This window comes from Jiangella anatolica, from assembly GCF_003236295.1.
Taxonomy (GTDB): domain Bacteria; phylum Actinomycetota; class Actinomycetes; order Jiangellales; family Jiangellaceae; genus Jiangella; species Jiangella anatolica.
This window is the reverse complement of record NZ_POTW01000010.1, coordinates 1-55255: the sequence shown is the minus strand read 5'-3', so window position 1 is coordinate 55255 and position 55255 is coordinate 1. Positions and strand designations below refer to the sequence as shown.

At 72.3% G+C, this 55255-nt stretch carries 60 protein-coding genes, 1 pseudogene and 1 riboswitch (1 of these 62 cut by a window edge); of the genes and pseudogenes, 37 read left to right on the top strand and 24 right to left on the bottom strand.

The features are described from left to right. Positions 1-251, bottom strand: the 5' portion of a protein-coding gene (locus C1I92_RS06065; RefSeq protein ID WP_111253767.1) for a TetR/AcrR family transcriptional regulator. It extends 445 nt beyond the left edge of the window; 251 of the gene's 696 nt are visible here — the first part of the coding sequence; it begins with the start codon at positions 249-251; its stop codon lies off the left edge, out of view. 114 nt (positions 252-365) lie between these two features. On the opposite strand from C1I92_RS06065, the gene C1I92_RS06060 reads away from it, so the two are divergent. The 4 genes from C1I92_RS06060 (at position 366) to C1I92_RS06045 (ending at position 4611) form a co-directional block, all read left to right on the top strand. Then, complete coding sequence (locus C1I92_RS06060) at positions 366-1118, top strand: SDR family oxidoreductase (RefSeq protein ID WP_111253766.1); 753 nt, start codon at positions 366-368, stop codon at positions 1116-1118. A 122-nt stretch (positions 1119-1240) separates the two neighbouring features. Beyond that, complete coding sequence (locus C1I92_RS06055) at positions 1241-2089, top strand: SMP-30/gluconolactonase/LRE family protein (protein WP_111253765.1); 849 nt, start codon at positions 1241-1243, stop codon at positions 2087-2089. 118 nt (positions 2090-2207) lie between these two features. Then, complete coding sequence (locus C1I92_RS06050) at positions 2208-2792, top strand: GNAT family N-acetyltransferase (RefSeq protein WP_199520996.1); 585 nt, start codon at positions 2208-2210, stop codon at positions 2790-2792. A gap of 121 nt (positions 2793-2913) precedes the next feature. Then, the gene (locus tag C1I92_RS06045; protein WP_111253763.1) at positions 2914-4611 is read left to right on the top strand and encodes a glycosyltransferase family 2 protein; all 1698 of its coding nucleotides are present in this window, start codon (positions 2914-2916) and stop codon (positions 4609-4611) included. On the opposite strand, the gene C1I92_RS06040 is transcribed toward C1I92_RS06045, so the two are convergent. After that, a complete protein-coding gene (locus C1I92_RS06040) occupies positions 4565-5407 on the bottom strand; it encodes an SDR family NAD(P)-dependent oxidoreductase (RefSeq protein WP_111253762.1) in 843 nt (280 codons plus the stop codon). The genes C1I92_RS06045 and C1I92_RS06040 overlap by 47 nt on opposite strands. Positions 5408-5451: 44 nt before the next feature. On the opposite strand from C1I92_RS06040, the gene C1I92_RS06035 reads away from it, so the two are divergent. Together C1I92_RS06035 and C1I92_RS06030 are read left to right on the top strand one after the other, a co-directional pair. Then, complete coding sequence (locus C1I92_RS06035; protein WP_111253761.1) at positions 5452-6075, top strand: nucleoside/nucleotide kinase family protein; 624 nt, start codon at positions 5452-5454, stop codon at positions 6073-6075. Between the two features lie 43 nt (positions 6076-6118). Continuing rightward, the gene (locus tag C1I92_RS06030) at positions 6119-6481 is read left to right on the top strand and encodes a putative quinol monooxygenase (RefSeq protein WP_111253760.1); all 363 of its coding nucleotides are present in this window, start codon (positions 6119-6121) and stop codon (positions 6479-6481) included. A gap of 29 nt (positions 6482-6510) precedes the next feature. Here C1I92_RS06030 and C1I92_RS06025 read toward each other — a convergent pair whose 3' ends face one another. The 4 genes from C1I92_RS06025 to C1I92_RS06010 are packed head-to-tail and all read right to left on the bottom strand — an operon-like array spanning position 6511 to position 13128. Next, a complete protein-coding gene (locus C1I92_RS06025) occupies positions 6511-8343 on the bottom strand; it encodes an ABC transporter ATP-binding protein (protein WP_111253759.1) in 1833 nt (610 codons plus the stop codon). Next, positions 8343-10127, bottom strand: coding sequence for an ABC transporter ATP-binding protein (locus tag C1I92_RS06020; protein WP_199520995.1), 1785 nt, complete (start codon positions 10125-10127; stop codon positions 8343-8345). The genes C1I92_RS06025 and C1I92_RS06020 overlap by 1 nt, the downstream gene beginning before the upstream one ends. A gap of 60 nt (positions 10128-10187) precedes the next feature. Further along, positions 10188-11666: a glutamate-cysteine ligase family protein gene (locus C1I92_RS06015; protein WP_111253757.1), complete on the bottom strand. Its 1479-nt coding sequence runs from the start codon at positions 11664-11666 to the stop codon at positions 10188-10190. A gap of 40 nt (positions 11667-11706) precedes the next feature. Then, the gene (locus C1I92_RS06010; RefSeq protein WP_111253756.1) at positions 11707-13128 is read right to left on the bottom strand and encodes an Nramp family divalent metal transporter; all 1422 of its coding nucleotides are present in this window, start codon (positions 13126-13128) and stop codon (positions 11707-11709) included. A gap of 129 nt (positions 13129-13257) precedes the next feature. Here C1I92_RS06010 and C1I92_RS06005 point away from each other — a divergent pair, with 129 nt between their 5' ends. Both C1I92_RS06005 and C1I92_RS35850 read left to right on the top strand, forming a co-directional pair. After that, positions 13258-13863, top strand: a complete 606-nt coding sequence (locus C1I92_RS06005) for a dihydrofolate reductase family protein (protein ID WP_111253755.1) — start codon at positions 13258-13260, stop codon at positions 13861-13863. Then, a pseudogene (locus C1I92_RS35850) lies at positions 13860-14033 on the top strand (DUF4037 domain-containing protein); the annotation flags it as partial. The gene C1I92_RS06005 and the pseudogene C1I92_RS35850, both read left to right, overlap by 4 nt. A gap of 35 nt (positions 14034-14068) precedes the next feature. Here the strand turns inward: C1I92_RS35850 and C1I92_RS06000 are convergent. The 3 genes from C1I92_RS06000 to C1I92_RS05990 form a co-directional block, all read right to left on the bottom strand. Continuing rightward, positions 14069-14491 (bottom strand): VOC family protein, encoded by a 423-nt coding sequence (locus C1I92_RS06000; protein ID WP_111253754.1) that lies wholly within the window; start codon positions 14489-14491, stop codon positions 14069-14071. 84 nt (positions 14492-14575) lie between these two features. After that, a complete protein-coding gene (locus tag C1I92_RS05995; protein WP_111253753.1) occupies positions 14576-16135 on the bottom strand; it encodes a DHA2 family efflux MFS transporter permease subunit in 1560 nt (519 codons plus the stop codon). After that, positions 16132-16596 carry a MarR family winged helix-turn-helix transcriptional regulator gene (locus tag C1I92_RS05990; RefSeq protein ID WP_199520994.1) on the bottom strand — a complete coding sequence of 155 codons (465 nt, stop codon included), beginning with the start codon at positions 16594-16596 and terminating at the stop codon, positions 16132-16134. The genes C1I92_RS05995 and C1I92_RS05990 overlap by 4 nt, the downstream gene beginning before the upstream one ends. Before the next feature lie 188 nt (positions 16597-16784). Between C1I92_RS05990 and clsA the strand changes: the two genes are divergently transcribed. The 9 genes from clsA (at position 16785) to C1I92_RS05945 (ending at position 22947) form a co-directional block, all read left to right on the top strand. Further along, complete coding sequence (clsA, locus tag C1I92_RS05985) at positions 16785-17387, top strand: cardiolipin synthase ClsA (RefSeq protein WP_111253752.1); 603 nt, start codon at positions 16785-16787, stop codon at positions 17385-17387. A 111-nt stretch (positions 17388-17498) separates the two neighbouring features. Beyond that, on the top strand, positions 17499-18302 hold the full coding sequence (locus tag C1I92_RS05980) for a DUF881 domain-containing protein (protein WP_158564020.1): 804 nt from the start codon (positions 17499-17501) through the stop codon (positions 18300-18302). Next, positions 18299-18631, top strand: a complete 333-nt coding sequence (locus tag C1I92_RS05975) for a small basic family protein (protein ID WP_111253750.1) — start codon at positions 18299-18301, stop codon at positions 18629-18631. The genes C1I92_RS05980 and C1I92_RS05975 overlap by 4 nt, the downstream gene beginning before the upstream one ends. After that, entirely contained in the window at positions 18624-19640 is a 1017-nt protein-coding gene (locus C1I92_RS05970; RefSeq protein WP_111253749.1) for a DUF881 domain-containing protein, read from the top strand. Before C1I92_RS05975 ends, C1I92_RS05970 begins: the two co-directional genes overlap by 8 nt. Before the next feature lie 197 nt (positions 19641-19837). Then, a complete protein-coding gene (gene gcvH / locus C1I92_RS05965; RefSeq protein ID WP_111253748.1) occupies positions 19838-20224 on the top strand; it encodes a glycine cleavage system protein GcvH in 387 nt (128 codons plus the stop codon). A gap of 139 nt (positions 20225-20363) precedes the next feature. Next, a complete protein-coding gene (locus C1I92_RS34790) occupies positions 20364-20903 on the top strand; it encodes a zinc-ribbon and FHA domain-containing protein (protein WP_111253747.1) in 540 nt (179 codons plus the stop codon). A gap of 71 nt (positions 20904-20974) precedes the next feature. After that, on the top strand, positions 20975-21643 hold the full coding sequence (ftsR, locus tag C1I92_RS05955) for a transcriptional regulator FtsR (protein WP_111253831.1): 669 nt from the start codon (positions 20975-20977) through the stop codon (positions 21641-21643). 62 nt (positions 21644-21705) lie between these two features. Next, positions 21706-22182: a bifunctional nuclease family protein gene (locus C1I92_RS05950; protein ID WP_111253746.1), complete on the top strand. Its 477-nt coding sequence runs from the start codon at positions 21706-21708 to the stop codon at positions 22180-22182. Positions 22183-22335: 153 nt separating this feature from the next. Then, positions 22336-22947: a MerR family transcriptional regulator gene (locus tag C1I92_RS05945; protein ID WP_438940520.1), complete on the top strand. Its 612-nt coding sequence runs from the start codon at positions 22336-22338 to the stop codon at positions 22945-22947. Positions 22948-22951: 4 nt separating this feature from the next. On the opposite strand, the gene C1I92_RS05940 is transcribed toward C1I92_RS05945, so the two are convergent. Beyond that, positions 22952-23620 (bottom strand): potassium channel family protein, encoded by a 669-nt coding sequence (locus tag C1I92_RS05940; RefSeq protein WP_111253745.1) that lies wholly within the window; start codon positions 23618-23620, stop codon positions 22952-22954. After that, positions 23613-24986, bottom strand: coding sequence for a TrkH family potassium uptake protein (locus C1I92_RS05935; RefSeq protein ID WP_199520993.1), 1374 nt, complete (start codon positions 24984-24986; stop codon positions 23613-23615). The genes C1I92_RS05940 and C1I92_RS05935 overlap by 8 nt, the downstream gene beginning before the upstream one ends. 88 nt (positions 24987-25074) lie before the next feature. Next, a riboswitch (glycine riboswitch) is annotated at positions 25075-25173 on the top strand. Positions 25174-25249: 76 nt separating this feature from the next. Here C1I92_RS05935 and gcvP point away from each other — a divergent pair. From gcvP to C1I92_RS05915, 4 genes are all read left to right on the top strand, one after another. After that, positions 25250-28114 carry an aminomethyl-transferring glycine dehydrogenase gene (gcvP, locus tag C1I92_RS05930; RefSeq protein WP_111253744.1) on the top strand — a complete coding sequence of 955 codons (2865 nt, stop codon included), beginning with the start codon at positions 25250-25252 and terminating at the stop codon, positions 28112-28114. Positions 28115-28232: 118 nt separating this feature from the next. Further along, complete coding sequence (locus C1I92_RS05925) at positions 28233-28913, top strand: DedA family protein (protein WP_111253743.1); 681 nt, start codon at positions 28233-28235, stop codon at positions 28911-28913. Between the two features lie 5 nt (positions 28914-28918). Continuing rightward, entirely contained in the window at positions 28919-30127 is a 1209-nt protein-coding gene (locus C1I92_RS05920) for a sensor histidine kinase (protein WP_199520992.1), read from the top strand. Further along, positions 30118-30762: a response regulator gene (locus C1I92_RS05915; protein ID WP_199520991.1), complete on the top strand. Its 645-nt coding sequence runs from the start codon at positions 30118-30120 to the stop codon at positions 30760-30762. The genes C1I92_RS05920 and C1I92_RS05915 overlap by 10 nt, the downstream gene beginning before the upstream one ends. Here C1I92_RS05915 and C1I92_RS05910 read toward each other — a convergent pair. Continuing rightward, complete coding sequence (locus C1I92_RS05910) at positions 30747-31364, bottom strand: DedA family protein (RefSeq protein WP_111253826.1); 618 nt, start codon at positions 31362-31364, stop codon at positions 30747-30749. The two genes, C1I92_RS05915 and C1I92_RS05910, sit on opposite strands and share 16 nt — an antisense overlap. Positions 31365-31625: 261 nt before the next feature. On the opposite strand from C1I92_RS05910, the gene C1I92_RS05905 reads away from it, so the two are divergent. The 4 genes from C1I92_RS05905 (at position 31626) to C1I92_RS05890 (ending at position 35541) form a co-directional block, all read left to right on the top strand. Beyond that, positions 31626-32423 carry a polysaccharide deacetylase family protein gene (locus C1I92_RS05905; RefSeq protein WP_158564019.1) on the top strand — a complete coding sequence of 266 codons (798 nt, stop codon included), beginning with the start codon at positions 31626-31628 and terminating at the stop codon, positions 32421-32423. A 22-nt stretch (positions 32424-32445) separates the two neighbouring features. Then, positions 32446-33123, top strand: coding sequence for a ComEA family DNA-binding protein (locus C1I92_RS05900; RefSeq protein ID WP_111253741.1), 678 nt, complete (start codon positions 32446-32448; stop codon positions 33121-33123). Then, positions 33108-33746 carry a hypothetical protein gene (locus C1I92_RS05895; protein WP_111253740.1) on the top strand — a complete coding sequence of 213 codons (639 nt, stop codon included), beginning with the start codon at positions 33108-33110 and terminating at the stop codon, positions 33744-33746. Before C1I92_RS05900 ends, C1I92_RS05895 begins: the two co-directional genes overlap by 16 nt. Before the next feature lie 91 nt (positions 33747-33837). Further along, entirely contained in the window at positions 33838-35541 is a 1704-nt protein-coding gene (locus C1I92_RS05890) for a calcineurin-like phosphoesterase C-terminal domain-containing protein (protein ID WP_111253739.1), read from the top strand. 12 nt (positions 35542-35553) lie between these two features. Here C1I92_RS05890 and C1I92_RS34785 read toward each other — a convergent pair whose 3' ends face one another. The 5 genes from C1I92_RS34785 to C1I92_RS05865 form a co-directional block, all read right to left on the bottom strand. Then, positions 35554-36756, bottom strand: coding sequence for a Fic family protein (locus tag C1I92_RS34785; protein WP_111253738.1), 1203 nt, complete (start codon positions 36754-36756; stop codon positions 35554-35556). 51 nt (positions 36757-36807) lie between these two features. Next, positions 36808-38187, bottom strand: a complete 1380-nt coding sequence (locus C1I92_RS05880; RefSeq protein WP_111253737.1) for a metallopeptidase TldD-related protein — start codon at positions 38185-38187, stop codon at positions 36808-36810. Further along, positions 38184-39710, bottom strand: a complete 1527-nt coding sequence (locus C1I92_RS05875) for a TldD/PmbA family protein (protein WP_233506863.1) — start codon at positions 39708-39710, stop codon at positions 38184-38186. Before C1I92_RS05875 ends, C1I92_RS05880 begins: the two co-directional genes overlap by 4 nt. Positions 39711-39776: 66 nt before the next feature. After that, the gene (locus tag C1I92_RS05870) at positions 39777-40205 is read right to left on the bottom strand and encodes a type II toxin-antitoxin system VapC family toxin (protein ID WP_111253736.1); all 429 of its coding nucleotides are present in this window, start codon (positions 40203-40205) and stop codon (positions 39777-39779) included. Beyond that, positions 40202-40441: a DUF6364 family protein gene (locus tag C1I92_RS05865; RefSeq protein ID WP_111253735.1), complete on the bottom strand. Its 240-nt coding sequence runs from the start codon at positions 40439-40441 to the stop codon at positions 40202-40204. Before C1I92_RS05865 ends, C1I92_RS05870 begins: the two co-directional genes overlap by 4 nt. 125 nt (positions 40442-40566) lie before the next feature. Between C1I92_RS05865 and aroC the strand changes: the two genes are divergently transcribed. From aroC to aroB, 3 genes are read left to right on the top strand one after another with little or no spacing between them, the layout of a single operon-like run. Next, a complete protein-coding gene (gene aroC / locus C1I92_RS05860; protein WP_111253734.1) occupies positions 40567-41763 on the top strand; it encodes a chorismate synthase in 1197 nt (398 codons plus the stop codon). Further along, complete coding sequence (locus tag C1I92_RS05855; protein ID WP_111253733.1) at positions 41763-42263, top strand: shikimate kinase; 501 nt, start codon at positions 41763-41765, stop codon at positions 42261-42263. Before aroC ends, C1I92_RS05855 begins: the two co-directional genes overlap by 1 nt. Further along, positions 42253-43338, top strand: a complete 1086-nt coding sequence (gene aroB / locus C1I92_RS05850; protein ID WP_111253732.1) for a 3-dehydroquinate synthase — start codon at positions 42253-42255, stop codon at positions 43336-43338. Before C1I92_RS05855 ends, aroB begins: the two co-directional genes overlap by 11 nt. On the opposite strand, the gene C1I92_RS05845 is transcribed toward aroB, so the two are convergent. Further along, positions 43335-43835, bottom strand: a complete 501-nt coding sequence (locus tag C1I92_RS05845) for a pyridoxamine 5'-phosphate oxidase family protein (protein WP_199520989.1) — start codon at positions 43833-43835, stop codon at positions 43335-43337. The genes aroB and C1I92_RS05845 overlap by 4 nt on opposite strands. Before the next feature lie 65 nt (positions 43836-43900). Between C1I92_RS05845 and C1I92_RS05840 the strand changes: the two genes are divergently transcribed. Beyond that, a complete protein-coding gene (locus tag C1I92_RS05840) occupies positions 43901-44818 on the top strand; it encodes an aldo/keto reductase (RefSeq protein WP_111253731.1) in 918 nt (305 codons plus the stop codon). Between the two features lie 23 nt (positions 44819-44841). Further along, positions 44842-45276, top strand: a complete 435-nt coding sequence (gene aroQ / locus C1I92_RS05835; RefSeq protein WP_111253823.1) for a type II 3-dehydroquinate dehydratase — start codon at positions 44842-44844, stop codon at positions 45274-45276. A gap of 2 nt (positions 45277-45278) precedes the next feature. Here the strand turns inward: aroQ and C1I92_RS33655 are convergent, their stop codons facing one another. From C1I92_RS33655 to C1I92_RS05815, 4 genes are read right to left on the bottom strand one after another with little or no spacing between them, the layout of a single operon-like run. Beyond that, a complete protein-coding gene (locus C1I92_RS33655; protein ID WP_158564018.1) occupies positions 45279-45908 on the bottom strand; it encodes a hypothetical protein in 630 nt (209 codons plus the stop codon). A gap of 16 nt (positions 45909-45924) precedes the next feature. After that, on the bottom strand, positions 45925-46371 hold the full coding sequence (locus C1I92_RS05825; protein ID WP_146605033.1) for a type II toxin-antitoxin system VapC family toxin: 447 nt from the start codon (positions 46369-46371) through the stop codon (positions 45925-45927). Next, positions 46368-46673 (bottom strand): toxin-antitoxin system HicB family antitoxin, encoded by a 306-nt coding sequence (locus tag C1I92_RS05820; protein WP_111253729.1) that lies wholly within the window; start codon positions 46671-46673, stop codon positions 46368-46370. The genes C1I92_RS05825 and C1I92_RS05820 overlap by 4 nt, the downstream gene beginning before the upstream one ends. 44 nt (positions 46674-46717) lie before the next feature. Beyond that, complete coding sequence (locus C1I92_RS05815; protein WP_111253728.1) at positions 46718-47068, bottom strand: hypothetical protein; 351 nt, start codon at positions 47066-47068, stop codon at positions 46718-46720. 231 nt (positions 47069-47299) lie between these two features. Between C1I92_RS05815 and C1I92_RS05810 the strand changes: the two genes are divergently transcribed. The 3 genes from C1I92_RS05810 to nusB are packed head-to-tail and all read left to right on the top strand — an operon-like array spanning position 47300 to position 49438. Beyond that, positions 47300-48409 (top strand): M24 family metallopeptidase, encoded by a 1110-nt coding sequence (locus tag C1I92_RS05810; protein WP_111253727.1) that lies wholly within the window; start codon positions 47300-47302, stop codon positions 48407-48409. Between the two features lie 45 nt (positions 48410-48454). After that, complete coding sequence (efp, locus tag C1I92_RS05805) at positions 48455-49015, top strand: elongation factor P (RefSeq protein ID WP_111253726.1); 561 nt, start codon at positions 48455-48457, stop codon at positions 49013-49015. A 12-nt stretch (positions 49016-49027) separates the two neighbouring features. Further along, entirely contained in the window at positions 49028-49438 is a 411-nt protein-coding gene (gene nusB / locus C1I92_RS05800; RefSeq protein ID WP_111253725.1) for a transcription antitermination factor NusB, read from the top strand. Positions 49439-49447: 9 nt separating this feature from the next. On the opposite strand, the gene arfB is transcribed toward nusB, so the two are convergent. After that, on the bottom strand, positions 49448-49912 hold the full coding sequence (gene arfB / locus C1I92_RS05795) for an alternative ribosome rescue aminoacyl-tRNA hydrolase ArfB (RefSeq protein WP_111253821.1): 465 nt from the start codon (positions 49910-49912) through the stop codon (positions 49448-49450). Positions 49913-49962: 50 nt separating this feature from the next. On the opposite strand from arfB, the gene C1I92_RS05790 reads away from it, so the two are divergent. Genes C1I92_RS05790 through C1I92_RS05780 form a run of 3 tightly spaced genes read left to right on the top strand, consistent with a single transcriptional unit; the run spans position 49963 to position 53421 of the window. Then, on the top strand, positions 49963-51705 hold the full coding sequence (locus C1I92_RS05790; protein WP_111253724.1) for an NAD(P)/FAD-dependent oxidoreductase: 1743 nt from the start codon (positions 49963-49965) through the stop codon (positions 51703-51705). Beyond that, a complete protein-coding gene (locus C1I92_RS05785; protein ID WP_111253723.1) occupies positions 51651-53087 on the top strand; it encodes an adenylate/guanylate cyclase domain-containing protein in 1437 nt (478 codons plus the stop codon). Before C1I92_RS05790 ends, C1I92_RS05785 begins: the two co-directional genes overlap by 55 nt. Positions 53088-53109: 22 nt before the next feature. Then, the gene (locus tag C1I92_RS05780) at positions 53110-53421 is read left to right on the top strand and encodes a DUF3817 domain-containing protein (RefSeq protein ID WP_199520988.1); all 312 of its coding nucleotides are present in this window, start codon (positions 53110-53112) and stop codon (positions 53419-53421) included. Here the strand turns inward: C1I92_RS05780 and C1I92_RS05775 are convergent. After that, complete coding sequence (locus tag C1I92_RS05775; protein WP_158564016.1) at positions 53387-54184, bottom strand: SURF1 family protein; 798 nt, start codon at positions 54182-54184, stop codon at positions 53387-53389. The two genes, C1I92_RS05780 and C1I92_RS05775, sit on opposite strands and share 35 nt — an antisense overlap. Positions 54185-54369: 185 nt before the next feature. On the opposite strand from C1I92_RS05775, the gene C1I92_RS05770 reads away from it, so the two are divergent. After that, on the top strand, positions 54370-55128 hold the full coding sequence (locus C1I92_RS05770; RefSeq protein ID WP_111253720.1) for a hypothetical protein: 759 nt from the start codon (positions 54370-54372) through the stop codon (positions 55126-55128). The last annotated feature ends 127 nt before the right edge of the window (positions 55129-55255 follow it).

Here is a 55255-nt window from a genome sequence, read left to right as displayed (position 1 = left end):
CGGCGCAGGTCGTCGACTGGGTCGTCGGTGAGTGCCACGCCCTCCTTCTGCGCGAGGTAGCGGGTGACGCCGTCGTCGGCGACGGCCTCGAGCAGCCCGCTCATGTCGGTGAACAGGCGGTAGAGCGTCGGCGCCTGCACCTCGGCCGCCGCGCTGACCGCCCGCGTCGTGACGGCCTCGCGGCCCTGCTCGCGCAGCAGCGTGGCCGCAGCCTCGATGATTCGCCGGCGCACCTCGTCCCGATCGCTCATGTTATCGACGATAGCACGGCACTGTTATCACCGGTTGCATCTGCGCCGCCGCCGCACTACTGTTAGCGGTGATAACGGTTGAGCGTTTTCGGCGATAGAATAGGGAGGAACGACATGCGGATCTCGGGGAACACCGTTCTGGTGGCCGGTGGCACGTCGGGCATCGGACGCGGACTGGCCATGCGGCTACACGAGGCGGGCAACCACGTCATCGTGGCCGGACGGCGCAAGGAACTGCTCGACGAGATCGTCGCCGAGCACGCGGGGATCGGCGCCGAGCAGTTCGACGTCACCGACGATGCGTCGATCCGGGAGCTGGCCGCCAGGGCCACCGCGTCCTACCCGGAGCTGAACGTGCTGGTCACCATGGCCGGCATCATGGTGCCGGAGAAGGTGTTGGACCCCGACTCGCTGGAGATCACCGAGCGCACCGTCACGACGAACCTGCTCGGGACGATCCGGCTGGTCCACGCGTTCGCGCCGCATCTGGTGTCGCGGCCGGACGCGGTCATCGCGACGGTGACCTCGGGCCTGGCCTACGTGCCGCTGCCGCTCACGCCGACCTACAGCGCGACCAAGGCGGCTGTGCACTCCTACACCGAGAGCCTGCGCGAGCAGTTGCGCGACACGTCGGTGCAGGTCATCGAGATCGCGCCGCCGCTGACGCGAACCACGCTGATGGGTGCGGGCACCGACAACGAACTGGCGATGCCGCTGGAGGACTTCCTCACCGAGATCATGGGCCTGCTCGAGGCGCAGCCCGACGCCCGCCAGATCCTGGTCGACCGGGTGAAGCGGCAGCGCTTCGCCGAGATCGACGGCACCTACGACCAGATCCTCGCCCTCCAGGCCGCGCGCACGAGCTGACCGGACGGCCGAGCAGCGTGACGTCGTCGGCGCCAAGGGGCCGGTAGCGGCGCTGAGCTGCGCCACTGGCGGCCCGGCGGCGCCGTCGGGCACAGTGTGCATCCCGAGAGAACGGAGGGCCGATGAAGGCCGAGCAGCTGACGGCGGCGGTGTGCGAGCACGGCGAGGGCCCGGTCTTCTCGCCACGGTGGGCCGGGCCGCGCTGGGTCGACATGCTCGCCGGTGACGTCGTCGAGCTGGCGCCGTCGGGTGAGGTCGTCCGCCGCCACGTCGGCAGCGTCGCCGCGATCGTGCGGGCCCGCCGGGGCGGCGGCTGGCTGGTCGCGACGGAGCGGTCGGTCGCGCTCGCCGACGGCGACGCGCTGGACGCGGAGCTGGTCAGCGGCCCGGAGCTGTGGACCGACACCGGCATCCGCTCCAACGAGGGCGGCTGCGCCCCCGACGGCGCCTTCTACCTCGGCACGATGGCCTACGACGAGACCCCGGGCGCGGGGACGGTGTACCGCATCGACGCGGCCGGCGCGGTGACTACGGCGATCGAGTCGGTGACGATCTCCAACGGGCTCGGCTGGTCGCCGGACGGGACCGTCGCCTACTACGTCGACACCGACACCGGCCGCATCGACGCCTTCGACTGGTCCGCCGACGGCGGGCTCACCGGGCGCCGGCCGTGGGCGGACGTCCCGGGCGGGCCGGACGGGCTCACCGTCGACGCCGAGGGCGGGGTCTGGGTGGCGACGTACTGGACGGGGGAGGTCCGCCGCTACGACGCCGGCGGCCGCCTCGACACCGTCGTCGACCTGCCGGTCCAGCGCGCCACGGCGGTCGCGTTCACCGGCCCGGACCTCGACGAGCTGATCGTGACGACGTCGCGGCTGGGCCTCGACGACGCCGGGCCGGGCGACGGCGCGCTGTTCGGGATCCGCGAGCCGGGGGTGCGCGGCCTCCCGCTCGCCGAGTACGCCGGCTAGCGGCGGGCCGGCGCGGCGTCGCCGGCCGCGCTGGCCCACATATTCACTTGACTCCGAATAAGATGAAGTTACTCTGACTGGACAACGGAGCCAGCCGGGGGGACGAACCATGGAGCCAGTGACGGCGACACGACTGCGGATCGAGCGGCTGACCGGGTCGGCCGCCGACGCCGAGGCGGTGGTCGGGCCGTTGCTGAACGAGTACGTGCGCTGGTGCGTGGACCGGCTGGTCGAGGAGGGCCACGACATCGGCGACCCGGCCGAGGCGGTCGAGCGCCATCACGCCGTCTTCCGGGCCGAGCTGCCGACGCTGCTCGGCCCGCGCGGCCGCTTGCTGGTCGCCGTCCGGCAGAGCAGCGGCAACGGCGACGGCGCGGTCGCCGGGGTGGGGGCGCTGAAGCCGGTCGACGCCGGGACCGCGGAGGTGAAGCGGATGTACGTCCGTCCGTCGGCGCGCGGGCAGCGCGCCGGGCGGGCGCTGCTGCGGCGCCTGCTCACCGACGCGGCCGCGTTGGGCCATCGTGAGGTGCGGCTGGAGACGGCGCGCTTCATGACCGAGGCGCGGGAGCTCTACCGGTCGCTCGGCTTCACCGAGACCGGCCCGTTCGCCGGCAACGAGGCCGCCGTCTCGGGTTTCGAGGAGCACGTCGTGTTCCTGCGGCTGCGCCTGCCGGATGAGAGGGTTCTCAGCTCGATCGAATAGGCGGCTCATCGTCGGCGCCGATCGTGGGAGGCGTTCGCGCCCCCGACGAGAGGACCGCCGCGAGATGCCCGCCCGTGCGCCGGCCCAGGCCCCGCCACCACCACCCGAGCCGCTCCGGCGCGTGAGCCGGCGGACCGAGCGCGGCGCGCCGTTCCCGTGGTGGCTGCCGAACGCCGGCCTGGCCGTCGCAGCGGTCGCGCTGTTCGCCGTCGTCGCCGGGACGGATCCGCGCGGCCCGGCCGCCGGCGCCGCCGCCTGGTGGCTGCTGACCCTGACGCTGCACCTGCCGCTGCTGGTCATCGGGCTGTTCCTGGCCGCCGGCGTGATCGAGCGGCTGGGCTACTTCCGCCACGGCCGGGCGTCGCGCGAGCCGGGCCGGTTGCCCGGGCGGTACCCGTCGGTCTGCGTCCAGCTGCCGATGTTCAACGAGCACGCGGTCGCCCGCCGCGCCATCGAGGCGGCGTGCGCGCTGCGCTGGCCGCGCGACCGGCTCACCGTCCAGGTGCTCGACGACTCCACCGACGGCGACACCCGGGCGCTGGTCGACGCCGTCTGCACGCGGCTGCGGAGGGAGACCGGCGTCGACGTGCGGGTGCTGCGGCGCGAGCACCGGCACGGGTACAAGGCCGGCGCGCTCGAGGAGGGCAGGAGGCTGACCGGCGCGGAGTTCCTCGCGATCTTCGACGCCGACTTCGTGCCCCCGCGCGACTACCTGCTCCGTGCGATCCCGCACTTCTACCGTCCCGACGGCGTCCCGGACCACGGGCTCGCGCTGGTCCAGGCGCAGTGGGGACACCTCAACCACGACCAGTCGGCGCTGACCCGGGCCCAGTCGCTGTGGGTCGACGACCACCACACGCTGCAGATGTCGTGGCGCTCGGCCCGGTGGCGGTTCGTCAACTTCACCGGGACGGCGGGCGTGTGGCGGGCCGCGGCGGTCGAGGCGGCCGGCGGCTGGCGGGCGGCCAGCCTGGTCGAGGACTGTGAGCTGAGCTTCCGGCACCTGTTCGCCGGCTACCGGACGGCGTTCGTCAAGGAGATCGTCGCGCCGGCAGAGCTGCCCGCCACCTACACCGCGTACAAGGCGCAGCAGAAGCGGTGGACGCAGGGCTGGGTGCAGGTGCAGCGGCTGCACCTGGCGACGCTGCTGTTCCGGCACCGCGCGTCCCCGGCCCGCCGGGCGCACCTCGTCCACCACATGTGCACCACCTGGCAGTGGCCGCTCTGGGCCCTGTGGATCACCATGCTGCCGGCGCTGATCCACACCGGGCTGTGGTTCGGCGCGCTCGGCGCGGCGGCCGGCCTGGCGGCGTACGTGCTGCCGACCCTGCTCTGGCTGACGCTGATGAGCTGCCTGGCCTCCGCCGAGACGCGGCACACGTACCTGGACCGGCTGACGCCGCGGGTGTTCGGGCGGCGGTTCGCGCGGGTCGTGCCGTACGTCGTCGTCAACACCGGCATGCTCCCGCACCAGTTCAGCGCGTTCGCCGAGGGGCTGTTCGGGCCGCTGCACAGCGAGTTCGAGCGGACGCCGAAGGCCGGCGAGACGGGCCGGCCGCGGCGCTACGGCGTCAAGGTGCACTGGCCGTACGTGGCGGCCGAGCTGTTCTGCGTCGCCTACCAGCTGGCCTGGGCGGTCGTGTTCGTCGCCGGCGGCCTGTGGTGGTGTGCGCTCGGCGCCGCCTACGTCGCCGCCTGCGTGGCGTCGCTACTGGTGCGGTACGGCGACCATGCGGGCAAGGTGCTGTTCGTGCTGGACCCGCCGGGCCGGCTCACGCGGTCGCGGCGGGCAGAACGGGCGCCAGCGCCCGCTGGGTGAGCTGGTCGAGCAGCTCCTGCGTGACGGGGTCCAGCGCGATCGGGCTGGGGGTGGCCGGACGGCGCTCGTCGTAGTACGTGCCGTTGTCGTCGTCGTGACGGGCGACGGCGAGGAGGTTGGCGGCGGCGTGCTCCGGGGTGTCGCCGCCGACGGAGAACATCGCGTGCAGCAGCGGCGTCGCGATGACGCCGGGATGGACGCTGACGACGTCGACCGTGGGCCGCGGCCGGTGTCCGGCGAGCCGGCAGGACCACGTGACCAGCGCCAGCTTCGATCGCGCGTACGCCGACGCGGGGGAGTACCCGCGGCGGGCCAGCTCGAGGTCGTCGAGCCCGAGCTCGGCGGACAGGTGCGTGGCCGACGCGACGTTGACGATGCGCCCGGCGCCGGACCGGCCGACGACGTCGGACAGCAGCGTGGTCAGCGCGACCGGCGCGAGGTAGTTGGTCTGCCACGTCGCCTCGTGGCCGTCGGCGGTGAGCGTGCGGGTCCGCGGGCCGGGCCGGCCGGCGTTGTTGACCAGCAGGTCGACGCCGTTGGGGCAGGCCGCCCGGACCGCCGCCGACAGCTCGGCGACCTCGGCCAGCACGCCGTAGTCGGCGTGCAGATACACGACCTCGCCGGCCGGCCCGAGCGCCGCGGCCAGCTCGGACGTCAGGTCGGCCACCTCGGCCGGCGGTTGCGGGCCGTGCACCACCAGCCGCCGCGGCCCGGCGCCGGCCAGCGCGACCGCCGTCGCCCGCCCGATGCCGGACGTCGCGCCGGTGAGCACGATCGTCGATCCGGTCAGCCGCATGCGGTCACAGTAGGGCACCGGCCGGACAGTGGCAGCATGGCCTGGTGCGGGTGGAGCCGGTGACCGAGGACGTGCTCGTGGACCGCGTCGTCGAGCGGGTCCTGGACCATGGCGGCGGCGCGGTCCGGCTGCTGGTCGACGGCCACCCGGCGGCGCGGCCGGAGCGGCTGGCCGACGCGCTGACGGACCCGCTGCGGGCGGCCGGACGGCCGGTGGCCCGGGTCCGCGTCCGCGACTTCCTGCGGCCGCGGTCGCTGCGGCTGGAGCAGGGCGCGCAGGACCCGGACGCGCTGCTGGACGGCTGGATCGACGCCGCCGCGCTGAACCGTGAGGTGCTCGTGCCGCTGGGGCCCGGCGGCACGAGCCGGTACCTGCCGACGCTGCGCGACCCGGACACCGACCGCTCCATCCGCGCGGACTACGTCGCCGCGCCACCGGGCCTGGTGCTCGTGCTGGACGGGACGCTGGCGCTGGGCCACTGGCTGGAGCTGGACCTCGTCGTGCACCTGGCGCTGCGGCCGGCGACGCTGCGCCGGCTCACGGCGCCGGCGGAGCAGTGGACGCTGCCGGCGTACGAGCGGTACGCCGCCGAGGTGGACCCGGAGGCCGTCGCCGACCTCGTCGTGCGGGCCGACGACCCGCGGCATCCGGCGCTCGTCGTCGATTGAACGCCCGCATCGCGGGTTGGTCGTGCGGTGTTAGCCTCGATGAATGTCGGCAGCATCGAACGAGATCCATGGAACGGCCCGCATGGTGATCCGCGACGGCCGGCTCGAGGAGTTCAAGCGGCTGGCCGCACAATGCGTCGAGATCGTGCGCACCAAGGACACCGGCACCCTCGAGTACGACATCTTCCTCACCGCGGACGGCGCCGAGTGCTTCGTCCACGAGCGCTACCGCGATTCCGCCGCCGGCCTCGAGCACATGGTCAACATCGCTCCCATGATGGAGCCGATGTCGGAGGTCGCCACCATCACCGGCGAGGTCTGCGGCAGCCCCAGCCCGGAGCTGCGCAAGGCTCTCGAGGCCGCCGGCGTGACGATCTACGCCCCACTCGCGTCGCTCTCGCGCTGAGCTCGCCGCGCGACCCCGTCCCGCGCGTCTCAGTCGCCGGCGCCGGCCGGGACACCGACGAAGCCGCTGCCGGGGCGGTAGTCGGGGGACTGGTGCCGGAAGTAGGTGTTGTAGACGTCGCAGTAGGCGCCGCCGGCGCGCAGCAGCGACTCGTGCGTGCCCTCCTCGACGATGCCGCCCTCGCGCATGACGATGATCCGGTCGGCGTGCTCGATGGTGGACAGCCGGTGCGCGATGACGATGGACGTGCGGCCGGCCAGCGCGACGTCGAGGCCCTCGGAGATCTGCGCCTCGGTGAGCGGGTCGACGCTGGCGGTGGCCTCGTCGAGGATCACGATGGCCGGGTCCTGCAGGAGCAGCCGGGCCAGCGCGACCAGCTGCCGCTGGCCCATCGACAGCGCCGAGCCGTGCTCGCCGACCTCGGTGTCCAGGCCGTCGGGCAGCGCGTCGAGCCAGTCGCCGCCGGCCACCGCCTCGGCCGCGGCGCGGACGTCGGCCTCCGGCGCGCCGGGCCGCGGGTAGCGGATGTTGTCGGCGACCGTGCCGGAGAACAGGAACGGCGACTGCGGCACGACGCCGAGCTGGTGCCGGTACGACGTCAGCTCGACGGTGCGGATGTCGGTGCCGTCGACGAGGATCTGCCCGCCCTGGAACTCGTAGAACCGCACCAGCAGCCGGCCCACCGTCGACTTGCCGGCGCCGGTGTGCCCGACCAGCGCGACGGTCTCGCCGGCCTCGATGGTGAGGTCGAAGCCGTCGAGCACCGGGCGCTCCGGCGTGTACCCGAACCTGACCTCGCGGAACTCGATGCGCCCGGTCAGGCGGCCGACCGGCTCGGGGTCGCGCTGCACGACCAGCGGCTCCGCGTCGATCAGCGCGAACACCCGCTCCGACGCGGACAGCCCCTGCTGGAACTGCGACCAGAACGACGCGATCGAGGTCAGCGGGAGCCAGAACAGCGCGACGCTCTGCAGGAACAGGTACCAGTCGCCGGCGGAGATGCCGCCGTCGAGCACCCGCCCGCCGCCGACCTGCACGAGCATGACGGTGGCCAGTCCGGCCACCGCGAACAGCGCCGGGAAGATGGCGCCGAACACGAAGCCCTGCCTGAGCGTGACCCGGTAGTTCTGCCCGTTGATCGGCCGGAACTCGGCGTAGACGGTCTGCTCCTGGCGGAAGTTCTTCGCCACCGAGATGCCGCCCATGGTCTCCTGCAGCGTCGCGTTGACCTTGGCGAGCGAGCGCTGTTGGTGCCGCGTCGTCTCGCGGGCGATGCGCCGGAACCCCAGCGCCATCGCGACGATGATCGGCACCACCGCCATCACCAGCAGCGCCAGTCCGACGTTGCGGGTGAACAGCAGCACGGTGATCAGCCCGACCAGCAGCACCTGGCTGACGAGGTTCAGCGTCAGCGTGACGACGGTGGCGAAGTCCTCGGTGTCGGACGTGACCCGGCTGACCACCTTGCCCGACGAGTGCTCGTCGTAGAAGGACATGTCGCGGTCCACGACCGCTTCGAAGGCGTCCTCGCGCAGCCCGAGGACGACGTCGCCGACGACCCGCGCGGTGTACCAGCGCTGCACGAAGTTGAACACCCAGCCGAGCACGCCGGTGACCAGCACCGCCGTCACCAGCGCGACGATCACGCCGGTGGCGCGGTCGGTGACGACGCGGTCCAGGCCCGCGCTGACGACGATGGGGAACGCCGCCTGCATGAGCGACTGCGCCACGATGGCGGCCGCGATCAGGCCCATGACCCGGGTCTTGGGCCGGAAGTAGCGCAGGATCCGGCGCAGCAGCTCGCGGTCGCCGTAGCTGCGGTCGTAGGCCTCGGCGTCGAGGCCGTCCATGATGAAGGCCATCAGCCGCTCACCTCGTCGTAGTGGGCGAAGATGCGGCGGTAGAGCGCACAGCGGCCGAGCAGCTCGTCGTGCGAGCCCTCGTCGACCAGGCGGCCGCGCTGCAGCAGCAGCACCTTGTCGGCCCACCGGATCTGCGCCAGCCGGTGCGTGATCAGCAGCGTCGTGCGGCCGTCGAGCACCCGCTGGATGGCCCGCTGGATCTCGTCCTCGGTGGCGCTGTCGATGGCGCTGGTGGAGTCGTCGAGCACCAGGATCGCCGGGTCGGTGAGCAGCGCCCGGGCGATGGCCAGCCGCTGCCGCTGCCCGCCGGAGAGCGTGACGCCGCGCTCGCCGATGACGGTGTCGTAGCCCTCGTCGAGCGCGCTGACGAACTCGTGTGCCTGGGCGTCCTTCGCGGCGCGGACGACGTCGTCGCGGGAGGACTGCTGGCCGAGGCTGAACGCGATGTTCTCGTGCACCGGCCGGCTGAACAGCACGATGTCCTGCTCGATGGTGGAGATCTGCGACCGCAGGGAGTCGAGGCTCCACTCGCGCACGTCGACGCCGTCGACCAGGATGCGCCCGGACGTGACGTCGTAGATGCGGTTGACCAGCTTCGTCAGCGTGGTCTTGCCGGCGCCGGTCTCGCCGACGATCGCGACGGTCTGGCCCGGCTCGATGCGGAACGACAGGTGTTCGAGCACGGGACGGTCGCCGTAGCCGAACGTGACGTCCTGGAACTCGATGACGCCGCGCATCGGGGCGGCGTGGCCGGACTCGTTGTGGTCGAGCTCTGTCTCCTCGCGCATCAGCGTGAGCAGCCGGTTCGCGCTGGCGATGCCGTTCTGCACCAGCGAGAAGGAGAAGATCGAGACGAACGCGGGGAAGCCGAGCAGGCCGAGCAGCCCGATGTAGGTGATCAGCCCGCCGACGCTCAGCTCGCCGGCGTCGAGCAGCCACAGCCCGTGCAGCAGCCCGCCGGCCGTCGCGACGGCGAGCAGCAGCGTCGGCAGGTAGCGGGCCTGGATGAGGCCCTGCTCGACGTAGGCGTCGCGGTAGCGGCGGGCGTTGCGGCTGAACTTGCCCAGCTCCTGCTCCTCCTGGCCGGTCGCCTTCACCACCTCGATGCCGCGGATGGTCTCGTTCAGCCCGGCGTTGAGGGTGCCGTAGTCCTCCCGCAGCCGGGTCGACACCGGGGAGAGCTGGCGCATGAACCGGCGCACGGACCAGACGAACGCGACCGCGAAGACCAGCGGCGCGACCAGCAGCCGCGGGTCGAGGAACCCGATGAACACGATCGGCACGATGCCCTGGGCGAGGGAGTCGACCAGCAGGTCGATGCCCGGGCTGAACATGGTGCCGAGCTGCCGGACGTCGTTCGCGCCGCGCGCCATGAGGTCGCCGACGCGCTGACGGTTGTGGAACGTCTGGCTCTTGCCCAGCAGGCTGACGTACAGCTCGTCGCGGGCGTCGCGCTCGATCCGCTTGGCCAGCACCTCGGTGCACAGCCGGGCGACGAAGTCGAGCACCGACCGGCCGATCACCACCACCAGCAGGACGACGACGATCGTCGTCAGCTCGGCGCGGCGGCCGGCGGGCTCGTCGAGGACCACGTCGAACGCGTCGCCGACCAGGCCGGGCACCGTCGAGTTGAGCACGACCATGGCGACCGAGCCGAGCAGGAAGCCGGCCAGGTGCCAGGGGTTGCGCCGCTGGTGCGACAGGATCCAGCGCACCGGCCCCCGGCGGTCGTACTCGGGGTGGCCGGCGACGGAGAACTCGGTGCGCGCCGCGGTCATGGTCATCGTCGGCAGTTCTAACACGCGGCACCGACAACGCTCACCTGGTTAAACCGGCCGCACCGCTCAGTCGATGGCCCAGGTGTGGACCGGGTCGTTGGTGTGCATGTGGTCCAGGTACGAGCGCAGCATGCCGCGCAGCGCGTCGTGGCGTTCGGCGGACGTGCCGTCGAAGCGACGGCGGAACGCGGCGACCTGCCAGGACGAGCCGTTGCGGTGCTCGGCGCAGCGCCGCTCGACGATGCCGAGCAGCCGCTCCCGCACCGCCGTGTCGACGCCCCAGGCGCGCAGGCCGTCGTGGGCCAGCGGCAGCAGCCGGCGCAGTACCAGCTCGGCGACCGGGACGTGGCCGAGACCCGGCCAGTAGACCTGCGCGTCGAGGCCGTCGCGGGCGCAGGCGTGGAAGTTCTCCTCCGCCGCGCTGAACGACATCTGCGTCCACACCGGCCGGTCCTCCTCGGCCAGCATCCGCACCAGGCCGTAGTAGAACGCGCCGTTGGCCAGCGTGTCCGCGACCGTCGGCCCGGCCGGCAGCACCCGGTTCTCCACCCGCAGGTGCGCGCGGTCGCGGACGACGTCGTAGACGGGGCGGTTCCAGCGGTAGATGGTGCCGTTGTGCAGCCGCAGCTCGGCCAGCTCCGGGGTGTCGCCCTGGTCGAGCACCTCGATCGGGTCCTCGTCGGAGACGATCGGCAGCAGCGCCGGGAAGTACCTGACGTTCTCCTCGAACAGGTCGAAGATCGAAGTGATCCACCGCTCGCCGAACCACACCCGCGGCCGCACGCCCTGCGCCTTCAGCTCCTCGCTGCGGGTGTCGGTGGCCTGCTCGAACAGCGCGATGCGGGTCTCGGCCCACAATTGTTTGCCGAGCAGGAACGGCGAGTTGGCGCCGACGGCGATCTGCACGCCGGCGATCGCCTGGGCCGCGTTCCAGACGGCGGGGAACTGCTCCGGGCTGACCTGCAGGTGGAACTGCGTGCTGGTGCAGGCCGCCTCCGGGACGATCGTGTCGGACGTGACGCGCAGCCGCTCGGCGCCGTCGACGGCCAGGTGCAGGTCCTCGCCCCGAGCGGCCAGGATCTGCTCGTTCAGCAGCTCGTAGCGCGGGTTCATCGACAGCGCGTGCTGGCCGAGGTGCTCGGTCCGCAGCGTCGGCAGGATCCCGATCATCGCCAGGTGCGCGCCGACGGCGCCGGCCTTCTGCTCAGCGGCGTTCAGGCTGGCCCGGACGTCGTCCTCGAACGCCGTCACGCCGGCGCCGTCCAGCTCGCGCGGCGCGAGGTTGATCTCCAGGTTCCACTGGCCCAGCTCGGTCTGGAACGCCGGGTCGGCGATGGCCTCGAGTGCCTCGGCGTTGCGCATGGCCGGGTCCTGGTGCTCGTCGACGAGGTTCAGCTCGATCTCCAGGCCGGTCAGCGGGCGGTCGAACTCGAACTGCGCCTCGCGCAGCATCCGCTCGAAGGCGTCGAGGCACCGGCGCACCTTGGCCCGGTACCGCGTCCGGTCCGCCCGGGTGAACTCCTGCCGGCCGACGTCCTCGCCCATGTGACCTCCAGCGAACTCGTCAGCTCAGTATGACGCCGGGTCAGCCGAACAGCTCGCCTCCCTGCTGCCAGATCGTCAGCGCCGACAGCACGCCGAACAGCAGGAACGCCCACACGAGCGCGCCCACCCGCAGCCCCGACGGCCGCAGGGCCGGCGCCAGCGCGCGCCGGTTCAGCAGGATCAGCAGGCCGCTGTAGAGGAACATCATGAAGCCGCCGACGCACGCGGCGATGACGACGAGCACCAGCGGCTGGTCGAAGCCGGCCGCGAGAACGACGATCCCGACGGCGACCAGGCCCCACACGATCCCGAAGTACAGGTGGCTCTCCTTGGCCCGCGGCAGGTACGACGTCTTCAGCACGTCCGCGGCCAGCCGGCTCGTGTAGTCGACGATGCCCAGCGCCGCCGCGTACAGCGACAGCGCGCCGATGAACCAGAACAGCGCGCCGAACCAGTCGCCGACGGCCTCCTTGAGCTGCTCGCCCTCGATCTGCAGGAAGCCGATGTCGTCGGGCAGGTCCGGCAGCCCGAACACCGTCGAGTACGACAGCAGGGACATGAACGTGATCGAGACGAACGTGATGAGCACGAACGTCGTCAGCTGCTCCACGTTGGCGAAGCGCCACCAGCGCCGCCACCGGTCCAGGTTGTCCGCCGTCGGCTCGAAGACGACGCCGGTGCCGGGCGCGGCCTCGGGCTGGCCGGTCACCGGGCTCTCGATCCGCGGTGCGTAGGCGCCCATGCCGAAGCCCTTGTCGCGGATCCAGTTGCTCTGGCACAGGTTCTGCCCGCCGCCCGCCCCGGCGAAGGCGAGCGCGCCGAGCAGCACCGCGAACCCGAGCTCCTCGTACGGCAGCTGCGGCGAGGTGACGATGTCGGAGGCGCCGCGCCACGCGTCGGCCGTCACGGCGAAGATCGCGCCGACCACGACCAGCAGCAGGACGGCGGCCACCTTGAGCATCTGGATCCGCTCCAGCGCCGTGTAGACGACCGGCGCCAGCGACAGGATCAGCGCGATCGAGACCAGCATGCCGACGGCGATCCACGTCGCGTTGCCGCCCCACAGGTACGTCACCAGCGTCGCCGAGCTGGTCGCCCACCCCGGCCAGAGGTTCGCGCAGCAGGTCATGATCGCGAAGACCAGGCCCCAGTGCGGCCAGAACCGGCTGAACCCCGTCAGCGCCGTCTCGCCGGTGGCCAGCGTGTACCGCTCGATCTCCATGTTGATGAAGTACTGGGTCACCAGGCCGACCAGCGCCGCCCAGACGAAGACCAGCCCGACCTGGCTGGCGATGTAGGGGTAGAGGACGAACTCGCCGGACGCGAGGCCGACGCCGGCCGCGATGATGCCCGGACCGACGATCCGGGCGGTCGACGCCGGCGGGTCGGGCAGCGGCCGGACCCCGGGTGGCGGCAGATGCCGGGCGGGCAGCCGGTCGATGACGGACAGGTGCTGGTCCATGACGCCTCCTCGGGGGACGGGGAGCCGTCAAGCGCTTACCCGCCCGCGCGGCCGCGCATGCGCCGATGAGTTCCGCGGCCGCCGCCGGTCGGTACCGTCGACACAGCTCACCGTCAGGAGGACCGTGCGATGTCCCGCTCCGTGCTCTACATGTCCATGTCGCTCGACGGCTTCATCGCCGGCCCCGATGACGGCCCGGAGAACGGGCTCGGCACCGGCGGCGACCGGCTGCACGACTGGCTCTTCGCCGGGGACGAGGTGTCCGGCGGCGGTGGCGGCGTGCCGGAGCTGCGGGTCGCCGACGCCAGCCGTCCGATCGTCGACGAGCTGATGGCCACCGGCGCGGTCCTCACCGGACGGCGGACGTTCGAGGCGGCCGGCGGCTGGGGCGGCGACCACCACGACGGCGTGCCGGTCGTCGTGTTCACCCGGCGCGAGCCCGGCCCGGACGACGTCCGCGCGCCGAACGTCCACTACGAGACCGGCGGCATCGAGGCCGCGATGGCGCGGGCGAAGGACGGCGCCGGCGACCGGAACGTGCTGGTCCACGGCGCGACGACGGCGCAGCTGGCGTTGCGGGCCGGTGTCCTGGACGAGCTGGAGATCCACCAGGTGCCGGTGCTGCTGGGCGCCGGCCGCCGGCTGTTCGAGGGCCTCGGGACGATCGGGCTGGACGCCGTGCGGGTGATCGACGCGCCGGGGGTGACGCACCTGCACTACCGTGTCGCTCGATGACGTTCGTTCCCGGCCTCGACCTCGCCGAGGCGTTCCACCGCGAGGTGCTGGCGCCGCTGATCGACGAACCGCACGCGGCCGCGCTGCTCGGCGAGGGGTCGGAGGTGCTCGGGTTCGACACCGAGCGGTCGGCCGATCACGAGTGGGGGCCGCGCGTCCAGGTCTTCGTCCCGGTGGCTCGCCGGCGCCTACCGCGCCGAGCTCGCTACTGCGGCGGCTGCTGCCCGGTGATGTTCACCATCCAGGCCACGCCGAACTGGTCGACGCACATGCCGAAGGTGTCGCCCCACGGCGCCTGCGTGAGCGGCTCGGTGACCGTGCCCGACCCGGACAGCCCCTCCCAGTAGCCGCGCAGCGTGTCCTCGTCGTCGCCGCTGAGCGAGATCGAGATGTTGCCGCCGGGGGTGTGCTCCATGCCCGCAGGGGTGTCGGCGGCCATCAGCACCAGGTCGTTCGCCGCCTCCAGCTGGCCGTGCATGATCTTGCTCGCCTCGGACGGATCGTCGCTCCCGCCGATCTCGCCGAACGTGTTGAGCCGGAGATCCCCGCCGAAGACGGACTGGTAGAACTCCAGTGCCTGCCGCGCGTTGTCGCGAAACGCGATGTAGGGGTTGAGGAGTGTGCTCATGGTCCGACAGTAGACCCGGCGCGGTCGCCCACTCAGCGGAAAGCCCCGCCCGGCGCGATGCCGGACGGGGCTCCGTCGCGAACGTCAGTGCAGCATGACCGGCGGCGCCTCGCTGGCGTCGCCCTCGTCCTCGCCCTCCTGGCGGGGGTCGGTGCGCAGTTCCTGCTTCGACCGCGGCAGGAACAGTGCCGGTACGAGGCAGAGCACCACGAGCACGATCGCCACCAGGTAGGTGTTGCCGAACGCCTCGGCCAGCGCCTGCTGCCCGGCCGCGAAGATGTCCGGCGGCAGCTGATCGGCCGTTCCGGTCTGCACGGCGCCGTTGTAGGCGGTCGCGGCGTCGTTGTTGAGGATGTTGTTGGTCAGGATGACCGACATGACGGCGGTGCCGATCGAGCCGCCGGTCTGCTGGACGATGTTCATCAGCGTCGAGCCCCGGGCCACCTCGCCGTGGGTGAGGCTGGCCAGTGCCGCCGTCATGATCGGCATCATCGTCATGCCCATGCCGAGGCCCATGACGAACAGCGAGCCGAGCAGCAGCGGGTACGACGTGTCGGCACCGAGCTGGGTGAACGTCCCCATGCCGATGGCGATGAGCACGATGCCGCCGAGCACCAGCTTGCCGGGGCCGGTCTTGTCCGTGAGCCGGCCGGCGATCGGCATCGTCACCATCGCGCCGAGTCCCTGCGGCGCCAGCAGGATTCCTGCCATCGTCGTGCTCTCGCCGCGGACCTGGACGAAGTAGCCCGGGAACAGCAGGCCGGCGCCCATGAACGCCACGATGAACAGCGACATCGTCACCACGGCGATGGTGAGGTGCCGGTTGAGGAACAGGTGCAGGTCGATCAGCGGGTGGCTCTTGCGCAGCGCGTGGAAGACGAACGCGATGACGAGGACCAGGCCGATGATGGCCGGCACGAGCACCTCGGCGTTGCGCACCGTCCCGTGCTCGGGGATGGACGAGACGCCGTACAGGAACGCCGCCAGACCGGGGGAGAGCAGCGCCATGCCGACGAAGTCGAAGCTCTCCGACGGCTGCGGCTGGTCCTTCGGCAGGATCCGCCAGGCGAAGATGAGCGCGGCGATGCCGATCGGCAGGTTGATGATGAAGATCCAGTGCCACGACGCGATGTCGATCAGCCAGCCGCCGAGGATCGGGCCGCCGATCGGGCCGAGCAGCATCGGGACGCCGAGGACGGCCATGACGCGGCCGACGCGGTCCGGGCCGGCGGCGCGGGTCATGATCGTCATGCCCAGCGGCATCAGCATGCCGCCACCCAAGCCCTGCAGCACGCGGGCGCCGATCAGCGGGCCGATGTCCCAGGCGAACGCGCACAGCACCGAGCCGAGCGTGAACAGCACGAGCGAGGCCAGGTAGAGCCGCTTGGTGCCGAACCGGTCCGCCGCCCAGCCGGTGACCGGGATGACCGCGGCGAGGGCAAGCGTGTACGCCGTCATCGTCCAGGCGACGGTGGCGTAGGTGGTCTCGAACTCGGACTGGAACGTCGGCAGCGCGATGCTGACGACGGTGATGTCGAGGATCGACATGATGGCGCCGAGCACCACCACACCGGCGACCATGAGGACGCCGCGATCGAGCTTGTCGTCGGACCCGGTGGCAGGGGGTCCGGCCGGTGCACTCATGAGAGTTGTTCCTCCAGGCGAGATGGTGCGGACGGTTCGACGATCGGAGCGAGCGCGGCGGTGAGCCGGTCCCGATCCGCCGCATCGAGGGAGCGGGCGAAGGCCCGCAGCGTGTGGTGCCGGGTCGTGTCGATGTCGGTCATGACGGCGACGCCCTGCTCGGACAGCGAGACCAGCCGGACCCGGCGGTCGGTCGGGTCCTCACGCCGTTCGACCAGCCCGTGCGCGAGCAGCCGGTCGACGTTGCGGCCGGCGGTGGCGAGGGTGAGACCGAGCCGGTCGGCCAGCTCGTTGATCGGCAGCGGCTCGCCGTGCTGGCGGAGCGCGATGAGGCAGCGGAACTGCGAGATCGAGAGGTCCAGTTCGAGCATGGAGCGCAGGTCGGAATCGGCTTTGGAGCACTCCAACCGGCGGAAGAACGCCTCGAGCGCCTGGACGAACTCCACCTCGGATGCGGACACCGGGCAATACTAACGCACCTGCAACCATTGCGCGCGTGAGAGTGATCACGCGCCGGCCCGCCCCGGTCCATACCATCAGCATGGCGGCCGCGCATGCCGTCGCGCACTGTATTTTCGTTCTCTCCGGTGGTCGCCCACGTACGCTTGGGGTCGGCAGCCGGCCATGAGGCTACGGGGGAGGACGGTCTGTGAAGGCGCAGGAGACCGCGGTGCAGACCGACCGGGTGTTCACGATCCCGAACATCCTGTCGTTCCTGCGGCTGCTGGGCGTGCCGCTGTTCCTCTGGCTGGTGCTGGTGAAGGAGGCCGACACCCTCGCGATCATCCTGCTCGCGGTGTCCGGGTTCACCGACTACCTCGACGGCTACCTCGCCCGGCGCTGGAACCAGATCAGCCGGGTGGGCCAGCTGCTCGACCCGCTGGCCGACCGGCTCTACATCCTCACCACGATCGTGGCGCTGACGCTGCGCGACATCATCCCGCTCTGGTTCACGATCCTGCTGGTCGCCCGCGACGTCTACATGACGGGCATCGTCGCGCTGCTGCGCGCCCGCCGCGGCATCACCGGGCTGCCGGTGCACTTCCTCGGCAAGTCCGCGACGGCCTGCCTGCTGTACGCGTTCCCCCTGCTGCTGTGGGGCGACGGCGACGGCACGCTGCCGATGCTGGCCCGGGTGTTCGGCTGGGCGTTCGTCGTCTGGGGTGTCGCGCTGTACTGGTGGGCCGCGGTCCTCTACACCGAGCAGACCCGCAAGGTGCTCGCCACACCCGTCGCCGGCCGGAATTCCTGAGCGGCCGGTGCGGATGTCGGCACGGAACCGCACGCGACGCGTGCGAGCATGGTGGGTGTGGTGACAGGGCCGGCCTCGCGCGTCCGACCGCTGCGGCGGCCGGACGAATCGATGTCGCTGCTCAACGACCTGTTCGCGAAGCCGCTGGACCCCGGGTACGAGGAGGCGGCGGCGCGGCGGCGCGCCGCGGGAGAGCGGCCGACGTCGCGGCGGACGTGGCGTTCGCCGGCGCTGGCGCTCGGCCTGGTCGCGCTCGGACTGTTGCTGACCATGGCGATCCTGCAGGTCCGCAACACCGCTAGTGTTGTCTCCTCGGAGCGGCAGGGGCTCATCGAGCAGATCCACAACGAGGACGATCGCGTCAGCCGGCTGCAGGACGACGTCAGCGCGCTGGAGGCGGAGATCGGCGAGCTGGAGAGCAACCTCCTGCAGAACTCCACTGCCGGGCAGCAGATGCGGGAGGAAGTCGAGACCTTGCAGGCGACAACGGGGGCGATCGCGGTGACCGGACCGGGGGTGGTGGTCACCGTCGACAACGCCGCGGAGCAGAGTGCCGAGGACGGCACCGACCGTGTCCTCGACCTCGACCTGCGCCAGGTGGTCAACGGCCTGTGGTCCGTCGGCGCCGAGGCGGTCGCCATCAACGGCCAGCGCATCACGTCGCTCACCGCCATCCGGTCCGCCCAGGACGTCATCCAGATCAACTACCGGCCGATGAGCGCGCCGTACGAGGTGTCCGCCATCGGTGACCCGCGCTCGCTGGCCCGCGACTTCGGCGACAGCAGCGGCGGCACCTGGCTGCGTGAGGTCGCCTCCCGCAGCGGCATCTACTACGACATCGACTCCGAAGAGTCGCTGACGCTGCCGGCCGGCAACACCCCTCTGACCATCGCTATCCCGGGGGAGGGTTCGTGATCCCCATCGCCGGGCTCGTCATCGGCATCCTGGCCGGCTTCGTGTTCGACGTGTCGGTGCCGCTGGAGTTGCAGCCGTACCTGCCGATCGCGATCGTCGCCGCGCTCGACGCCGTCTTCGGCGGCATCCGGGCCGTCATCGAGGGCATCTTCAACGACAAGGTGTTCGTCGTCTCGTTCATCGCCAACGTGCTGATCGCGGCGTTCATCGTGTTCCTCGGCGACCAGCTCGGCGTCGGCTCGCAGCTGTCGACGGCGGTGATCGTCGTGCTGGGCATCCGCATCTTCACCAACGTCGCGACGATCAGACGGCACATCTTCCATGCCTGACCAGACCTCCGGCCCCAGCGACGACGCCGAACCGGGCGGCGCTCCGCGGCACGCGCACCACCGGCACGAGGACCGGCCCGAGCCGGACGTCGTCGCGCCGGACGTCGCGGCGACGGACGAGGTCTCCGACGAGACCGTCCAGGACGAGACCGTCGGGGACGAGACCGTCGGCGACGAGGACGAGGCGACGCCCGAGCCGGCGACGCCGGTCGCGCCGCCGCAGCCGTTCCTGCCCGGCGGGAGCCGGTTCACCCCGGCCGCGCCGTCGGGCACCCGGCGGCTCTGGAACGCCGTCACCCAGAAGCCCGACGGCGGGCAGGTGCTGGTGGCCGTGCTGGTCGCGCTGCTCGGGTTCGGCGCTGTCCTGCAGGTGCGCGCCGACGACGACGCGCTGGCCAACGCCCGCCGTGACGACCTCGTGCAGATCCTCGACGGGCTGCGCCGCCAGGCCGACCGGCTCGACGACCACGTCGCCGAGCTGGAGTCCGACCGCCGCGACCTCGTCAGCGGCGCCGACACCGAGGCGGCCGCGCTGGAGCAGGCGCAGGAACGCGCCCGCAGCACCGGCGTGCTGGCCGGCACCATCGCCGCCAGCGGCCCCGGCATCATCCTGACGATCAGCGACCCGGACCGCGAGGTCAACGCCTACACCATGCTGCGCGCGATCAACGAGCTGCGGGTCGCCGGCGCCGAGGCCATCCAGATGCGCGGCGGCGGCAACGACGAGGCGGTCCGCGTCGTCGCCAGCACCGCGTTCGAGAACCCGCGCCCCGGCGTCCTCACCGTCGGCGGCAAGGAGCTGGAGCCGCCGTACGAGATCGTCGCGATCGGCGAGCCGGGCGAGCTGACCGGCTCCATGACGTTCGCCAACGGCGTCATCGCGAGCATGGAGCAGGACGGCGCAGAGGCCACCGTCGACGAGTACGACGACCTCACCGTGGACGTGTTGCACGAGCCGCAGCCGCCTCAGTACGCTCGCCCGGCGCCGGAGGACGGCGACGACGAATGACCACACCTAGGGAGTGTCCCGTGGATCTTCGGCGGCGCGGATCGACGCCCAGACGCCGACCAGCTGCGTTGCCGTCGTCGCCCGATGGCACCGCATCGATCTCCTCCGGCGCCTTGCTGGACCGACGCCTGGACGCCGCCCGCATCCGCCAATATCCACGGCACACCCCCTAGTCGCCACCGAGGAGGCAGATCTCGTTGTACCCCGACGACCTGAAGTACACCGCGGAGCACGAGTGGGTCCGCCGGCCGGGTGAGGCCGACGGCAGCGTCCGCGTGGGCATCACGCACTTCGCCCAGGAGCAGCTCGGCGACATCGTCTACGTGCAGCTGCCGGCCGTCGGCGACGACGTCACCGCGGGCGCCGTCTGCGGCGAGCTGGAGTCGACGAAGAGCGTCAGCGAGCTGTTCGCGCCCCTCACCGGCACCGTCGTCGCCCGCAACGAGGAGCTCGACGCCGCGCCCGAGCAGGTCAACGCCGACCCCTACGGCGCGGGCTGGATGATCGAGATCGTCCCGGCCGACCCGGGGGCCGTCGACCAGCTGCTGACGGCCGACGACTACCGTTCGCAGGTGGAGGGCTGAGTCGCCGGTTGACCCTGGCGGCGGCCGGTTCTAGGTTGCCAACATCCGTAAACCCTCAGGCGCTGGTCGAGAGTCGATGAGACACTCGTAGCGCCACGAGTCGAAGGCCGGGGGGAAATCCTCGGCGGGAGGCCAGCTGATGCCGTTCTGCACCCAGTGCGGGCACCAAAACCCGTCCGACGCGAAGTTCTGCTCGAATTGCGGAGCCCCGCTGGTTCGGCCCATGCAGCCGGCCGAGACGACGGGGGGTGACGCCACGAGCACCATGGCGATGGTGCGCGAGGAGACCGCGCAGGTCGAGCGGGACGACTCCAGCGACCTCGCCGCGGCCGACCAGGCCGCCGTCGACGCGCTGCCCGAGGGCAGCGCGCTGCTCGTCGTGCTGCGCGGCCCCAACGCCGGCAGCCGGTTCCTGCTCGACTCCGACGTCGTCAGCGCCGGCCGGCACCCCGACTCCGACATCTTCCTCGACGACGTCACGGTCTCGCGGCGGCACGCGGAGTTCCGGCGCATGCCCGGCGGCTTCGTCGTCTCCGACGTCGGCAGCCTGAACGGCACCTACGTCAACCGCGACCGCATCGACGAGGTCGCGCTGAGCAACGGCGACGAGGTCCAGATCGGCAAGTACCGCCTGGTCTACTACTCCAGCCAGCACGGGTTCGGAGGCGGGCCCAGGTGAGTCCCGCCGAGGGGAACTCGGCGCGTGCCTCCGGACCGGCGCGGCGCGACGCCGCGCCGGCCGGCCAGACGATGAGCATCGGTGAGGTGCTGGCCCAGCTGCGGCCCGACTTCGCCGACGTCACCATCTCCAAGATCCGGTTCCTGGAGACCGAGGGCCTGGTGGAGCCGCAGCGCTCGCCGTCGGGTTACCGCCGCTTCACCCCCGACGACGTCGCCCGCCTGCGTTACGTCCTCACGGTGCAGCGCGACCACTACCTGCCGCTGCGGGTCATCAAGGAGCAGCTGGCCCAGCTCGATCGGGGAATGGAGCTGGTCACCGAGGGCGGCAGCACCGTGACGCCGTACACGGCGGCCGGGGTGCCCGGCGAGGACGTGCTGCTGTCACGGACGTCGCTGCTCGAGGCGGCCGCGATCTCCGACGAGCTGCTGACCGAGCTGGAGTCCTACGGGCTGGTGACGGCGCGCCGCGGGGGCGCGTACGACGCCGACGCCCTGCTGGTCGCCCGCACCGTCGGCGAACTGGCCGAGTACGGCCTGCAGCCGCGCCACCTGCGCGCCGTCCGGACCGCCGCGGAACGGCAGGTCGGACTGGTGGAGCAGGTCGTGTCGCCGATGTTCCGGCAGCGCGGCGCCGACTCCCGCGGCCGGGCCGAGGAGGCCGCCGCCGACGTCGCCCGGCTCACCGTCCGGCTGCACGCGGCGCTGGTCGACGCGGGGACCCGCCGGCTGTCGCGCTGAGCGCGTCCCACCCGCTGGTTCTACCGGCCGGGCCGGGCCGGGAGCGGGGGTAGTGTTGATGTGTGCGCGAGCTAGACGTCGTGGGCGTCCGAGTGGAGATGCCCTCCAACCAGCCCATCGTCCTCCTGCGTGAGGTGGGCGGTGACCGGTTCCTGCCCATCTGGATCGGCGCCGTCGAGGCGACGGCCATCGCGTTCGCCCAGCAGGGCGTCGTGCCGCCGCGGCCGATGACCCATGATCTGTTCAAAGACGTGCTCGACGCCGCCGGCATCACGCTCGAGCAGGTCCGCATCACCGAGATGCGCGACAACACCTACTACGCGGAGCTGGTGCTGTCCGGCGGGCTCGAGGTCAGCTCGCGGCCGTCGGACTCGATCGCGCTGGCACTGCGCACCGGGTCGCCCATCTACGCGTCCGAGCCGCTGCTCGACGAGGCAGGCGTGCTGATGGCCGACCCCGACTCCGAGGAGCAGGAGGACGAGGTCGCGCGGTTCCGGCAGTTCCTCGAGGAGGTCACGCCGGAGGACTTCAGCGGCTGAGGCCACTGTGACTCGTGTGACTGGTGTGATTTCTGTCTAGAGCTGAAGTCGAGCTTGAGACTTGCCGCGTGTTGCATTGACCGCCGTGTGGCCCGGCCCTAACGTCACTGGTGTAACACGACGCAATCGGCATGGATCCATGAAGGGGTCGGCGTGAGCGCAGACAGCACATCGGGTACCGGCACGGCAGGTGACGCCGGTCGTACCGCCGCGGCCGGTCGCGCCGCCACCCGCCAGGGCCTGCTGTTCGAGGGCATGGTCGGCCCGGTCGCCGAGGACGTCGGCTACCGCGGCCCGACGGCCTGCAGCGCCGCCGGCATCACGTACCGCCAGCTCGACTACTGGGCCCGCACCGGCCTGGTCGAGCCGAGCATCCGCAGCGCCGCCGGGTCCGGCAGCCAGCGGCTCTACTCGTTCCGCGACATCCTGGTGCTCAAGATCGTGAAGCGGCTGCTCGACACCGGTGTGTCGCTGCAGCAGATCCGCCAGGCGGTCCAGCACCTGCGCGACCGCGGCGTCGAGGACCTCGCCGGCATCACGCTGATGAGCGACGGCGCCAGCGTCTACGAGTGCACCTCCGCCGACGAGGTCGTCGACCTCGTCCAGGGTGGCCAGGGCGTCTTCGGCATCGCCGTCGGCCGGGTGTGGCGCGAGATCGAGGCCACCCTCGTTCAGCTGCCGGCCGAGCGGCCTGGCGAAGCGCCCACCGAGCACCCCGGCGACCAGCTCGCCGCCCGCCGTCGCGCCCGCGCCGCGGGGGAGTAACCCGTCAGGTCAGCTCGCTGAACCGCTCGGTCTCGGGGATCAGCCCGGAGACGATGAGCGTGTCACCGTCGTGCACGACGGTGTCCGCGGTCGCGTAGGTGAATCCCTCGCCGGGTCGCTTGACCGCGACGACGGTGACGCCGTACTTCTGCCGGATCCCGGTGTCGCCGAGACGCAGCCCCACGGTCTCGCGCGGGGGCGCCGTCTTGACCATGGCGAAACCGTCGTCGAACTCGATGAAGTCGAGCATGCGGCCGCGGACGAGGTGGGCGACCTTGGCGCCCATGTCGTGCTCGGGCTGGACCACGTGGTGCACCCCGAGCTGACGCAGGATCCGCGCGTGAGCATCGGTGATCGCCTTGGCCCAGATGTTCGGGATCCCCAGGCTGAGCAGCACCGACGCGGTGAGGATGCTGGCCTCCAGGTGACTGCCGATGCCCAGGACCACGCGGTCGTACTCCTGGACCGACAGCTGGCGCAGCGCGTCCTCGCTGGTCGAGTCGGCGATGGCGACGTGCGTGAGCCGGCCGTTGACCGCCTGCGCGGCCGCGGGATCGCTGTCGATGCCCAGCACCTCGGTGTCGCCGGCCTGCATCAGCTCCAGCGCCAGCGACGTGCCGAACCGGCCCAGGCCGATGACGGCGACGTCCAGCGTGCGGGTTCTCCTAGCCAATGATCGGCCTCTCTTCCGGTCGTTCGTACAGCCGGGTCCGTTGCCGCAGCACCAGCGCGCTGGCCAACGTGATCGTCCCGACCCGCCCGATGAACATGACGAACACCAGCAGCAACTGCCCGCCCGCCGGCAGCTGCCCGGTGATGCCGGCCGACAGCCCGGCGGTCGAGAACGCGGACGTGACCTCGAGCAGGATCTCGTCCAGGCCGAACCGCGTCGTCGCGACCAGCAGCACCGTCGGCACCATGACGACGGCGATCGCCAGCAGCGCCACGGTGAGCGCCTGCCGCTGGGCCTGGTCGCCGATGCGCCGGCCCAGCACGTGCACCGTCGGGTCGCCGCGGATCTCGGAGAAGATCGCGAAGAACAGCAGCGCGAACGTCGTCACCTTGATGCCGCCGGCCGTGCCGGCGCTGCCGCCGCCGATGAACATCAGCACGTCCGTGCCCAGCCACGTGGCGTCGGTCATCTGTGTCACGTCGACGGTGTTGAAGCCGGCCGTGCGGGCGACGGAGGAGTGGAAGAACGCGGCCAGCACCCGGTCGGTGCCATCGAGCGACCCGAACGTGGCGACGTTGCGCCACTCCGTCGCCGCCGTGTAGACGGTGCCGGCAACCAGCAGCAGCGCGCTGGTGACGACGGTGAGCTGCGTGTGCAGGGTCCACCGCCGGGGCGAGCGCCAGCGGTGCCGCAGCTCCAGCAGCACCGGGAAGCCCAGGCCCGCGCAGATGACCGAGACCGCGATCGGCAGGAAGATCAGCGGATCGCCCACGAACCCCATGAGGTTGGTGCTGTACAGCGAGAAACCGACGTTGTTGAACGCGGCGATCGCGTGGAAGAAGCCGTGGTAGGCCGCCTCGTCCAGCGATTCGCCGTGCTGCGTGGCCAGCCGCGCCGTGAGGATCGCGCCGACGGTCAGCTCGAACGTCGCCGTCACCGCCGCGACGCCCAGCACGACCCGGCGGACGTCGGCGCGGTCCAGGCCCTTGCTCTCGGTGGCGGCGGTGAGCCGGGTGCGCAGCCCGAGCCGACGGGCCACCAGCAGCACCAGCAGCGACCCGAGCGTCATGATGCCGAACCCGCCGACCTGGATCAGCCCGAGGATCACCACCTCGCCGAACGTGCTCCAGTACGCCGGCGTGTCGACCACGATCAGCCCGGTGACGCATGTCGCCGACGTCGACGTGAACAGCGCGACCAGCGGGGGAGCCGAGCCCGGCCCTTCGCGCGCGATGGGTAGCATGAGCAGCAGCGTCCCGGCGAGGACGACGGCCACGAACGCGACCACGACCACCTGCGCCGGCTGCGGTCGGCGCGCGCGCCGGATCGCGTAGCCGCGTCCGCCAGGCCGCCGAGCCCACCCCACGGCGCCACCGTACACGCCCGTGACCGTGCCGGTCCGCGCGTCCGCGTCGCCCGCCGGGCCCGGCCGCGTTATGCTGGCGGCGAGCTGTGGACCCGGACCGGGAGAGTTCTCGCACCTCCGGGATGCGAGGCGCCGAAGGGGCAACATCCCCGCCAACCTCTCAGGCAGCAAGGACCGGTCGGGCGAGGCCACTCTGAAGGCGTCCTTCGTGGGCGACGACAGAGGGGGAGCTGACTCGTCATACCGTCCGAGGAGCTCCGCCGATGTCCCAGCAGTTCCAGCCGCTGACCTCCGTGGCCAGCGAGGCGCCCTTCGTCGCCCGGCACGTCGGGCCGCGCGACGAGGAGATCGCGAAGATGCTCGACGCCGTCGGGTACGAGACGCTCGACGCGCTGGTCGAGGCCGCCGTGCCGGACGCGATCCGTAACCTGGACGCGCTCGACCTGCCGCCGGCCAGCACCGAGACCGAGGCGCTGGACGAGCTGCGGGCGCTGTCGCGGCGCAACCAGCGGCACACCCAGATGATCGGCCTGGGCTACTACGACACCGTGACGCCGCCGGTGGTCGTGCGCCGGGTGCTGGAGAGCCCGGCCTGGTACACCGCGTACACGCCGTACCAGCCGGAGATCTCGCAGGGCCGGCTCGAGGCGCTGCTGAACTTCCAGACCATGGTGTCCGACCTCGCCGGCCTGCCGACGGCCAACGCCAGCCTGCTGGACGAGGCGACGGCGGCGGCGGAGGCGATGACGCTGATGCGCCGGTCAGTCCGTACCACCGCGAACACCGTCGTGCTCGACGCGGACTGCCTGCCGCAGACGATCGCCGTCGTGCAGACCCGGGCGGAGCCGCTGGGCATCGACGTCGTCGTCGCCGACCTGGACGAGGGCCTGCCCGACGGTGAGATCTTCGGCGTCGTCGTGCAGTATCCGGGCGCGTCCGGGCGGATCCGCGACCTCGCGCCGGTCGTCGCGGCCGCGCACGAGCGCGGCGCGCTGGTCACCGTCGCGGCCGACCTGCTGGCGCTGACGCTGCTGACGCCGCCCGGCGAGGTGGGCGCGGACGTCGTCGTCGGGTCGTCGCAGCGGTTCGGGGTGCCGCTCGGCTACGGCGGGCCGCATGCCGGGTACATGGCGGTGCGGGCCGGGCTGGAGCGCGGGCTGCCCGGCCGGCTGGTCGGCGTGTCCAAGGACGCGGCCGGCGCGCAGGCCTACCGGCTCGCGCTGCAGACCCGTGAGCAGCACATCCGCCGCGAGAAGGCGACGTCGAACATCTGCACCGCGCAGGTGCTGCTGGCCGTCGTCGCGTCGATGTACGCGGTGTGGCACGGGCCGGAGGGGCTGCGCGAGATCGCGTCTCGGGTGCACGGGCACGCGACGGCGCTCGCGGCGGCGCTGCGGGCCGGCGGTGTGCCGGTCGTGCACGACGCGTTCTTCGACACCGTGCTGGCCCGGGTGCCGGGCCGCGCGGCCGCCGTCGTCGCCGACGCCGCCGAGCTGGGCGTCAACCTCGGCGCGGCCGGCGGCGACGAAGTGCGGATCGCCTGCGACGAGGTGACCACCGAGGCCGACCTCGGCCGGGTGCTGCGCGCGTTCGGCCTGCCGGCGACGCCGGCCGCCGCCGCCGACGTCGCGATCCCGGAGAACCTGCGCCGGCACAGCCCGTACCTCACCCACCCGGTCTTCAACACGCACCGCTCCGAGACGTCGATGCTGCGCTACCTGCGCAAGCTCGCCGACAAGGACTACGCGCTGGACCGCGGCATGATCCCGCTCGGCTCCTGCACGATGAAGCTGAACGCGGCGACGGAGATGGAGCCGATCACCTGGCCCGGGTTCGCCGGCATCCACCCGTTCGTGCCGGTCGAGCAGGCCGACGGCTACGTCGCCCTGATCCGCCAGCTGGAGGGCTGGCTGGCGACGGTGACGGGGTACGACGCGGTGTCGATCCAGCCGAACGCCGGCTCGCAGGGCGAGCTGGCCGGGCTGCTGGCGATCCGGGCGTACCACCGTTCCAACGGCGACGAGCAGCGCGACGTCTGCCTGATCCCGTCCAGCGCGCACGGCACCAACGCGGCGTCGGCGGTCATGGCCGGCATGCGGGTCGTGGTCGTTGCGGCGGCCGACGACGGCACCGTCGACCTCGACGACCTGCGGGCGAAGATCGCCGAGCACGCCGACCGCCTGGCCGCGATCATGGTCACCTACCCGTCGACGCACGGCGTCTACGAGGAGGGCATCACCGAGATCGCCCGGCTGGTCCACGACGCCGGCGGCCAGGTCTACGTCGACGGCGCCAACCTCAACGCGCTGGTCGGGCTGGCCAAGCCCGGCGAGTTCGGCGCCGACGTCAGCCACCTCAACCTGCACAAGACGTTCTGCATCCCGCACGGCGGCGGCGGTCCCGGCGTCGGCCCGATCGGCGTCCGGTCGCACCTGACGCCGTTCCTGCCGAACCACCCGCTGCTGCCCGAGGCCGGGCCGTCGACCGGCGTGGGGCCGATCGCGGCGGCGCCGTTCGGGTCCGCGTCGATCCTGCCGATCCCGTGGGCGTACGTGCGGATGATGGGCCCGGCCGGGCTGAAGCTGGCCACCCAGACCGCGGTGCTGAACGCCAACTACGTCGCCGTCCGCCTGCGCGACCACTTCCCGGTGCTGTACACCGGGCGCGGCGGGCTGGTGGCGCACGAGTGCATCGTCGACCTGCGGCCGCTGACCAAGGCCACCGGCATCACCGTGGACGACGTGGCCAAGCGGCTGATCGACTACGGGTTCCACGCGCCGACGATGTCGTTCCCGGTGGCCGGCACCCTGATGATCGAGCCGACCGAGTCCGAGGACAAGGGCGAGCTGGACCGGTTCTGCGACGCGATGATCGCGATCCGCGCCGAGGCCGACCGTGTCGCCGCCGGTGACTGGCCGGCCGACGACAACCCGCTGGTCAACGCGCCGCACACCGCGTCGTCCCTGGTCACGGAGTGGGCCCACCCGTACGACCGGGCGGTCGCGGTGTACCCGTCGCCGGAGAGCCGGGAGGACAAGTACTGGCCGCCGGTGGGCCGCATCGACGGCGCGTACGGCGACCGGCACCTGGTCTGCTCGTGCCCGTCGCCGGAGGCGTTCGAGGACTGACACCGGCCCGATCCCCGACCCAGGTCCAGGGTCGGCGTCCGACTGAGGTCGTACGTGCGGCGCCGCCGTGCCGCGTAGGGTCGGAGTTGACGAGTCGGCCGACCAGAGACACGGGGACATGAACGACGCGATCATCGACTTCGCCCGGGACGTCATGGGCTCGCCCTGGGTCTACGCGGTCATCTTCGGCGTCGCGCTGCTCGACGGGTTCTTCCCGGCGGTGCCGAGCGAGACGCTGGTCATCACCGGCGGCGTGTTCGCCGCGGCCGACGGGGTGCCGAACCTGCTGTTCGTCATCCTGGCCGGCGCGGCGGGCGCGTTCGTCGGCGACCACGTCTCGTACTTCATCGGTCGCACCGCCGGCACCCGGCTGCGCCATCGCATCGCCGGTGGGAAGAGGTCCGGCGCGATGTTCGCCTGGGCCGAGAAGCAGTTGAACGAGCGCGGCGGCGTCATCCTCATCATCGCCCGCTACATACCGGGCGGGCGGACGGCGGTCACGCTGACCTGCGGAACGGTCGAGTACCCGCTGCGCAAGTTCTCCTTCTTCGACGCGATCGCGGCGCTGTCCTGGGGCGTCTACTCCGGCATGATCGGCTACGTCGGCGGGCACGCGTTCGAGGACAACCCGCTGCTCGGCCTCGGCGTCGGCCTGGGCATCGCGCTGACGATCACCGGCCTGGTCGAGCTGATCCGGCACCGGATCGGGGTGCGCAACCGGCGCCGCGCCGAGGCGGAGGCGGAGGCGGCGTCCGGGCCGGAGGGCTCACCGGACGAGAAGCCGCAGGAGCTGGTCTGACGGCGGTGGCCGCCGGCCGGCCGCGAGCGGTGGCCGCCGGCTGGCTGCGAGCGGTGGCCGCCGGCTGGCTGCGGGCGGTGGCCGTCGTCGGCTGGCGGCGTGTCGTCGGACTCTCGCTCGGCGCCGCGTCGGCGCTCGTCTCGTCCGGTTTCCTGCTGGTCACAGGACTGGCAGTGCTGCCGGTCGCCGGCTCCGCCGCCGGGCGGGGCCGGGTGCTCACGGCGGCCGCCCGACCGGCGTCGGCGCTGGTCGCGTTCGAGCGGCGGCGGCTGCGGGCCTGGTACGGCACGCCGACGCCGGACCGCGCCGGCCGCGTGTTCGGGTACCTCGCCGTGCGGACGGTCGTCGGGCTGCTCGGCGCGGCGATCCTGCTGCTGGTCGGCTGGGGCATGGTGACGGTCGCGGTCACGGTGCGGATGTGGCTGGTCGGACGTCCGTTCAACGGCGAGGGCGAGCCGGTCGGTGGGCTGACGATCCTGTCGCTGGTCATCCCCGGCGCCGTGCTGCTGTACCTCGCCGTGCAAGGGCTGGCCGGCGTCGTCGGGCTGGAACGGCGCACGGCGCGGCGCTTCCTCGGGCCGACCGAGTCCGAGCTGCTGCGGCGGCGCATCGACGAGCTGGCCGAGTCACGGGCCGGCGTCGTGGCCGTCGTCGACGCCGAGCGACGGCGCATCGAGCGCGATCTGCACGACGGTGTCCAGCAGCGGCTGGTCGCGTTTGGGCTGCTGCTGGGGCGGGCGCGGCGGGCTGCGGACCGGGGCCGGGCGGACGAGCTGTTGCGGGCGGCGCACGAGGAGTCGCAGCGCGTCCTGGCCGACCTGCGCGCCGTCGCGTGGCGGGTGTATCCGGCGGCGCTGGACACGCTCGGGCTGGAGGAGGCGCTGACGGCGGTCGCGGAGGGCTCCGGCGCCAAGCTGTCCTATGCGGCCGGGTCGCCGCCGGAGCCGGTCGCGACCGCCGTCTACTTCGTCGTCGCCGAGGCGGCCACGAACGCCGTCAAGCACGCCGCCGCGTCGTCGGTGCACCTCGACGTGTGGCGGGCCGGCGCCGTCGTGCGGGTGCGGGTCACCGACGACGGCGTGGGCGGCGCCGACCCTGACGGCGGCGGGCTGGCCGGGCTGCGCCGCCGGATCGCGGCCCTGGACGGCCGGTTCGCCGTCGAGTCGCCGCCCGGCCACGGCACCGTCGTCGAGGCGGAGCTGCCGTGCGCCTGATCCTGGCCGAGGACTCGGTGCTGCTGCGCGAGGGCCTGTCGAAGCTGCTGGCCGACGAGGGCCACGAGGTCGTCGCGTCGGTCGGCGACGCGGACGCGCTGCTGGCCGCCGTCGCCGCGGACCCGCCCGACGTCGTCGTCGCGGACGTCCGGATGCCGCCGTCGCACACCGACGAGGGGCTGCGGGCGGCACTGCGGCTCAAGACCGAGTTCCCGCAGGTGGGCGTGCTGGTGCTGTCGCAGTACGTCGAGAAGCGGTACGCCGCCGAGCTGTTCGCGACACACACCGACGGCGTCGGCTACCTGCTCAAGGACCGCGTCGCCCACGTCGGCGACTTCCTCGACGCGCTGGACCGGGTGGCCGCCGGGGGAGCGGCGTTCGACGCCGAGGTCGTCCGTCAACTCATCGCCCGGACCAGCCACGGCGACCCGCTGCAGCGGCTCACCCCGCGCGAGCGGGACGTGCTGGAGCTGATGGCGCAGGGGCACACGAACGCCGCGATCGCCGGCGCCCTGCACGTGTCGCAGAGCGCCGTCGAGAAGCACGCCAACGGGATCTTCGACAAGCTGGAGCTGAGCGCCGCCGGCGGCTACAGCCGGCGGGTGCTGGCGGTGCTGCGCTACCTCGGGTCCTGACGGCGCACGCGGTGCCGGGCCCGCTCCCGGTCGCGCCGGTTGGACCGGATCCGCAGCACCACGAACGCCGCTACCGCGACGACCACGGCCGCGATGACCACGTACTGCAGGATGCCGATGTACTGCTCGACCTCGTCCCAGTTCTGCCCGAGCTGGTAGCCGAGCAGGATGAACACGGTGTTCCAGATCAGGCTGCCGAGCGCGGTGAAGAGCAGGAAGATCGGCAGCGACATCCGCTCCACGCCGGCCGGGATGGAGATGAAGCTGCGGAAGATCGGGATCATCCGGCCGAAGAAGATGGTCTTCACGCCGTGCTTGCCGAACCAGGCCTCCGCCTTGTCGACGTCGCTCATCTTCACCAGCGGCAGCGCCGCCAGGATCGAGCGGGTTCGGTCGCGCCCGACCGCCGCTCCGACGGCGTACCAGATCAGCGCGCCGACCACCGAGCCGACCGTCGTCCAGACGATCGCCGCCGCCAGGTTCATGTCGCCACGGCTGGCGGTGAAGCCCGCCAGCGGCAGGATCACCTCGCTGGGCAGCGGCGGGAAGAGGTTCTCGGCGGCGATGGCGAGGCCGGCGCCGACCGCGCCCATGGTGTCCATGAGGTCGACGGCCCAGCCGGCCAGGCCGGTCAGCTCGGTTTCCGGGGAGAGGCGGATGTTCACGCCTCGACCGTACGGGATCGCCGCCTTCTGAGGCGATGAAGGTCACCGCCGAGATGGCCCTGGGGTTTTCCGCAGGGTGGGCGGTCTGAGAGGGAAAGCGTAGTCGGCGCGCCTCATCGGGTCTGTGACGCTGCGCCGGTACCGTCGCACCTGCCGGGTTTCTGATGTATTCGTCCTGAGTGAGGCGGGGTGATGCCGGTGTCCAAGGAGCTCCGCGCCGCCCTGATCCTGTGCCTCGTGGTCGGGGTGATCGTCGGCGCGGCCCGCAGCGAGCCGCCGGGCAGCATGTCGGCGGCGTCGGAGACCGCGCAGCAGGCGGCGCCCAAGGCACCGGAGCTGCTGCTGTCGACGATGCCCGCCGCCGAGGACGTCACCGCGCCCGTCGCCGAGGTCGACGACGCCGGCACCCGCCGCCTCAACGGCCGCGAGGGCCGCACCGTCGCTCTCACCTTCGACGACGGCCCGCATCCGGAGCAGACCCCGCAGGTGCTGCGGATCCTGCGCGAGTACGAGATCACGGCGACGTTCTGCCTGGTCGGCGAGATGGCCAGGCTGTACCCGAAGCTCGTCCAGCAGATCGCCGACGACGGACACCGGCTCTGCGACCACACCATCACGCACGACACCGAGCTGCCCGACCGCGACCCCGGCGTCATCGAGGACGAGATCGGCGGCACCCTGGCCGCCATCCGCGACGCCGTCCCCGACGTCGCGGTGCCGTTCTTCCGGGCCCCCGGCGGCAACTTCGCCGCCAACGTCAACGAGGTCGCCGCGGCGCACGACCAGGCAGCGCTCGGCTGGAGCATCGACCCCGCGGACTGGCGCAAGCCCGGCGCCCGCGCCATCCACGACTACGTCGCCGAGCACATCCACCCCGGCGCGATCGTGCTCCTGCACGACGGCGGCGGCGACCGGTCCGGCACCGTGTCCGCGCTGCCGGCGATCATCGAGACGCTGCTCGCGGCCGGCTACGAGTTCGTCGTTCCCCGCGGCTGACGGCTGTGGCACGCTTACCCGCATGACCAGCAGGGCGGGCCGGGCGATCGGTCACGGACTGTGGATCCTCATCCCGGTCCTCAGCTTCACGTTGCTGTCCTGGCTGCCGGCGACGCAGGCCTGGTGGCGTTCGCGCAAGCCGATCTGGCTGGTGATCGGGCTGCTCCTGCTCGTCGGCACGGTCACCTTCGTGGTCAGTATGGGGACCAGCTACGACGCCTTCACCGGCATGCTGTTCCTGCTGCTGGCGATCGGCGGCGTGATCGCGGCGGTCTTCGCCCGTCAGGACTTCTTCGGCGCCCGCCCGGCCGCCGCACCCGCGCCCCGTCCGGCCGCGCCGGCCCGGATCGCGACCGATCCCGCCGTCCAGGCGGTGTTGCAGCTTCGCGAGCTGCGCAGCCGGGCCCGGGAGATCGCGGCCAACGATCTGGCCATGGCCTACGAGCTGGCCATCGGCCGGCCGGACCTGCCGGCCACCTACGACGACGGCGGGCTGGTCGACCTCAACAACGTCAGCGCCGACGGGCTGGTGAGCGCGCTGACCTGGGATCGTGCGGTCGCCGAGGTCTACGTGTCGGCGCGGGACCTGCGCGGCGGGTACGCCTCCTGGGACGAACTGGGCGCGCTGTCCGGGCTCGAGCCGTCGCTGGTGGAGCGGGACGCCGAGCGGCTGATCCTGCTGCCGTGGCGGTCGCGGTGACGGCGGAGGAGAGCCGGTTCGACCGGTGGCGCCGGACGGCGGAGTCGGCGGCCGCGTCGGCGGGCGAGACGCGGGCGCGGGTGATTCGCGACCTGGCCGCCGCGCTCGCCCTGCTGGTGCGCCGGGTGCGGATCCCGCTGCTGGCGGCCGGGGTGCTGCCCCTGGCGCCGGCGTTCCTGCTGCTGCTCGAGGGAATGGCCGAGGACGTCGGCCGCCGGTGGTTCGTCGGCGCCGCCGTCGTCGTCGCGGCGCCGGGTCTGTGGCTGCTGTGGCGCCGGCGCCGGCTGCTGCGCGCCGTCGATCCGGTCGACGAGCTGGCGGCGGAGCTGGCCCAGGCCTACGACGTCGCCGGCGCGTGGGCGCGGGCGGGCGACGCGCTGCACCAGGTGCGCTCGGCCGGACCCGGGCTGCGTGGCGCCGGGCGGGCGGCGCGCGGGGTGTGGGCGGGCGTCCAGCTGACCAAGGACCTCTTCGACCGGTTCTCCGACCTGCCCCGCGTCGCGCCGTTCCTCCCGGTGTCGCTGCAGTTCACCGGCTACCTGTGCCTCGTGTCGGTGGTCGCCGCGGTGGTGGGCGGCGCGCTCGCGGTGGCCGGCCTGGGTGTCGTGCTGCTGGCCGAGTGACAGAAGTCTTCTGCCGTTGTGTGTGGGTTTGTCACCTCGCGTTGGGATGACGCCGACAGGGTGAGGTCACCCCCACCCGACGGAGGACCCCATGGCGAGACGCAAGGGCTGGCGCACCGGCGCCGGCATCGCGGCGACGGTGACCGGCCTGGGCGCGACCGGCTTCGGCCTGGCCGGCGCTGACGTCGCCCCCGAGACCGAGACCGCCACCGGCATCGTCTACGACGACGCGAACCGCAACGGCCGGCGCGACGGCGGCGAGCCCGGCGTGCCGGACGTGTCGGTGTCGAACGGCCGCGACGTCGTCCGGACCGACGCCGCCGGCCGGTACAGCCTGCAGGTCGACGACGAGACCGTGGTCTTCGTCAGCAAGCCGGCCGGCTGGATGGTGCCGGTGAACGACGTCCAGCTGCCGCAGTTCTACTACAACCACTACCCGAACGGCAGCCCGTACGAGCTGCGCTATGGCGGCGTGGAGCCGACCGGCCCGCTACCCGCGTCGGTCGACTTCCCCATGTTCCGCGACGACTCCGTCGACGAGACGTTCTCGGCGCTGGCCTTCGCCGACCCGCAGACCTCGAACGTCGGCCAGATCGACACGATGGCGATCGACGTCATCGCCGGGATCATCGGGAACACCGACGCCCGGTTCGGGCTCACCGTCGGCGACATCGTCAACGACCCGCTGGACCTGTTCGCGCCGCACAACACCGCCGTCGCGCGGATCGGCATCCCGTGGTGGAACACGCCGGGCAACCACGACATGGACTACGACGCGCCGACCGACGCGAACGCGACCGACACGTACAAGGAGACCTACGGGCCGACGGACTACTCGTTCGACTACGGCCGGGTGCACTTCGTGCTGATGGACAACGTCAAGCACGAGGGCCCGGACCACGGCTACATCGGCTACCTCAACGACGAGCAGCTGCAGTGGCTGGCCAACGACCTGCGCCACGTCCCGGCGGACCGGCTGATCGTCATCGGCACGCACATCCCGCTGGCCACCGACGCCACCCCGTCCGACAGCGTCAACACGACGAACCTGACCGAGCTGTTCGCGATCCTCGAGGACCGCGAGCACGTCTACACGATCTCCGGCCACGACACCAGCAACTCCTGGCAGATGTACATGGGCGAGGAGCACGGCTGGTTCGGCCCGAAGGACTTCCACCACCAGGTGCTCGCCGAGGTGCGCGGCAGCGGCTGGAACACCGGCCCGCGGGACGCGCGCGGCATCCAGGCGGCGGACATGTCCGACGGCAACCCGAACGGGCACTACGAGCTGTTCTTCTCCGGCAACGAGTACCGGGCGCAGTTCAAGCCGGCCAGCCTGCCGGAGGAGTACCAGATCCGGCTCACCTTCGACGGCGGCTGGGGCGACGAGGTCCGCATCCCCGGCGGCGTCAGCGGGGTGGACGGCTTCGCGCCCGGCGTCGTGCGGTTCGCGGCGCGCGACTGGACGGGTGTGGGTGTCCAGCGTCCGGCCGTGACGGCGAACGTCTTCGACGGCGGCTCGCGGCACACCGTCGAGGTCAGCGTCGACGGCGGCCCGTTCGTCCCGATGACGCACCTCACGCCGCAGAACGACCCGTACATCTCGGTGCTCCGCTCGACGCTCACCGGCAGCCTGCGCCCGGCCGCCCCCGAGCCGTCGTCGCACCTGTGGTCGTACGAGCTGCCCCGCGGCCTGCGCTACGGCGACCACACCGTCACCGTCCGCAGCACCGACCCCTACGGCCGCGTCTCGACGACGGACGAGACCATCACCGTCGTCGGCGGGCGTCCGTAGCGGACCGCCCGCTCAGCGGGCCGGGTGGCCGCGCCGCCCGGCCCGCTCCGCGAAGTCGTCGAGCGCCGCGAGGATCTCCGGGGCCTGCCAGTACCGGCCGCGGCGCTTGCCCGAGAACTCCGTGATCACGCCCGCCTCCTCGAGCTGTCGGATGGCCGCGTGCGTGTTGGCCGACGTGGTGCCGAGCTCGGACTGGGCGACGGCCGCGTCGATGACCGGTTGCCGCACCAGCAGGTCGGCCAGCCGCCAGACGGCGGAGTCGCGGCGGGCCTTGATCCGCTCGGCCCAGCCGTTCCTGGCGGCCTCGAGGTCCGCGACCAACTGACGTCCGGTGCCGACGGCGATGAGCGCCGCCTGCGCCATCGCGGTCACGATCGGGGCCGGGTCGCCGGACCGGAACGCCGTCAGCGCGGCGAAGTAGCCCTCGGTGTCGGTGAGCAGGCCGGCCGACACCGGCACCGTCACGTTCCTGGTGAGGTCCTTGGCCCGGAGCATGGCGTGGATCAGCGCCCGTCCCGTGCGGCCGTTCCCGTCGGTGAACGGGTGGATGGTCTCGAACTGCGCGTGCGCGAGCGCGGTGTGGGCCAGTGCCGGAATGTCGTCGCGGTGGACGAACGTCATGAGGTCGTCGATGGCCTGACGCACCGACGTGTGATGCGGTGGCACGAAGGCCGCCTCGTGCGGCCCGACGTTCGTGCCGCCGATCCACACCTGCTGTTCGCGCCAGCGACCGGGGGTGTGGTCCGGGTCGTGCGCCATGAGCGCCGCATGCATCGCGAGGACGGCGTCGGTGTTCAGATGGTCGGCCAGGTCGATCGCCGCCTCCATGGCCCGGACGTTCGCCACGATCCGGGCCGCGTTGGACCGGGTGCCTTCGTCGATCTCGGCGAGCGCGATGGCGCGCGCGCCGGAGGTCAGGTTCTCGATCTGGGAGGACGAGGCCGACTCGGAGCGCAGCAGCAACGCGCCGAACGGTGCGACGCTGCTCCCGAGCTCGGCGTCGTACCTCGCCATCTCCACGGAGGCCTCGTCCGCCAGCGCCAGCACCGCCGACGGCAGGTCGACGCGGACTCCCGCGATCGGCGGGACCACGGCGGCGCGGTAGAGGCCGCTGTGGCGCTCGAGGAGCCGCCGTGACACGAGCTCAGGCGGCAGGGTGGAACGCCACGGGTGCGCCTCCCAGCCGATCGCCGGCCACGCGGTATCCGATGCCATGCGCCAAGAGTAGCATCGGATGTCAGCTTATCCGATGCTATGCTCAGGACGTCAGGACGCCTGCGACACCGACGACATGTTGAAGTCGGGGACGCGCAGCGCCGGCATCGCCGTGCGGGGGAAGTAGTCGCCCCACTCGCGGCTGAACGTCGGCGCCGTCGCGCCCGCGGCGGTGAAGCGGTCCAGCAGCGCGATCGGGCTCTCGTTGAACCGGTAGTTGTTCACCGCGCCGGTGACCTCGCCGTTCTCGACCAGGTAGACGCCGTCGCGAGTGAGGCCGGTGAGCAGCAGCGTCTGCGGGTCGACGGCGCGGATGTACCAGAGGCAGGTGAGCAGCAGGCCGCGCTCGACGCCGGCGGTGAGGTCCTCGACGCTCCCGGTGGCGCCGTCGACGGTGAGGCCGAGGTTGTCGACGGCGGGGGTGACGGGCAGGCCGGTCAGCCCGGCGGAGTGCCGGGTCTGCAGCAACGCCGTCAGCGTGCCGTCCTCGACCCAGGACGTCCGCCCGACCGGCAGGCCGTTGTCGAACACGCTGGACTCCGCCGACGACGCGTGCGCGTACACCGCCGGCGCGCACTCCAGCCCGGGCGCGGCCGGGTCGGACCACAGCGTGACGGGGTGGCGCGACAACCGCTCGCCGACCCGCGTCGCGCCGCCGGGCGCGGAGTACACCGACCGGCCGTCGGCGGCGTCGCGGGCGCTCATCGTCCAGTAGGCGTAGATCATCAGGTCGGCGACGGCGGTCGGCGGCAGCACGGTGTCGTACCGGTCGGCCGGCAGCTCGATCGTGCGCTGCGCCCAGCCCAGCCGCTTGGTCAGCTCCGCGTCGAGCGCCGTGACGTCGACGTCGGTGAGGTCGCGGGAGGACTGGCCGACCCACGCCGAGCGGGTCTTGTCGGCGGACTTGCCGGTGATGCCGATGTGCCCGGTCGGCTGCTCGTGCCGGACCCGGAGCCCGGTCGACGAGCCGAGATACGTCGTGCGGACGCCGTGCTCGAGGTAGCCGTAGAGCAGCCGCCGCTCGTCGTCGGCGCGGTTGAACGCGTCGCCGAGGGCGGGCGCGATGTGGCCGAACACCTCGGGCGACGTCTCGCCGGGTACGTCGTTCCAACCGGCCCCGGCGTCCCCGGGCACCAGCGGCTGGGCGTCCTCGGCCGGGCCGTTGTCGCGGGCCGCCTGCTCGGCGGCGCGGACCAGCGGCTCCAGCCCTTCCGGCGTGACGGCGCTGCGGGCGACCACGCCGGACGCGGTGCCGCTGCCGCCGTCGACCGTCGCGATCACCGTCACCGACCGGTCGCGGGTGACGCCGTTGGTCGTCAGCGCGTTGGTGGCCCAGCGCAGGTTCGCCGTCGAGGTCTCGTCGACCAGCACGATCGTGCCGCTCGCCTTCGACAGCTCGAGGCAGCGCTCGACGATCTCCTGGGGCGTCACTGGCCACCCTCCTCGGCGGTGTTGAGCACGCGGATGTCGCGGAACAGGGCGGACGGCGCGCCGTGTGAGACCGGCGCGATCTGTCCCGGCTGGGCCTTGCCGCAGTTGAACGCGCCGCCCAGCACGTACGTCTGCGGGCCGCCGACCGCGGCCATCGAGCCCCAGAAGTCCGTCGTCGTGGCCTGGTACGCGACGTCGCGCAGCTGGCCGTCCAGCTCGCCGCCGCGGATGCGGTAGAACCGCTGGCCGGTGAACTGGAAGTTGTAGCGCTGCATGTCGATCGACCACGACTTGTCGCCGACGATGTAGATGCCGTCGTCGACCTGCGCGATCAGCTCGTCGGTGGACGGACCGCCGTCGGCCGGCTGCAGCGAGACGTTGGCCATGCGCTGCACCGGCACGTGGCCGGGGGAGTCGGCGAACGCGCAGCCGTTGGAGCGGCTGGTGCCGAGCGCGCTGGCGTTGGCGGCGGCCATCGCGCGGTCGAGTTGATAGCCGACGAGCGTGCCGCCGTTGACGATGTCCCACCGCTGCGACGCCACGCCCTCGTCGTCGTAGCCGATGGTGGACAGGCCGTGCGGCGTGGTGCGGTCGCCGGTGACGTGCATGATCGGCGAGCCGTAGCGCAGCGTCCACAGCTGGTCGAGGGTGGCGAACGAGGTGCCGGCGTAGTTGGCCTCGTAGCCGAGCGCGCGGTCCAACTCGGTGGCGTGGCCGATGGACTCGTGGATCGTCAGCCACAGGTTCGTCGGGTCGATGACGAGGTCGTAGCGGCCGGCCCGCACGCTCGGCGCGGCGAACTTCTCCGCCAGCAGCGGCCCCAGCTCGTCCAGCGCGGCGCCCCAGTCGACGACGCCGTCGGCGCCGGTGGCGTACTCCCAGCCGCGCCCGGCCGGCGCGGCGAGCGTCCGCATGGTCTCGAACCGGCCGGTCTCGGGGTCGACCTTGACCGCCTCGAAGACCGGGTGGAGGCGGACCCGCTGCTGCGTGGTGACGGTGCCGTGCGTGTCGGCGTAGAACTTGTTCTCCTGCACCTGCTGCAGCTGCGCGGTGACGTGGTCGACGTCCGCCTGGGCGAGGACCCGGACGGAGTGGCCGACCATCCGGTCGATCTTCTCCGTGTCGGGTACGTCGAACGGGTTCACCTCGTAGGCCGACACCCACGTGACGTCGGGGTGCACCGGCTCGTCGGCCAGCTCGGTGCGGGCCGGGCTGAGGCGGCGCGAGACCTTCGCCAGGTCGACCGCCTTCTCGGCCGTCTTCGCGGCGTCGTCGGTGGTGAGGTCGACGGTGGCGGCGAACCCCCAGGTGCCCTCGTGCAGGACCCGCACCGCGAACCCCACGTCCTCGCCGTCGCGGCTGCCCTCGAGCTTGCCGTCGCGGAAGGAGAGGTCCTGGGAGCGGATGCGCTCGAGCCGGAAGTCGGCGTGCTCCACGCCGAGCTCACGGGCCCGCTGCAACGCGGCGTCGGCCAGCGAGCGCATCGGGAGGGCGATGAACGTCGGATCGATCTCATGCGGCACCCTGCCGAGCCTAGACCAGCCCTCCGGCGGCGAGCACGGGCATTACCGCAGTAGTGCTGGTCGCGATCATCCGAGCGGGTGGCGCCACCTGAGGTGCGGGTAACGAGCGAAGCCTCGATCGGTCGTGATCCATTCGGAGCCGGACTCGATGGCGAGCGCAGCCAAGTAGGCATCGGGGACCGCATTGCCGGCGGCCGCGGTCTCGTCGAGAAGGCCGGTAAAGATGGCCCAGTGTCGGGTGCCGGGCTGGATCGTCACAGCGTTGGCGGCAGAACGAACGGCCTGCGCGAACGCCACGGCCGCGGGCGTCGGCGAAGGAGGGTCGAAGATCTTCGGATGCGTCACGACTCGAAGAAAGCCGGAGAGCACGAGCTCGCTGACCCCGTAGGGCTCGACCGACGACAGTGTTTCCTGAAGCCAGGATCGGTACTCATCGTGCCTCGGTGACGTCGGCTCGAAGGCGTACACGAGCACATTGACATCACAGAGGATCACCCGAGGTCGTCCATCAGGTCCCGGGTGGCGGCGTTGTCATCCAGCGAGACGCCGCGGCGGAGCCGCCCGCTGCCGATAGGGAGATCGACGGTGGACGCCTTCGGAGGCCTGCCTTCGCGATCGAGAACCGCGCGCAGCGCGTCCTCCATCAGCGAGGTCAGGCTCCGGCCTCGCCTGGCTGCCAGCGCCTTGGCTCGCGCGACCAGATCGTCGTCCAGATTGAGGGTCGTCCGCATGAGCCCAGTCTATCGGGTGAGGCAGATTTCTGCCTTGCTGCGATGAGGCGTGCAGGGACGACGCCGACGAGCACGCGTCGGACGCCGGTCGGGGTGGCGCGCGCGGGCGTGGGAGAATTCGAGTCATGCTCAGATGGCTGACAGCGGGGGAGTCGCACGGGCCGGCCCTGGTCGCGATCCTCGAAGGTCTCCCGGCCGGCGTCGAGATCACGACGGCCGACATCGGCGCGGCGCTGGCGCGGCGGCGGCTCGGCTACGGCCGCGGCGCCCGGATGAAGTTCGAGGCCGACGAGGTCACGTTGGCCGGCGGGGTGCGGCACGGCCGGACGCTGGGCAGCCCGATCGCCATCGAGGTGGGCAACACCGAGTGGCCGAAGTGGGAGCAGGTCATGGCCGCCGACCCGGTCGACCCGGCCGAGCTGGAGGGCAGCGCCCGCAACGCGCCGCTGACCCGGCCGCGGCCCGGCCACGCCGACCTCGCGGGCATGCAGAAGTACGGCTTCGACGAGGCCCGGCCGGTGCTCGAGCGGGCCAGCGCCCGCGAGACCGCCGCCCGGGTGGCGCTCGGCGCGGTCGCGTCCGCGTTCCTGCGGCAGGCGTACGGCGTCCGCCTGGTCAGCCACACGGTCGAGCTGGGGACGGTCGCGGTGCCGGCCGGCTCGCCGCTGCCCGGCCCCGACGACGTGCAGCGACTCGATGACGACCCGCTGCGCTGCTTCGACGCCGACACCAGCAAGCTGATGGTGGCCGAGGTCGACGCGGCGCGGGAGGACGGCGACACGCTCGGCGGCGTCGTCGAGGTGGTCGTCACGGGATTGCCGCCGGGCGTCGGCAGCTACGTGCACGGCGACCGCCGGCTCGACGCGCGGCTCGCGGGCGCCCTGATGGGCATCCAGGCGATCAAGGGCGTCGAGGTCGGCGACGGCTTCGAGCTGGCCCGCACCCGCGGGTCCAGGGCGCAGGACGAGATCGTCCCGGCCGACGGCGGCGGGGTACGGCGGACGTCGGGCCGCTCCGGTGGCATCGAGGGCGGCATGACGACCGGCGAGACGCTGCGGGTCCGGGCCGCGATGAAGCCGATCTCGACGGTGCCCCGGGCGCTGCGCACCATCGACACCGCCACCGGCGAGGTCGCCAAGGCACACCACCAGCGCTCCGACGTGTGCGCGGTCCCGGCCGCCGGCGTCGTCGCCGAGGCGATGGTCGCGCTGGTCGTGGCCCAGGCCGCGCTGGAGAAGTTCGGCGGCGACTCGGTCGCCGAGACCGCCCGCAACCTCGCGACCTACCTCCAGAGCATCCCGGACACGCTGGCGGTGCGCTGATGGCGCCGCGCGTCGTCATCGTCGGCCCGCCCGGCGCGGGCAAGACCACCGTCGGCACATTGGTCGCCCAGCGCCTGGGCACCGAGTTCCGTGACACCGACGTCGACATCGAGCGCACGGCCGGCAAGCCGATCACCGACATCTTCGTCGAGGACGGCGAGCCGGCGTTCCGCGCGCTGGAACGGGACGCCGTCGCGCAGGCGCTGAACGAGCACGACGGCGTCCTGGCGGTCGGCGGCGGGGCGGTCGTCGCGGCCGAGAACCGCGCGCTGCTCGCCGGTCACCTGGTCGTCTTCCTCGACGTCGGCCTGGCCGACGCTGTCGCGCGGGTCGGTCTCAACCGCGACCGCCCGCTGCTGCTGGAGAGCCCGCGGGCGCAGCTCAAGCGACTGCTCGACGAGCGCCGCCCGGTGTACCTGGAGGCCGCCACGGTCACCGTCGACACCGGCGGGCGCAGCCCCGAGGAGATCGCGGACGAGGTCGTGAAGCATGTCGCCTGACGCTCCGACGCGCGTGGGTGTCGGCGGCGAGCACCCGTACGACGTCGTCATCGGCACCGGCCTGCTGGGCGAGCTGCCCGGCCTGCTCGGCGACGGCGTCCAGCGCATCGCCGTCATCCACCCGGGCGCGCTGCGGACCACCGCCGACGCCGTCCGCGACGACCTGGTGGCGCAGGGGTTCGAGGCGCACGCCGTCGAGGTGCCCGACGCCGAGGAGGCGAAGACCGCCGAGGTCGCGGCGTACTGCTGGTCGGTGCTCGGCCGCATCGGCATGACCCGCTCCGACGCCGTCGTCGGCATCGGCGGGGGAGCGACGACCGATCTCGCCGGCTTCGTCGCGGCGTCGTGGCTGCGCGGTGTGAAGTGGGTGCCGATCCCGACGACGGTGCTCGGCATGGTCGACGCCGCGGTGGGCGGGAAGACCGGCATCAACACCGCCGAGGGCAAGAACCTCGTCGGCGCGTTCCACCCGCCGGCCGGCGTGCTCTGCGACCTCGCCGCCTTGGAGTCGCTGCCGGTCAACGAGTACGTCGCGGGGCTCGCCGAGGTGGTGAAGGCCGGCTTCATCGCCGATCCGTCGATCCTCGACATCATCGAGGCCGACCCGGCCGGCGCGGCCAGGCCCGACGGTCCCTACGTGCGCGACCTCGTGGTGCGGTCGGTGCGGGTGAAGGCCGACGTCGTGGGCGCGGACCTGCGCGAGTCCGGGCTGCGCGAGATCCTCAACTACGGGCACACGCTCGGCCACGCCATCGAGAAGCTGGAGCGGTACAAGTGGCGCCACGGCGCCGCGATCTCCGTCGGCATGGTGTTCGCCGCGGAGCTGGGCAGGCTGGCCGGCCGCCTCGACGACGACACCGCCGACCGGCACCGCCGCGTCCTCGAGACGCTCGGCCTGCCGACGAGCTACGACGGGCAGGCCTGGCCGCGGTTGCTGGACACCATGCGCATCGACAAGAAGAGCCGCGGCGACCGGCTGCGCTTCGTCGTGCTCGACGCGCTGGGCAAGCCCGGCATCCTGGAGGCGCCCGACCCGCAGCTACTGACCGCCGCGTTCACCGAGGTGGCCCGCTAGCCGAACCGCCAGCGGGTGGGGTTGTAGTCGCCCTCGCCCGACCCGTAGCCGAACGCCTTCGCGGGCGTCAGCGCGTAGACGTCGTACGGGCCCGGCCCGGCCGTCGGCGCGCCCTCGGCGTGGAAGGCGCCGTCGCGGATCTCGACCGGCCAGTCGTACTGGTCGAGGTAGCGGGCGGCGGTCGCCTGCAGCACCGGCTCGTCGCGCACCGGCGCGGCCCGGCCCTCCACGGCGAGGTCGATGCCGCCGGCGTTGACGGCGACGACGCAGCGCGGGTCGGCGGCCAGGTTCTGCCCGGCGACGCTGCCCGGCCAGGCGACGAAGTGGAAGCCGCCGTCGACGACGACACCCAGGATCGGGATGACGTGCGGCCGGCCGTCGGGCCGCACCGTCGTCAGCCAGTACGTGTCGGCCGCGGCCAGCGCCGCCACGGCGTCGGCCCACGGTGTGGTGGCGTCGTCGCCGACCATCGACGTGGTCTCCGGTTCTGCGTTCATGCCGCCCATCGTGCCACCCGCCACCGACAGCGCCGGGGCCCTCACCGGACCGCTAGGGTCGTCGGGTGGAGTACATCGACATCGGCGGGTCCGGCTTGCGCGGCTCGGTCATCACACTCGGCTGCATGCGCCTCGACCAGCTGGCCGAGAACGAGGTCGCCGAGCTGATCGGCGCCGCCGCCGACACCGGCATCACGATGTTCGACCACGCCGACATCTACGGCGGCGGCCGCTGCGAGGAGAAGTTCGGCGCCGCGCTCGCGGCCACGTCGGTGCGGCGCGAGGACATCGTCGTGCAGACCAAGTGCGGCATCCGCGACGGCTTCTTCGACTTCTCCGCCGACCACATCCGCACGTCGGTCGAGGGGTCGCTGCGCCGGCTGCGCACCGACTACGTCGACCTGCTGCTCCTGCACCGGCCGGACACGCTCATGGAGCCGGACGAGGTCGCCGCGGCCTTCGACGACCTGGTGACGGCGGGCAAGGTGCGCCACGTCGGCGTCAGCAACCAGAACCCGGCCCAGCTGGAGCTGCTGCGGGCGCACGTGCGCCAGCCGCTGGTCGCGAACCAGCTGCAGTTCGGCCTCGCGCACACCTTGCTGGTCGACTCCGGCCTCAACGTCAACACCGGCTTCGCCGGCGGCGTGGTCCGCGACGGCGGCGCGCTGGAGTACTGCCGGCGCCACGGCATCACGATCCAGCCGTGGTCGGTGCTGCAGCACGGGCACATCGCCGGGACGTTCCTCGGCCACCCTGACTTCCAGCAGCTCAACGACGCGCTGGGAGACATCGCGGCGGAGGTGGATGCGACGCCGGCAGCCGTCGCGATCGCCTGGATCCTGCGCCACCCGGCCCGCATGCAGCCGGTCATCGGCACCACCAAGCCGGCCCGCGTCGCCGAGATCGCCCGTGCCGCGGAGATCGAGCTGTCCCGTGAGACCTGGTACGCGCTCTACCGGGCGGCCGGCAACGAGCTGCCGTGACGCGGCCCGATAAGGTCGAGGCCGTGACGACGCGCGTACTGGTGCTCAACGGTCCCAACCTCGGCCGGCTGGGGTCGCGGGAACCCGACGTCTACGGCAGCACGACGTTCGCCGGCCTGGTGGAGCGGTGCCGCAAGACCGCCGCTGAGCTGGGGCTGGACGCCGACGTGCGGCAGACCGACGACGAGGCCGAGCTGGTGCACTGGCTGCACGACGCCGCCGACGCCGGCACGCCGGTGGTGCTCAACCCGGCCGCGTTCACGCACTACTCCTACGCGCTGCGCGACGCGTGCTCCCAGCTGCGCGCGCCGCTGATCGAGGTGCACATCTCCAACCCGGCCACGCGGGAGGAGTTCCGGCACACCAGCGTCGTCGCCGGCGTCGCGACCGGGACGATCGCCGGCTTCGGGCTCGGCTCCTACGATCTCGCGCTGCGCGCCGTCGCCGACCTGCTCTGACGTCACATCCGGTCGACGATCTCCTTGGCCCGCTTGAGGTCCAGCTCCGGTGCGTGCTCCAGCATGAGCTTGATGGCCTGGATCTTCTTGCCGCGCGCCACCAGCGCCTGAACCTGCGCCATCACCTCGTCGGTCGGGTCGGCGGGCGGTGCGGGCGACTCGACGGCCAGGACGACGGCCGAGGTCGACAGGCGGTCGACGGTGATCGTGGCCTCCCTGAGGCCGAGACCGGTGTGCTCGCGCAGCTCCTTGATCGCCTGGAGCTTCTTCCCCTCGGCGACGAGCTGCTGGAGGCGCGCCATCACCTCCGGCGAGACCGACGCCCGGGGCGACGCCGCCGGTGCGGCCGCGGCCGCGTCCCCTCCCGCGGCGAGCCGGTCGGCGTACGCCTTGGCCTCGGCCAGGCCGAGACCGGTCTGCTGCCGGATGAGCTTGACGGCCGGGATGAGCTTGCCCTCGATGAGGAGGGCGCCGACCGCGGCGTCGAGCTCGGCCCGGTCCAGGACGGGCTTGTCCCCGCCCGGCGACGACGGCCCGGTGACCGCGTCGGCCCGGGCGCGCACCAGCACGATCCCGAAGCCGATCACAATCGCGGCGCCGAACGCGATGACGGCGATCAGCCAGAGGTCCACGCGACGACGGTACCGGTCAGACGGCGACGAAGCCCAGATCGGCGGCCGCGGCGCGCTGCGCGGGGTCGTGCGAGGCGAACCCGACCCGTTCGCCGGAGCGGGCCAGCGGCCGGGCGGCGAGGTCGGCGATGGCCAGGTGCAGCGCGTCGAACGCGCGGATGCCGAAGCGGCGCACCAGCACCCGGGCGGTGTTCTCGGTGTCCAGGGTGTCGGCCCGGATCAGCGCGATCGGCCCGGTCGGCGAGACCTCTTCGTACAGCTTGGCCAGCAGCGTGTCGACGTCGCCCAGGCGGCGGGTGCGGGCGGCCCGGACCAGCGCCGACGACGCCTCCAGCAGCGCCAGCGTGGACGTGACCAGCAGCGCCCGGCCTTCGATCAGCCCGCGGGCGACGGCGTGCCGCGGCTCGTCGGCGAGGTAGGAGCGCACCAGCACCGAGGAGTCGACGTAGGTGAGGACGCTCATCGGCCGTCGGCCCACAACTCGTCCACGACCGGGCCGACGCCCTCGGTGGCCTTGAGCGCGCGGACGAACTGGGCCGGTGGGACCGACGGCGCCGGGTTCTCGACCAGCAGCCCGAGGTCGCGGGCCTTCTCGCGCAGCTCCAGTCGGCGCACGTCGATGTCGTCGTCGGACGGGGGAGGCGGCGGTGCGGCGGCGGAGAGCACCTTGTTGGCCAGCGCGTTGATGGAGACGCCCTCGCGCTGCGCCCGCGCGGTCAGCCGCCGGTGGAGATCGTCGGGGATCCGCAGCAGCAACTGGCGCATGCCCGGATGCTATCACCGGGAGGGGTGGTGATATCAAGGGTCCGTCAGAGGGCGTCGAGGAACCGCCGGGCGTCGCGGGTGTTCATGCCGGTGCGGTCCTTGAGCAGCTGGATCGCGGCCGTGCGGCGCAGCCGGTCCTGGCTGACCAGCCGGCGCAGCGTCGCCAGCAGCTCGGCGTCGATGGCGCCGCGGCGACGTTGCGGCGTCGCCGGCGCGGCCGTGCTGAGCGGCTCGGGCTCCGGGAACACCTGCCCGACCTGGACCGCGTAGACGATGGCGGTAGCCTGCGGTTGGGGCAGATGTGCCCGCTTCTGCAGGACCTTCACCGCCTGGTCGGTATTGCCGCGGGAGGCGATGTCGCGGACCTCGTCCTGCAACTCGCGGGCGAGTCGCACGCCCGGGGGCGGTGTCAAGGACGAAGAGAAGGTGCGCGCGGTGGTTGTCTCGGGCCCACGCCGAATGACGAGAAAGCTCATGACGAGGGCCAGAATGACGATGACGACCAGGCCTAGGATGAGCATGATCATGAGCGTAGCCGAGCAGTGATCAACTGCGAAGCACCCGTCTCATTTATTGAAATGCGACTGCATCAGTGCAGGTCATGACCATAGAGAGGATGTAAGGCGATGGCGGAGACGCACGCGAAGCGACGCGCGGAGCTGGCGAAGAAGCTGGTTGATGACAAGATTGACGCGGCGCTAGTCACAAGCCTGGTCAACGTCCGTTATCTCACCGGCCTGGACAGCAGTAACGCGGCTTTGCTCCTCACCGCGGACGGGACGGCCGTACTGGCGACGGATAGCCGATATTCTACGGCCGCGAAGGCCGTGGCAGAAGATGTCGAGCTCATGGTGGAACGGGGTGTCGCGACGTCCCTCGCCGCGCGCGTGGCCAAGGCCGCGGGGAGTCTACGGCTCGGCGTCGAGGAGCACGCGCTGACCCTGGAGCTGTGGGAGTCGGTGCGGTCCACGCTGGACGACGAGCCGGCCACCGTGGAGACCGTCCACCTCGGCCGCGCGGTCGAGCGGCTGCGCGCCGTCAAGGACGAGGACGAGATCGCCCTGCTCGCGCAGGCGTGCGCGATCTCCTGCCGGGCGCTGGAGGACCTCTACGCCGCGGGCGGGTTCGCCGGCCGGACGGAGAAGGAGATCGCCCGCGACCTGGAGTGGCGGATGTTCGGCCAGGGCGCGGACGGCCTCGCCTTCGAGACGATCGTCGCGACCGGCCCGAACAGCGCGATCCCGCACCACAGCCCGGCCGAGCGGGTGGTGGAGCGCGGCGACCTGCTGAAGATCGACTTCGGCGCGATGTACCGCGGCTACCACGCCGACTGCACCCGCACGTCCGTCGTCGGCGCGCCGCCGCAGGACTGGCAGCGCGAGATCTACGACCTGGTCGCCACCGCCCAGCGGGCCGGCAGCGAGGTCGTCGCCGTCGGCGCCGAGTGCATGGCAGTCGACCGCGCCAGCCGCGCGATCATCGACGACGCCGGGTACAAGGAGAACTTCGGGCACGGCACCGGGCACGGCGTGGGCCTGGAAGTACACGAGGCGCCGACGCTCGGATACTCTGCGACGGGTACACTGGCCGATCGCATGGCTGTGACCGTCGAGCCCGGGATCTACCTGCCCGGCCGCGGCGGTGTCCGGATCGAGGACACGCTGGCGGTTCGGGCCTCCGGCGGTTCCGAGCTGCTCACACCCACCACCAAGGACCTGCTGGTCCTGGACGCCTGACGCGGCCGGGGCCGGGAACCAGACGACGAGAAGGCATCGAACGACGTGGCGACGACCAACGACCTCAAGAACGGCATCGTGCTCAACCTCGACGGGCAACTGTGGAGCGTGGTGGAGTTCCAGCACGTCAAGCCCGGCAAGGGCGGCGCGTTCGTGCGGACGAAGCTGAAGAACGTCCTGTCCGGCAAGGTGGTCGACAAGACGTTCAACGCCGGCGTCAAGGTCGAGACCGCCAATGTCGACCGCCGTGAGATGACCTACCTCTACCGCGACGCCGACGACTTCGTGTTCATGGACACCCAGTCCTACGAGCAGACGCACGTCTCGGCCGCGGTCGTCGGCGACGCCGCGAACTTCATGCTGGAGAACCAGGACGCCACCGTCGGCCTGCACGACGGCACCCCGCTGTTCGTCGAGCTCCCGGCGTCGGTCGTGCTCACCATCGAGTACACCGAGCCGGGGCTGCAGGGCGACCGGTCGACCGGCGGCAACAAGCCGGCCCGGCTGGAGACCGGCTTCGAGGTGCAGGTGCCGCTGTTCATCACCAGCGGCGAGAAGATCAAGGTCGACACCCGCGACGGTTCGTACCTCGGCCGCGCCGGCTGACGGGCGCCGGAGATGCCAGCACGGAGCCGTGCCCGCAAGCGCGCGCTCGACATCCTGTACGAGTCGGAGCTGCGTGGCCTCACCCTCGGCGCGACGCTGTCGCACCGGCTGGCGACGGCTGAGCAGCCGCTGAACGAGTACACCGTCCAGCTGGTCGAGGGCGTCATCGCACACCGCGACCGCATCGACGAGCTGATCTCGACCTACTCCGAGGGCTGGACGCTGGAGCGGATGCCGGCGGTCGACCGCAACGTGCTGCGCATCGGCGTCTACGAGGTCCTCTACCGCGACGACGTGCCCGACCCGGTGGCGCTGGACGAGGCCGTCACGCTGGCCCGCGACCTCTCGACGGATCAGTCCCCGACGTTCGTCAATGGCCTGCTCGGCAAGCTGGTCGCGATCAAGCCCAGCCTGAGCGCGTAGCCGCGGGCGTCACGAGTCGTCCGGACGGCGGCGCAGCCGCTTGGTCTGGCCGGTCCGGCGCTTCTGCTCCACCCGGCGTGCCCGGGCCGCCCGCGACGGCTTGGTGGGACGACGCGGCGGCGGGGGCGGGCGCAGCGCGTCGTCGAGCAACGCGGCCAGCCGATCCTGGGCCGCCTCGCGGTTGCGCAGCTGGGAGCGGTGCTCCGACGCGACCACCGTCAGCACCCCGTCGACCAGCCGGTGCCGCAGCCGCTCGGTCAGCCGGGCCCGCTGCGCCGGGCTCAGCACCCGCGACCCGGCGATGGAGAACGACAGCTCGACCCGCGAGTCGGTGGTGTTGACGCCCTGGCCGCCCGGACCGCTGGAGCGGGAGAACCGCCAGGACAACTCGTCGTCGGGGAGGACGAGCGTCTCTCGGACTCGGACCGGCGCCACCTGCCCATTCTCCCGTCCGAGCCGTAGACTCGCCAGCATGCGGCCGGCCACGGGCACGGCCGGCCGCCACCTCGGGGGGAGATGAGCGCGTGGCTCCCAACGGGCGGCCGGACCAGCGGCGACCGATCCTGGTGGTCATCGAGCACGAGCACCGCACGACCGGCGAGGATCGCATCGCCGACCAGCTGCGCCGGCGCTACGGAGGCGACTACGACGTCGTCGACGAGCGGACCGGCGCGGCCGGGCTCGCGACGCTGGAGTCGCTGCACGACCGCGACCTGCAGGTCGCGCTCGTCCTCTGTGACCGTCCGCCCGAGCACGTCGCCGCCGCCGACGCCGTCTTCGAGCAGGTCAAGGGCCTGTACCCGGAGGCCAAGCGCGCGCTCGTCGTCGACTGGGGCGCATGGGCCGACCGCGAGACCGCCGACGCCATCCACCGGCTGATCGCGCTCGGCAAGATCGACTACTACGCGCTGCGGCCCTGGCGCTCGCCGGACGAGTACTTCCACCGCACCGTGACCGAGTTCCTGCTCGAGTGGGAGCGGTCGGTGTCGGCGGCCCCGCGCGAGGTGACGGTCGTCGCGGAGGGCTGGTCGCCGCGCGCCCACGAACTGCGCAGCCTGCTGGTCCGCAACGGCGTGCAGCACCAGTTCCACGCCGCGGACACCGAGGAGGGCCGGAGGACGCTCGCGGCGGCCGGTCTCGAGGGCACGACGGCGCCGGTCGTCCTGACGCTCGACGGGCGGGTGCTGGTCGACCCCACGAACACGCAGCTCGCCGACGCCTACGGGGTGGACACCTCGTTGGGCGCCGAGACCGACTTCGACGTCATCGTCGTCGGCGCCGGGCCGGCCGGGCTCGCGGCCGCCGTCTACGCGTCGTCGGAGGGGCTGCACACGCTCGTGGTCGAGCGCGAGTCCATCGGCGGCCAGGCCGGCTCCAGCTCGCTGATCCGCAACTACCTCGGCTTCGCCCGCGGCATCAGCGGCGCCGACCTGGCCCAGCGGGCCTACCAGCAGGCCTGGGTGTTCGGCACGACGTTCCTGCTCATGCGCGAGCTGGTCGACCTGAGGTCCGCCGACGGGTGGCACGTGCTGACGGCGGCCGACGGGCAGCAGGCCCGGGCCCGCGCCGTCGTCCTGGCCACGGGTGTGAGCTACCGGCGCATCGACGTGCCGTCGCTGGAGGCGTTCGAGGGCGCCGGCGTCTTCTACGGCGCGTCGGTGTCCGAGGCACGGGCGCTGGCGGGCGAGCCGGTGTTCGTCGTCGGCGGCGGCAACTCGGCCGGGCAGGCCGCCATCCACCTGGCCAGGTACGCGAGCGAGGTCACGCTGCTGGTCCGCGGCGCCTCGCTGGCCGACAGCATGTCGCAGTACCTCATCGACGCCATCGACGCGGCCGGCATCCGGGTGCGGCTGCGCACGGAGGTCGTCGAGGGCGGCGGCTCCGGCCGGCTGGCCTGGGTGGAGCTGCGCGACCGCGACACGGGGGAGAGCTGGACCGAGCCCGCGACCGGGCTGTTCCTGCTCATCGGCGCCGAGCCGCACACCGCCTGGCTGCCGGAACGGATCGAGCGCGACCAGTGGGGCTACCTGTTCACCGGCCCCGACGTCATGGAGAGCCACGCCGCCCGGCGCTGGCCGCTGGAACGCCAGCCGCTCATGCTCGAGACCTGCGTGCCGGGCGTGTTCGCCGTCGGCGACGTCCGCCGCCGCTCGGTCAAGCGAGTGGCGTCCGCCGTCGGCGAGGGCTCGGTCGTCATCCAGCAGGTGCACCAGTGGCTCGCCGCCTCGGCGGCCGCCGCATCCGCCGCCGGCCCGAACCGGCCATGACGCAGGCGCCCCGCGACCCGCCGGCCCGCGTCGTCGCCCCGCGGCTCGGGATGACGGCGTTGCTGCTCGCCCTGCCGGTCGCCGGCCTGGTCGTGCTGTTGGCCGTGCCGGACTGGGACGTCAGGTGGCAGCACCATCCGGCGCACTTCTGGCTGGTGCTCGGGGCGGCGGCGCTGAGCATGGCGCTCGCGTACGCGACGGGGACGGCCGCGCGCCGGCGCAACGACGCGCGGGTCTTCCTGGTCTCGCTGGCGTTCCTGGCGGCGGCCGGGTTCCTCGGTCTGCACGCGCTGGCGACGCCGGGCGTGCTGCTCGAGGGGTCCAACGCCGGGTTCGCGCTGGCCACGCCCGTGGGGCTGCTGGTAGCGGCGGTGTTCGCGGCCGCGTCGTCGACCGACCTGGCCGGCGGCAGGGCGCAGTCGGTCATGCGCCGGTCCGGGACGATCCGCGGCGTCCTCATCGCGGTCATGGTGCTGTGGGGCGTGGCCTCGGTCACCGGGCTGGCGCCGCTGGACGACCCCGCGCCGCCGGAGCGGGCGTCCGGGCCGCTGGTCTGGCTCGCCGTGGTCGCGCTGCTGCTGTACCTGTTCGCCGTCGTCCAGTACCTGCGCCTGCCCAGCCATCCCGGCTCGGTGACGCTGCTGATGGCCATGGCCGCAGCGTTCGTGCTGCTGGCCGAGGCGTCGGTCGCGGTGGCGCTCGGGCGCAACTGGCACGCGAGCTGGTGGGAGTGGCACCTGCTGATGCTCGCCGCGTTCGCGCTGGTCGCCGTCAGCGCACACCGGCAGTGGTACGAGGAGCGCTTCGCCGGCCTCTACCTCGGCGACACCGCCAAGGGGATGCGTGAGCTCAGCGTGCTCTTCGCCGACCTGCAGGGGTTCACCTCGTTCTCCGAGCGCACCCGCCCGCAGGACGTCAGCGAGATGCTCAACGAGTACTTCACCGTCGCCATCCCGCCCGTCGTGACGCAGTACGGCGGCACCGTCGACCGTCTCGTCGGCGACGCGATCATGGTCACCTTCAACCGCGACGGCGACCAGCCCGACCACGCGCGGCGGGCGGCCGCGGCGGCGCTGGCGATCCAGGAGGCGACGGCGACGGTGGCGGCCCGCAACCCCGGCTGGCCCCGGTTCCGGGTCGGCGTCAACACCGGCGAGGTCGCCGTCGGCATCCTCGGGACCGCCGGCGGCCGCACCTTCACCGTCATCGGCGACACCGTCAACCTCGCGGCCCGGCTCGAGAGCGCGGCCCCCGTCGGCGGCGTGCTCATCGGCGCCGAGACCGCCCGGCAGCTGCCCGGCGCCCGAACCGAGCGGGTCGAGGGCCTGGAGGTCAAGGGCAAGACCGGCGTCGTCGAGGCGTACCGGCTGCTGGGGCTTTGACGTCGGCGGTTAGGCTCGGGTCGTGCGCCGAGATGCCCTGCCCTTCTATCGCGTCATGGCCTACACCACCGGCGTGGTGCTGCTGGTGCTGTGTATGGCGATGTTCGTCCGCTACGGCCCGCCCGGCGACGCGACGATGAGCCGCACGGTCTCGCCGATCCACGGCTGGCTGTACGTGATCTACCTGATCGCCACCGGGCTGCTGGTGCAGCAGCGCGGCTGGAAGGCCAGCTGGGCGATCCTCATCGCGCTGGCCGGCACGGTGCCGTTCGCGTCGTTCTTCGCCGAGCGGTTCGTCGTCAGGAAGGCGCGTGAGACGCAGCGGGTGCGCTGACGTCGTCGGGCGACGGCTCGGCGCCGCGGCGGCGGGTGCGGATGCCGTTGCGGACGATGCTGGCCCAGAAGACCACCGCGGCCAGCGCGAACACCCACCACTGCGCCCAGTAGGAGAGGTTCTGCCACGGGCTGACGTCGCGGATCGGGTCGACGGCGTCGACGTCGAGGACGACGGGCGCGGCGCCCGGCGCCGGGGCCTCGTCGCGTAGCAGCAGGTAGCCGTGCAGCGCCGTGGACTCGGAGACGCCGGCACGCTGGGCCAGCTGGTCCGGCGCGATGTAGGCCATCCGGCCGTCCTCGAGTTCCTGCCCGGTGCGGACGGTCGCGTGGTCGGGCGTCTCCGGGGCCAGCAGGTATCCGGTGACGGTGACCTCGCCGGCCGGTACCGCGACACCGGCGTCGTCGACGTCGTCGACCCAGCCGCGCAGCACCGGCACCACCATGCCGTCGTCGGTCAGCAGGGGAGTGACGACGAACGAGCCGAGCGTGCCGTCGTGCACCCGGCTGGGGACGATCTGCTGCTGCTCGGGCAGGTACTCGCCGGTCGCGACGGCCTGCCGGTCCGCGCCGTCGCCCAGTTCGGCGCCGGGCGAGGCCAGCTCGGTGACGGCGACCGGCTCGCGGTCGCGCAGCTCGTGCCGTCCGCTGCTGTCCTGGTAGACGTCGGCCTGCCACCAGCCGAGCAGCAGGCAGCCGGCCACCGCCGCCACCGCGACCGCGTGCAGCAGCAGCCAGCGCGGGGTGAGCAGGAACCGGTACACACCCACACGGTAGCCGTCGGCTGGGCGGCCCGGTGCGTGCGGGGGAGCCGGGCTGGGCAAGATCAGACATTTATGTCCGGATGGGCCAATGAACGCGGTCACCGGTTGGGTAGGCTTCGAACAGTCTCGTTCGGGGGACGGGCTACCTGCACCCTGGTGCCGATCACGATGGAGAGAAGATCGAGATGAGCCGACCGCACCCGCTGAGCGCGATGAAGGAGTGGGAGTGGTCGCAGGCCTGGGAGCAGCAGCAGGAGATCGTCGATCGGCTGCACGCGAAACGCGGGTCGTGGTTGCCCAACGTCGTCGAGAAGCGCCCTTGGGGCGCCGTCCGGTGGACGTCGGGCCGCCCCTCCCATGCGGCGACGTCGGGTCAGGCGGTCCCCGAGACCTTCGCGGTGCTGCGCCCCGGCCTCAACGACCAGCCGCTGCGTGACCGCGTCGCCGAGACGCTGACCCAGCCGGCCCCGATGTTCCAGGTGGTCGGCGTCGGCCTCCGCCGCCACCAGCTCATCCCGGCCGTCGCCGGTGCGGCGGCGAGCGCGGTGCTGCTGATCGTGCTGGCCCTGCTGCTCGGTCTCGGCGTCATCGGCGCGATCCTCGGCCTCCTCATCGGCCTCGTCGGTGGCGGGATCGGTGGCGCGGCCCTCGGCCAGTACCTGTTCGACCGCGAGCGCGACGCCGTCCTCAAGGAGGGCGAGCGCGTCCGCGTCGTCACCGGCCGCTACGCCCCCACCTCCTGGTCCCGCCTCGTCGACGCCACGACCGGCCTGGAGACCGCTGCCACCGCTGCTGCTGACGACCAGACGGCGAGCGCGGTGCAGACGGCGCTCTGGGAGGCGGCCGGGCTGCTGCTGCGGTCCTCGGACCACACCGGGGTCGAGGTGCTGGCAGACGGCATGGAGCGGCTCGCGCAGGCGCATCGCGGCATCAGCGGACGCTGAGCCGTTCGCCGGGGTGTCGGACCGTTCGCCGATTTGGGACAGTGGCTGGGCCCCCTGCTGTTTCGATTGTCGGGGGCGCGGTGACGCGCCTCAAGTCCAAGCGCGGTGGGGTGCTGGGGGATTGTGG

Bases quoted from the DNA above. Each gene is read 5' to 3' on its own strand.
- C1I92_RS06060 (WP_111253766.1), top strand. From the start codon at position 366: ATGCGGATCTCGGGGAACACCGTTCTGGTGGCCGGTGGCACGTCGGGC.
- C1I92_RS06055 (WP_111253765.1), top strand. From the start codon at position 1,241: ATGAAGGCCGAGCAGCTGACGGCGGCGGTGTGCGAGCACGGCGAGGGC.
- C1I92_RS06040 (WP_111253762.1), bottom strand. From the start codon at position 5,407: ATGCGGCTGACCGGATCGACGATCGTGCTCACCGGCGCGACGTCCGGC.
- C1I92_RS06030 (WP_111253760.1), top strand. From the start codon at position 6,119: ATGTCGGCAGCATCGAACGAGATCCATGGAACGGCCCGCATGGTGATC.
- C1I92_RS06025 (WP_111253759.1), bottom strand. From the start codon at position 8,343: ATGGCCTTCATCATGGACGGCCTCGACGCCGAGGCCTACGACCGCAGC.
- C1I92_RS06020 (WP_199520995.1), bottom strand. From the start codon at position 10,127: ATGACCATGACCGCGGCGCGCACCGAGTTCTCCGTCGCCGGCCACCCC.
- C1I92_RS06015 (WP_111253757.1), bottom strand. From the start codon at position 11,666: ATGGGCGAGGACGTCGGCCGGCAGGAGTTCACCCGGGCGGACCGGACG.
- C1I92_RS06010 (WP_111253756.1), bottom strand. From the start codon at position 13,128: ATGGACCAGCACCTGTCCGTCATCGACCGGCTGCCCGCCCGGCATCTG.
- C1I92_RS06005 (WP_111253755.1), top strand. From the start codon at position 13,258: ATGTCCCGCTCCGTGCTCTACATGTCCATGTCGCTCGACGGCTTCATC.
- C1I92_RS06000 (WP_111253754.1), bottom strand. From the start codon at position 14,491: ATGAGCACACTCCTCAACCCCTACATCGCGTTTCGCGACAACGCGCGG.
- C1I92_RS05995 (WP_111253753.1), bottom strand. From the start codon at position 16,135: ATGAGTGCACCGGCCGGACCCCCTGCCACCGGGTCCGACGACAAGCTC.
- C1I92_RS05980 (WP_158564020.1), top strand. From the start codon at position 17,499: ATGTCGCTGCTCAACGACCTGTTCGCGAAGCCGCTGGACCCCGGGTAC.
- C1I92_RS05970 (WP_111253749.1), top strand. From the start codon at position 18,624: ATGCCTGACCAGACCTCCGGCCCCAGCGACGACGCCGAACCGGGCGGC.
- C1I92_RS34790 (WP_111253747.1), top strand. From the start codon at position 20,364: ATGCCGTTCTGCACCCAGTGCGGGCACCAAAACCCGTCCGACGCGAAG.
- ftsR (WP_111253831.1), top strand. From the start codon at position 20,975: ATGAGCATCGGTGAGGTGCTGGCCCAGCTGCGGCCCGACTTCGCCGAC.
- gcvP (WP_111253744.1), top strand. From the start codon at position 25,250: ATGTCCCAGCAGTTCCAGCCGCTGACCTCCGTGGCCAGCGAGGCGCCC.
- C1I92_RS05925 (WP_111253743.1), top strand. From the start codon at position 28,233: ATGAACGACGCGATCATCGACTTCGCCCGGGACGTCATGGGCTCGCCC.
- C1I92_RS05910 (WP_111253826.1), bottom strand. From the start codon at position 31,364: ATGGACACCATGGGCGCGGTCGGCGCCGGCCTCGCCATCGCCGCCGAG.
- C1I92_RS05900 (WP_111253741.1), top strand. From the start codon at position 32,446: ATGACCAGCAGGGCGGGCCGGGCGATCGGTCACGGACTGTGGATCCTC.
- C1I92_RS05890 (WP_111253739.1), top strand. From the start codon at position 33,838: ATGGCGAGACGCAAGGGCTGGCGCACCGGCGCCGGCATCGCGGCGACG.
- C1I92_RS34785 (WP_111253738.1), bottom strand. From the start codon at position 36,756: ATGGCATCGGATACCGCGTGGCCGGCGATCGGCTGGGAGGCGCACCCG.
- C1I92_RS05865 (WP_111253735.1), bottom strand. From the start codon at position 40,441: ATGCGGACGACCCTCAATCTGGACGACGATCTGGTCGCGCGAGCCAAG.
- aroC (WP_111253734.1), top strand. From the start codon at position 40,567: ATGCTCAGATGGCTGACAGCGGGGGAGTCGCACGGGCCGGCCCTGGTC.
- C1I92_RS05855 (WP_111253733.1), top strand. From the start codon at position 41,763: ATGGCGCCGCGCGTCGTCATCGTCGGCCCGCCCGGCGCGGGCAAGACC.
- aroB (WP_111253732.1), top strand. From the start codon at position 42,253: ATGTCGCCTGACGCTCCGACGCGCGTGGGTGTCGGCGGCGAGCACCCG.
- C1I92_RS05845 (WP_199520989.1), bottom strand. From the start codon at position 43,835: ATGAACGCAGAACCGGAGACCACGTCGATGGTCGGCGACGACGCCACC.
- C1I92_RS05825 (WP_146605033.1), bottom strand. From the start codon at position 46,371: ATGAGCGTCCTCACCTACGTCGACTCCTCGGTGCTGGTGCGCTCCTAC.
- C1I92_RS05820 (WP_111253729.1), bottom strand. From the start codon at position 46,673: ATGCGCCAGTTGCTGCTGCGGATCCCCGACGATCTCCACCGGCGGCTG.
- C1I92_RS05810 (WP_111253727.1), top strand. From the start codon at position 47,300: ATGGCGGAGACGCACGCGAAGCGACGCGCGGAGCTGGCGAAGAAGCTG.
- nusB (WP_111253725.1), top strand. From the start codon at position 49,028: ATGCCAGCACGGAGCCGTGCCCGCAAGCGCGCGCTCGACATCCTGTAC.
- arfB (WP_111253821.1), bottom strand. From the start codon at position 49,912: ATGCTGGCGAGTCTACGGCTCGGACGGGAGAATGGGCAGGTGGCGCCG.
- C1I92_RS05770 (WP_111253720.1), top strand. From the start codon at position 54,370: ATGAGCCGACCGCACCCGCTGAGCGCGATGAAGGAGTGGGAGTGGTCG.